Annotated in this window: 45 protein-coding genes (1 of these 45 running past the window's edge); 40 read left to right on the forward strand and 5 right to left on the reverse strand. The window is 45.4% G+C overall.

The window, feature by feature from the left end; genetic code table 11:
• Positions 1-193 precede the first annotated feature (193 nt).
• The 3 genes from FS628_RS26475 (at position 194) to FS628_RS26485 (ending at position 2,888) form a co-directional block, all read left to right on the forward strand.
• Complete coding sequence (locus FS628_RS26475; protein WP_145325940.1) at positions 194-643, forward strand: ribonuclease domain-containing protein; 450 nt, start codon at positions 194-196, stop codon at positions 641-643.
• A 1-nt stretch (position 644) separates the two neighbouring features.
• On the forward strand, positions 645-920 hold the full coding sequence (locus FS628_RS26480; protein WP_145325942.1) for a barstar family protein: 276 nt from the start codon (positions 645-647) through the stop codon (positions 918-920).
• Positions 921-1,193: 273 nt separating this feature from the next.
• Positions 1,194-2,888 carry an ABC transporter substrate-binding protein gene (locus tag FS628_RS26485; RefSeq protein WP_145325943.1) on the forward strand — a complete coding sequence of 565 codons (1,695 nt, stop codon included), beginning with the start codon at positions 1,194-1,196 and terminating at the stop codon, positions 2,886-2,888.
• Positions 2,889-2,979: 91 nt separating this feature from the next.
• Here FS628_RS26485 and FS628_RS26490 read toward each other — a convergent pair whose 3' ends face one another.
• Positions 2,980-3,846, reverse strand: a complete 867-nt coding sequence (locus tag FS628_RS26490) for an AraC family transcriptional regulator (RefSeq protein ID WP_145325944.1) — start codon at positions 3,844-3,846, stop codon at positions 2,980-2,982.
• A gap of 162 nt (positions 3,847-4,008) precedes the next feature.
• Between FS628_RS26490 and FS628_RS26495 the strand changes: the two genes are divergently transcribed.
• The 5 genes from FS628_RS26495 (at position 4,009) to FS628_RS26515 (ending at position 12,334) form a co-directional block, all read left to right on the forward strand.
• On the forward strand, positions 4,009-5,538 hold the full coding sequence (locus FS628_RS26495; RefSeq protein ID WP_145325945.1) for a glycoside hydrolase family 43 protein: 1,530 nt from the start codon (positions 4,009-4,011) through the stop codon (positions 5,536-5,538).
• A gap of 7 nt (positions 5,539-5,545) precedes the next feature.
• Complete coding sequence (locus tag FS628_RS26500; RefSeq protein ID WP_145325946.1) at positions 5,546-7,105, forward strand: glycoside hydrolase family 43 protein; 1,560 nt, start codon at positions 5,546-5,548, stop codon at positions 7,103-7,105.
• Between the two features lie 115 nt (positions 7,106-7,220).
• Positions 7,221-8,900: an extracellular solute-binding protein gene (locus FS628_RS26505; RefSeq protein ID WP_145325947.1), complete on the forward strand. Its 1,680-nt coding sequence runs from the start codon at positions 7,221-7,223 to the stop codon at positions 8,898-8,900.
• Positions 8,901-8,957: 57 nt separating this feature from the next.
• Positions 8,958-10,724: a sensor histidine kinase gene (locus FS628_RS26510; protein WP_313958635.1), complete on the forward strand. Its 1,767-nt coding sequence runs from the start codon at positions 8,958-8,960 to the stop codon at positions 10,722-10,724.
• Entirely contained in the window at positions 10,709-12,334 is a 1,626-nt protein-coding gene (locus FS628_RS26515) for a response regulator (protein WP_145325949.1), read from the forward strand. Before FS628_RS26510 ends, FS628_RS26515 begins: the two co-directional genes overlap by 16 nt.
• A 124-nt stretch (positions 12,335-12,458) precedes the next feature.
• Here the strand turns inward: FS628_RS26515 and FS628_RS26520 are convergent, their stop codons facing one another.
• Entirely contained in the window at positions 12,459-13,226 is a 768-nt protein-coding gene (locus FS628_RS26520; RefSeq protein WP_047842955.1) for a helix-turn-helix domain-containing protein, read from the reverse strand.
• 274 nt (positions 13,227-13,500) lie between these two features.
• On the opposite strand from FS628_RS26520, the gene FS628_RS26525 reads away from it, so the two are divergent.
• The 14 genes from FS628_RS26525 (at position 13,501) to FS628_RS26590 (ending at position 34,660) form a co-directional block, all read left to right on the forward strand.
• A complete protein-coding gene (locus FS628_RS26525) occupies positions 13,501-14,856 on the forward strand; it encodes an extracellular solute-binding protein (RefSeq protein ID WP_036670945.1) in 1,356 nt (451 codons plus the stop codon).
• A 105-nt stretch (positions 14,857-14,961) separates the two neighbouring features.
• A complete protein-coding gene (locus FS628_RS26530) occupies positions 14,962-17,859 on the forward strand; it encodes an extracellular solute-binding protein (protein ID WP_145325950.1) in 2,898 nt (965 codons plus the stop codon).
• 19 nt (positions 17,860-17,878) lie between these two features.
• The gene (locus FS628_RS26535) at positions 17,879-18,835 is read left to right on the forward strand and encodes a carbohydrate ABC transporter permease (protein ID WP_124114701.1); all 957 of its coding nucleotides are present in this window, start codon (positions 17,879-17,881) and stop codon (positions 18,833-18,835) included.
• Between the two features lie 2 nt (positions 18,836-18,837).
• Positions 18,838-19,713, forward strand: a complete 876-nt coding sequence (locus FS628_RS26540) for a carbohydrate ABC transporter permease (RefSeq protein ID WP_026081082.1) — start codon at positions 18,838-18,840, stop codon at positions 19,711-19,713.
• A 15-nt stretch (positions 19,714-19,728) separates the two neighbouring features.
• Positions 19,729-21,192: a hypothetical protein gene (locus FS628_RS26545; protein ID WP_145325952.1), complete on the forward strand. Its 1,464-nt coding sequence runs from the start codon at positions 19,729-19,731 to the stop codon at positions 21,190-21,192.
• A complete protein-coding gene (locus FS628_RS26550; protein ID WP_017688482.1) occupies positions 21,176-21,811 on the forward strand; it encodes a YIP1 family protein in 636 nt (211 codons plus the stop codon). The genes FS628_RS26545 and FS628_RS26550 overlap by 17 nt, the downstream gene beginning before the upstream one ends.
• Before the next feature lie 17 nt (positions 21,812-21,828).
• A complete protein-coding gene (locus tag FS628_RS26555; RefSeq protein WP_145325953.1) occupies positions 21,829-24,405 on the forward strand; it encodes a DUF5696 domain-containing protein in 2,577 nt (858 codons plus the stop codon).
• A gap of 53 nt (positions 24,406-24,458) precedes the next feature.
• Entirely contained in the window at positions 24,459-25,304 is an 846-nt protein-coding gene (locus FS628_RS26560) for a carbohydrate ABC transporter permease (protein ID WP_145325955.1), read from the forward strand.
• Between the two features lie 17 nt (positions 25,305-25,321).
• Positions 25,322-26,269: a carbohydrate ABC transporter permease gene (locus tag FS628_RS26565; protein WP_105598719.1), complete on the forward strand. Its 948-nt coding sequence runs from the start codon at positions 25,322-25,324 to the stop codon at positions 26,267-26,269.
• Positions 26,270-26,543: 274 nt separating this feature from the next.
• The gene (locus FS628_RS26570; RefSeq protein WP_145325956.1) at positions 26,544-28,250 is read left to right on the forward strand and encodes an RICIN domain-containing protein; all 1,707 of its coding nucleotides are present in this window, start codon (positions 26,544-26,546) and stop codon (positions 28,248-28,250) included.
• 292 nt (positions 28,251-28,542) lie between these two features.
• Positions 28,543-30,894, forward strand: a complete 2,352-nt coding sequence (locus FS628_RS26575; protein WP_145325957.1) for a helix-turn-helix domain-containing protein — start codon at positions 28,543-28,545, stop codon at positions 30,892-30,894.
• A 275-nt stretch (positions 30,895-31,169) separates the two neighbouring features.
• Positions 31,170-32,024 carry an ABC transporter permease gene (locus tag FS628_RS26580; protein ID WP_036671100.1) on the forward strand — a complete coding sequence of 285 codons (855 nt, stop codon included), beginning with the start codon at positions 31,170-31,172 and terminating at the stop codon, positions 32,022-32,024.
• Between the two features lie 27 nt (positions 32,025-32,051).
• Positions 32,052-32,981 (forward strand): carbohydrate ABC transporter permease, encoded by a 930-nt coding sequence (locus FS628_RS26585; RefSeq protein ID WP_145325958.1) that lies wholly within the window; start codon positions 32,052-32,054, stop codon positions 32,979-32,981.
• A 20-nt stretch (positions 32,982-33,001) separates the two neighbouring features.
• Positions 33,002-34,660, forward strand: coding sequence for an ABC transporter substrate-binding protein (locus FS628_RS26590; RefSeq protein WP_145325960.1), 1,659 nt, complete (start codon positions 33,002-33,004; stop codon positions 34,658-34,660).
• 199 nt (positions 34,661-34,859) lie between these two features.
• Here FS628_RS26590 and FS628_RS26595 read toward each other — a convergent pair whose 3' ends face one another.
• Positions 34,860-36,002 (reverse strand): glycosyl hydrolase family 8, encoded by a 1,143-nt coding sequence (locus FS628_RS26595; RefSeq protein ID WP_145325961.1) that lies wholly within the window; start codon positions 36,000-36,002, stop codon positions 34,860-34,862.
• Between the two features lie 290 nt (positions 36,003-36,292).
• Between FS628_RS26595 and FS628_RS26600 the strand changes: the two genes are divergently transcribed.
• The 13 genes from FS628_RS26600 to FS628_RS26660 all read left to right on the forward strand — a co-directional run bounded on the left by FS628_RS26600 (position 36,293) and on the right by FS628_RS26660 (position 50,912).
• Positions 36,293-37,576, forward strand: coding sequence for an SGNH/GDSL hydrolase family protein (locus FS628_RS26600; RefSeq protein ID WP_145325962.1), 1,284 nt, complete (start codon positions 36,293-36,295; stop codon positions 37,574-37,576).
• 41 nt (positions 37,577-37,617) lie between these two features.
• Positions 37,618-38,391 (forward strand): alpha/beta hydrolase, encoded by a 774-nt coding sequence (locus FS628_RS26605; RefSeq protein WP_145325963.1) that lies wholly within the window; start codon positions 37,618-37,620, stop codon positions 38,389-38,391.
• Positions 38,392-38,462: 71 nt separating this feature from the next.
• Complete coding sequence (locus FS628_RS26610; RefSeq protein WP_100526251.1) at positions 38,463-39,098, forward strand: glycoside hydrolase family 11 protein; 636 nt, start codon at positions 38,463-38,465, stop codon at positions 39,096-39,098.
• 133 nt (positions 39,099-39,231) lie between these two features.
• Positions 39,232-40,071 carry a formylglycine-generating enzyme family protein gene (locus FS628_RS26615; protein ID WP_101313768.1) on the forward strand — a complete coding sequence of 280 codons (840 nt, stop codon included), beginning with the start codon at positions 39,232-39,234 and terminating at the stop codon, positions 40,069-40,071.
• 349 nt (positions 40,072-40,420) lie between these two features.
• Positions 40,421-41,536, forward strand: a complete 1,116-nt coding sequence (locus FS628_RS26620) for a response regulator transcription factor (protein ID WP_145325964.1) — start codon at positions 40,421-40,423, stop codon at positions 41,534-41,536.
• A gap of 4 nt (positions 41,537-41,540) precedes the next feature.
• A complete protein-coding gene (locus FS628_RS26625; RefSeq protein WP_145325965.1) occupies positions 41,541-43,322 on the forward strand; it encodes a sensor histidine kinase in 1,782 nt (593 codons plus the stop codon).
• A gap of 13 nt (positions 43,323-43,335) precedes the next feature.
• Positions 43,336-44,877 (forward strand): response regulator, encoded by a 1,542-nt coding sequence (locus FS628_RS26630; protein ID WP_145325966.1) that lies wholly within the window; start codon positions 43,336-43,338, stop codon positions 44,875-44,877.
• Between the two features lie 139 nt (positions 44,878-45,016).
• Positions 45,017-46,672, forward strand: a complete 1,656-nt coding sequence (locus FS628_RS26635; protein WP_145325967.1) for an ABC transporter substrate-binding protein — start codon at positions 45,017-45,019, stop codon at positions 46,670-46,672.
• A gap of 111 nt (positions 46,673-46,783) precedes the next feature.
• A complete protein-coding gene (locus tag FS628_RS26640) occupies positions 46,784-47,749 on the forward strand; it encodes an ABC transporter permease (RefSeq protein ID WP_145325969.1) in 966 nt (321 codons plus the stop codon).
• 12 nt (positions 47,750-47,761) lie between these two features.
• Positions 47,762-48,664: a carbohydrate ABC transporter permease gene (locus tag FS628_RS26645; RefSeq protein WP_145325971.1), complete on the forward strand. Its 903-nt coding sequence runs from the start codon at positions 47,762-47,764 to the stop codon at positions 48,662-48,664.
• A gap of 287 nt (positions 48,665-48,951) precedes the next feature.
• Positions 48,952-49,326 (forward strand): response regulator transcription factor, encoded by a 375-nt coding sequence (locus FS628_RS26650; protein ID WP_145325973.1) that lies wholly within the window; start codon positions 48,952-48,954, stop codon positions 49,324-49,326.
• 1 nt (position 49,327) lies between these two features.
• Positions 49,328-49,951 (forward strand): chemotaxis protein CheC, encoded by a 624-nt coding sequence (locus FS628_RS26655; protein WP_260871204.1) that lies wholly within the window; start codon positions 49,328-49,330, stop codon positions 49,949-49,951.
• Positions 49,944-50,912, forward strand: a complete 969-nt coding sequence (locus FS628_RS26660) for a sensor domain-containing diguanylate cyclase (protein ID WP_145325977.1) — start codon at positions 49,944-49,946, stop codon at positions 50,910-50,912. The genes FS628_RS26655 and FS628_RS26660 overlap by 8 nt, the downstream gene beginning before the upstream one ends.
• 94 nt (positions 50,913-51,006) lie before the next feature.
• On the opposite strand, the gene FS628_RS26665 is transcribed toward FS628_RS26660, so the two are convergent.
• Positions 51,007-51,465: a CBO0543 family protein gene (locus FS628_RS26665; protein WP_145325979.1), complete on the reverse strand. Its 459-nt coding sequence runs from the start codon at positions 51,463-51,465 to the stop codon at positions 51,007-51,009.
• An 85-nt stretch (positions 51,466-51,550) separates the two neighbouring features.
• Positions 51,551-51,904 (reverse strand): winged helix-turn-helix transcriptional regulator, encoded by a 354-nt coding sequence (locus FS628_RS26670; protein WP_145325981.1) that lies wholly within the window; start codon positions 51,902-51,904, stop codon positions 51,551-51,553.
• A gap of 315 nt (positions 51,905-52,219) precedes the next feature.
• On the opposite strand from FS628_RS26670, the gene FS628_RS26675 reads away from it, so the two are divergent.
• From FS628_RS26675 to FS628_RS26695, 5 genes are all read left to right on the forward strand, one after another.
• Positions 52,220-53,323, forward strand: a complete 1,104-nt coding sequence (locus tag FS628_RS26675) for a Gfo/Idh/MocA family protein (protein ID WP_186327983.1) — start codon at positions 52,220-52,222, stop codon at positions 53,321-53,323.
• A gap of 20 nt (positions 53,324-53,343) precedes the next feature.
• The gene (locus tag FS628_RS26680) at positions 53,344-54,681 is read left to right on the forward strand and encodes an NtaA/DmoA family FMN-dependent monooxygenase (RefSeq protein WP_145325985.1); all 1,338 of its coding nucleotides are present in this window, start codon (positions 53,344-53,346) and stop codon (positions 54,679-54,681) included.
• A 26-nt stretch (positions 54,682-54,707) separates the two neighbouring features.
• The gene (nfsA, locus tag FS628_RS26685) at positions 54,708-55,448 is read left to right on the forward strand and encodes an oxygen-insensitive NADPH nitroreductase (RefSeq protein ID WP_145325987.1); all 741 of its coding nucleotides are present in this window, start codon (positions 54,708-54,710) and stop codon (positions 55,446-55,448) included.
• Positions 55,449-55,586: 138 nt separating this feature from the next.
• The gene (locus FS628_RS26690; protein ID WP_145325989.1) at positions 55,587-56,012 is read left to right on the forward strand and encodes a MarR family winged helix-turn-helix transcriptional regulator; all 426 of its coding nucleotides are present in this window, start codon (positions 55,587-55,589) and stop codon (positions 56,010-56,012) included.
• Between the two features lie 291 nt (positions 56,013-56,303).
• Positions 56,304-57,671: the 5' portion of a glycoside hydrolase family 95 protein gene (locus FS628_RS26695; RefSeq protein ID WP_145325991.1), read on the forward strand. The gene runs 951 nt beyond the window's last position; 1,368 of the gene's 2,319 nt are visible here — the first part of the coding sequence; its start codon is at positions 56,304-56,306; its stop codon lies off the right edge, out of view.

The following is a 57,671-nucleotide window of genomic DNA, read 5'->3' on the forward strand; positions in this document are numbered from 1 at the left end:
GGGAAACGGCCGCAGCTTAAATTTTGTCTTTTTTGTACTGTCTACTTGACAGGGTTATGACCAAAATAGCGGCTTTTTTTGTCTCAACAGAATTGATTTAATGACCACAAGTCGTTAACATTAGAGTCATTGTTCATGGTTAGAGGTGTCGACAATACGAATAGCAGCAAGAACATCAAAAGGAGAAAAGATTATGTTTTTCAGAAAAATGGCTTACACTTTATTTATCATCATTGCCGCATTAATGTTCACAGGTTGTACTTCACAGTCTTTATTTGATACCGGCTCTCCTCAAGTAGTATTGGAGGATATGGGATTTCATGAGGTTGCCAATTATATCTCGGAGCACAATGAACTGCCGCCAAATTACATTACCAAGAAAGAGGCCAGAGAATTGGGCTGGGAACCGAGTGAAGGGAATCTGCATGAAGTAGCTCCTGGCAAAAGCATCGGCGGCGATGTATTCAGAAACCGGGAAGGGTTATTACCTAACAAAAAAGGTCGGATATGGTACGAAGCCGATATACATTATTCAGGAGGACGACGCGGTAGCGATCGAATTCTATACTCGAATGATGGCCTAATCTACCAGACGACAGATCATTACAAGTCATTTGAACAGATCACACAAACGGAGGAATAATATGAGCATCATTCAGATTGACGGAAACCACACTCACACCAAGGAAGAGTTGCATCAAGTGCTTCAGAAACAGCTTGAGTTAGACGAGAGCTATGGAGCCAATTTGGACGCATTATGGGATGTCTTGACCGGGGCTGTAAGCATGCCGCTTACTGTTCAATGGCTTGGATTCGAGAAAAGCAAAGAAATTCTTGGAGATTACGCTGACCAAGTCATCGAATTGATGCGGGATGTGGAAGGCGAGATCCAAGGATTTACGTTGGAATTATATTATTGAAATGTAATATTGACGGTATGAGGCGATGGGCAACCATCGCTTTTTTGGTCTCCACAGTTGACTGAGGATCATGTCTAGATCATGCTATTTTCATGGCTTAATAATCAAGGTTCGGGTTAATGAACTTCCCTATAATTTAAGCATGGAATAGGATAGGCAGGATTTTAATAGTTTATTAACACTGAATTATGTAAGCGTATACTATTCCGAAACGAGTTATCGTAATGTCTGGATTGTTATCACGACTAACACCATCTAGGGGGCAGAGAAATAATGAGAGCCGTTTCAAAATTGCTAGGAGCATGCCTGGTAACAAGTGTTGTGATGGTTTCCGCCGGTTGCGGAAATGCTGCAGAGAATGCCGAGTCGAATAGCAGTGATCCGAACAGCCCGATCACGTTTACTTTCTTTGGAGCAGACGCAAGTCCCAATTGGAACAAAATGCAGGATGCCGTAGGGAAAAAAATTACGGAAGAAACCGGTGTAAGCATTGATGCAGATTTTGATATTTCGAGCGGAGGAGGTAATGACCGTATTTCCCTGATGGCTGCCAGTGGCGATTATCCGGATCTGATCTTCCCCAAAGGCAATTTGACCCGACTCGTAGATGCCGGTGCGATGGTAGATTTAACGGATCTGATCGAAGAACACGCGCCCAATTTAAAAAAGATTTACGGAGAGCATTTTAATCGGTTGAAATACAGCAATGATGATCCTTCAATATATTGGATTCCGACGAACGGTGCGATCGATCAGGTCAGCTTTGATGCTACGAATGGTGCAGCCATTCAACATCGTGTAGTCAAGGAACTCGGGTATCCTGAGATCAAAACCTTAAACGATTTCGAAAACGTACTACGTGACTTTTACGAGAAGCATCCGACAACAGACGATGGGCAGCCAACGATTCCACTAACGCTTAGTGCGGATGGCTGGAGACGCATGATTACGGTGACTGACCCCGCTGCCATGTCAACGGGTGGCCCGGGAGATGGCGAGTATTTCATCGATCCAGACACATATGAAGCCGTGCTGCATTACAAACGCCCAGAGGAAAAGGAATATTTCCGCTGGTTGAACAAGATGTACAATGAGGGCTTACTGGACAAAGACAGTTTTGTTCAAAAAGATGATCAGTATAAGTCCAAAATCGCCAGCGGACGCGTGCTTTCGTTACTTGATCCGAACTGGGGATTCAGTGATGCGGAAAATGCTCTGAAAAGTGCGGGGAAAGATGACATGACCTACGGATTCTATCCGGTAACACTAGACGATAGTTTCCAGCGCAAAGACTTTCAGAATATCGGCTTTGACGGTTATGGCATTGGGATAACGGTCGATTGTGAAGATCCTGTTCGAGCCATCAAATTTTTGGACTGGATGTCTTCTGAAGAAGGACAAGTATTGAGAAACTGGGGGGTTGAAGGGGAACACTACAACGTGGAAGACGGTGTTCGCACCATTCCGGCAGATGTGCAGGAACGTAAAAACAAAGACAATAACACGTTTACCAAAGAAACCGGTGTAGGCTTGTACTACATTTTTGGTGCCCACTACGGGGATGGTGTTAAAGATTCAACGGACAACTATTACACGACGAATTATCCTGAACAGATTCAGCAAAGTTATTCCGATGAGGAAAAAGAAGCGCTAAAAGGGTATGGCATCACAACCTGGAAGGATTTGTTCCCTTCTGAAGAAGAGTTCCCGGTGAAAGAGTGGGGCGCGGCTTACAACATGCCGATTCCATCCGATAGTGGGGATTATAATGTGGTGTATCAGAAAACGCAGGATATTATTCAGAAACGGATCGCCGAGGCGATCACATCCTCTCCAAGTGCGTTTGAAGGCATATATGACAATATGATTGCTGAATTGGACGCTGCCGGTGCGGTAGCCATGGAACAACAGTATACGGAATGGATTAAGGATCGCGTTCGATTGTGGACGGGAAAAGAGATCAATTAACGAGCGGTTATGATCGCAATAAAAAAAACATCGAGCCATCCAGCATGGCTTGATGTTTTTTTTGCTTTTTCAATACATTAGCTTGTTATTATCATGGTAACGGTTCAATGGCGTCACGTCGTTGTTTGCTATATTTGCCTGGAGAGATACCGACCATTTTGGTAAAACTCCGAATAAAGTTAGCATAGTCACTAAAGCCCGATTGAAAGCAAGCATCCGTAATACTCATTCCTTCAGACAGGTGGAATTTGGCCCGTTCAATCCGACGACCCAATATGTAGGACCTGATCGTCAATCCGGTATGCTTTTTAAACTGGCGGCTGATATAAGTACTGTTCATATAGAAGGCTTCCGCAAGTTTGCGAAGCGTAATATCTTCATTCAGATGTGTCTCAATATAATCCATAGTCTCACGTACCAGATCAGGCATAATGTCATGTGGAACAAAGGAATTGTTGTGAAAACAGACGTTAATCATGACCAGCAATTGGGCTATCACTGCATTCATTTTGATATCCGCGCCATAAGCATCGGAAGCAAGTAATTCTTCCAGCTCGCTCGTCCATTGCAATATCTGCTTTAGACTACGATCGTCGAGGTGAACGATGTTGCCTGTTCCTTTTGAACGATGATCAAAACAAGACGACAGGTTGGTTGATGTTGTAGACAGCTGATGGAGGTACGTTTTTTTAAGATTAATTGTAATTCGCTCATATTCAGATTCATCCAAAATAAAGGCTCGATGCATCTCTGAAGGTGACATCACAAGTAGATCTCCCGGCTGCACATGGTAACATCGATTTTCTACATAAAAGTGAACATTGCCACGAAGAAAAAGGTAGATCTCGTATGCATTATGGCGATGATAGATCGTTTCCAGCTTATACGTCGTTACTCGATGCAGGTACAAAAGTTCTGGCTGGATGGGATCATAAAAATACTCAGAGGACCCGCTCATGAAGCACCTCCCGTCATTTCACGCAATAAATAGAGCGGATAACGCAATGAAATTGTACTCAGCTTACCTTAAAATGTAATCATCCTATCATGGTATCCTTAGTATTGCAAACGCTTTCGTGTAAAAAGATAACTAATAACGATTATAGGGGGAATTCTTTCGATGAATCATCATTCTACATCACATGCTGGTGAGCAAAACCCGGTCCAGTCTGCCAAACTGGAGAATTTTACAGAGGAGATTGGGAAGCTTCGTCCCAACGGAAATCCTCTGATAGCCCACAAATTTGGAGCCGATCCCTATGCTTTGGTATTTAACAATCGAGTCTACTTATATATGACTAGTGATAAGCTCGAATATGATATGGACGGTACTCCTCAGAAAAACAGCTATAGTTCAATCAACCGGATCACAGTGATCTCTTCAGATGACTTGATTAACTGGACCGATCATGGTGAGATCAGAGTTGCTGGACCTCAGGGGGCAGCTAAATGGGCTTCGCAATCATGGGCTCCGGCAGCTGCTCATCGAATAATAGAAGGCGAAGACTGCTTCTTTCTATATTTTGCAAACAATGCCAGTGGAATCGGTGTATTATCGGCACCAACGCCTGTAGGTCCATGGGTAGATCCAATAGGAAAAGCACTTGTTACAAGAGAGACTCCAGGTGTAGAAGAAGTAACTTGGCTATTCGATCCTGCTGTGTTCGTAGATGACGATCATCAAGCCTATCTCTATTTTGGAGGAGGTATACCCGAAGGTAAAGCCGAGAGACCGGATACGGCAAGGGTTATGCGATTGGGAGACGATATGATCAGCGTCGTTGGCAAAGCGAAGGTCATCCCGGCACCATATATGTTTGAGGATTCAGGAATACATAAATATAATCATATTTACTACTATACGTATTGCTCCAATTTTGACAAGGGTGATCGGCCAGAAGGCAGTCCACCGGCTGGAGAAATTGCTTATATGACCAGCATTCAACCAATGGGTCCATGGACATATCAAGGAACGATTCTTCAGAATCCCGGACACTTTTTTGGTATTGGCGGCAACAACCATCATGCTATATTCCAACTTGCGGATCAGTGGTACATTGCTTATCACGCCCAGACGTTATGCCAAGCCATGAATATTCCGGAAGGATACCGTTCCACGCATCTGAATCGAATCGAACATGATGAGGCCTCTGGTCGGATCAAGAAGGTACATGCAGATTATCAGGGCGTAGATCAGATCAAGTGCTTTGATCCCTATCAACGGGTAACTGGTTCAACGATTGGATGGAGTAGTGGCGTATCAACAGAACAATATCACGACGCTGTTGAGATATCTGCTGAGGTGTCAGCAGCAGATTCGAATGTGATTTCAGCCAAGCTGAAGAGCGACAGCTGGATTGCAATATCGAACGTCGATTTTGATCGTGAAGGACCTGCAATCTTCACAGCAATCCTTGCGAATCAAGGTACAGAAGGTACGTTGGAACTTCGGCTTGATCGTACAGACGGACCGTTAATTGGAGAAATGATTGTTTCGTCCACGACTGGATCACTTCACTGGATGGAACGAACAACCGAAATTACGGGTGCGCAAGGTGTTCATAACTTGTATATTATGCTTAAAGGCTCAACAGACAGCTCAACCATCCTTTTAAGAGAATGGAAGTTTAACAGAAAAGATGAGGTGTAAATGAAGCATGTATCCAAATCCAATTATTTGGGCCGACTACCCGGATCTTGACGTTATTCGTGTAGAGGACACGTATTATATGGTCAGCACAACCATGCACATGATGCCAGGATGTGTCATCCTGCGTTCATATGACCTGATTCAGTGGGAAGTAGCTACCTATGTGTACGACACATTGGACGATACTCCAGCCCAACGGCTAGTGGATGGTCAGCATATTTATAGCAAAGGCATGTGGGCCGCCTCTCTTCGTTATCATCAAGGGGTGTTCTATGTAATCTTTGTCGCGAATGATACCCGTAAAACATACTTGTACACGTCCACATCCATCTCAGGAGTGTGGAAGAAGCAGCTAGTGGAAGGGTTCTACCATGATTGCTCCTTATTTTTCGACGATGATGAACGGGTATATCTCGTGCACGGTAATGCCGAGATCTATCTGACCGAATTAAGCTCTGACCTGTCCGGGCCCAAACCTGGTGGAGTACATCGCTTGATTGTAAAAGAACAGCAGCCTTATCACCTTGGTTATGAAGGAGCACATTTCTACAAGATCAACGGGAAATATATCGTTTTCCTGATTCACATCACGAAAGCTTCCGGACGTAGAACACAGGCGTATTATATGGCTGACTCTCTGGAGGGTGTTTTCGCTGGCGGAGAAGTATTCAATGACGACATGGGTTATTTCAATTCAGGCGTTGCTCAGGGCGGCATTGTGGATACACCGGATGGTGACTGGTACGCGATGCTGTTTCAGGATCATGGGGCCGTTGGCCGTATCCCTGTACTGGTTCCGCTGCATTTTGATCAAGATATCCCGGTGTTTGCAAGCAAAGCTCCGAAACAGATTAACATCCCGAGTACCAGACCAGAGTACCGTTATAATCCATTGGTAGGGAGCGACCGTTTCGATTATGAAGTCGAAGAAGATGGACGAATACGGCTCCGTGATTTCTGGCAATGGAATCATACACCTCATCATGAACTCTGGTCCGTTACAGAAAAACCGGGGGCTTATCGTGTTCGAACTGGACAGATCAGTCCAAATCTGACGTTTGCCGTGAACACACTAACCCAGCGTTCAATGGGGCCTGCTTGTGAAGCGACGGTCACACTTGATGGCAGTTCCCTAAATGATGGAGATTATGCAGGGTTGTGCTTTCTAATCGGTTCGTATGGCATGATCGCTCTTACGAGAGAGCAAGGCTCGTTTTTCCTGGTCATGCATGCCAGAGATAGTGAGGATCCAACGATATTTGGCAATCTGATCGATCAGCTGCCAGCGACTGAACATGCACGTATTCCAGTCTCCGATCCCGTCGTTAAGTTGAAAGCATTCGGAAATTTTGAAAACAATCTGGATGAGTGCTCTTTTGCCTATTTTGATGGGATGAAGTGGAGAGATCTAGGGATTCACCATAAAATGATATACAAACTGGATCATTTTATGGGATGCCGGGTTGGTTTATTTGTATATTCGACCCAAATGGTTGGAGGAACAGCTGACTTTTCCAGTTTTGACTATCACGTAATCAACCCTGTTGAGATCAAGGAAAATCCATAAAGGCCGCCCAACGGCGGCTTTTCGTATTCAATGGGTACAAGTTGTTGTACAATGATATGGATTCAAGCTGACAGAGAGAAGAGAGTTGTTCACACCGAATTGGGGGCATGTCGTCATGTATAAGAGATGGTTGGACATATCAAGATGGACGTTCATTCTGTTCCTTGCCGTGTGCATACCAGCAGGCCACACCGAAGGGAATTCTGAACAACATCATTCGCAACTGGATGGCGAGCAGATGCAACCTCCCTCTACGTTTGGGAGATACTCTCCGCCCATAGAGGTCTCTTTTGTCAGGGAAACCGGAGATGACCTTGAGCGAATGATTGGTCAGTTGCCAGGCGAGACAATACTGGATAATCGCTGGACACGTTTGTACGAGACCGAGCTGGGTATTCATATTCACTATGATTGGATTGCAAACGGAGATGTGTACAGTCAGAAGCTGGGCGTATCTCTTGCTGCAGGACGTTTCCCGGACGTGGTCAAAGTGAATCCATACCAACTTAGACAACTGAGCAATGCTGGAATGATTGAAGATTTAACGCATGTATACCAAGAGCATGCTTCTCCACTTACGAAGAGAATACTGGAGGCGGAGGGAAGAGGAGCCTTCGACGCAGCAACCATTGACGGCAAACTTATGGCGATTCCCGAATCATCTTCCTCCATTGAGACAGCACAGTACTTATGGATTAGAACCGATTGGTTGGAGCATCTGGGGCTGCAATCACCCCAAACGCTGGAAGACGTTCTGCAAATATCGAAAGCGTTTACAGAAAGAGATCCTGACGGGAACGGAGAACAGGATACATACGGACTGGCGCTTACGAACCATCTATGGGATCCCGTCATGGGAGCTGCAGGCTTGATGTCCGGATACGGTGCATTCCCCAATATATGGGTCAAAGATGCAGAAGGCAATCTTACTTATGGAGGGATACAACCTGAAGTTCGTGAGGCTCTGCAAGTACTGCAAACCATGTACCTTGACGGGCAATTGGATCCGGATTTTGGTTACAAAAGTGGGAGTAAGGCGTTTCGTCTGGTTCAAGATGGAAAAATAGGAATGCTCTACGGCGAGCAGTGGACATCCTTTATGCTGCAGACCACCCGGGATACAGATACAGATATTGAATGGCAGGCTTATCCTATTGTTGCGAAGTCAGGCAGGGATCTATTTGTACCTCTCCGTTCGAACACAGGCCAATACTTTGCTGTGAAAAAAGGGTTTTCTAATCCGGAGGTTGTCGTGAAGCTCATGAATCTGCATCTTGAAACCAATTGGGGGGATCAGGCACAGTACGAAACATATTACAATGACGATTCCCGAGCGGTGTGGATGCTCTCACCCGTTACTCCTTTTCCCGGTAACAAAAATATAGATGCCTACAAGGAAATTCGTGATGCCAGGAGTTCAGGAGATTACTCGGCTCTGCAGAATGAAGCCCTTGCGATTCACAAACGAATTGTTGCCTACGATAGGGATGGTGTAAAGAGTGGCTGGGGTTGGAAGCAAACCTACGGACCTTCGGGTGCTTTTAGCATTGCCGATTCATACGAGAAGAACGGTCAACTTCTCTATGACCAGTTTACGGGCGGAATTACGGACACCATGGTGGACCGGCAGATTATTCTGCGGGATCTCCAGCTTGAAGCCTACATGAACATTATTCTGGGTAGGCCAATAGATGAATTTGATCGATTTGTAGAGAACTGGCGCAAGCTGGGCGGAAATCAGATCACATCGGAAGTTAACGCGTGGTTCCGAACCAACAAGCCAAAGGAGCAATAATGTTCACACTTACTACTGTACGCATACAAGGAACTAATCCAGCCTTTGGCATTGGAGGTGGAAGCATTGATCAAGATTCCCGCTAAATCATGGTTTAACAGTATTTTTGTGCGATTGATATTCACCTATCTGGTCTTCGTGCTTCCCCTTATTCTTCTTGGCGTGTATCTGTATCATTGGAGTTATGACAATGCAAGCCAGGAAATATCCTTGTCAACGGAGAGACGTTTGAACCAATATGTAGTGGAATTGAATAGGGAAATGGAATGGATGGAGCTACAGCAGTTTGATATCGTCGAGGATCGTAAACTGAATCGTTTGGCGATTCTATGGAACATGATGGATCAGGTTGAGCGACGGGATACGTTGAATTATCTGACTGAACGGCTCGCGTCATTTAAGAACAGCACGGCTTACATCAAAAACGTTCATGTACATATTCCTACCGTCGGCAAAAGTATTTCCGCGACCCAAGGCATCGATGATTTCGATGAGAGTTCATATGTATACTTTAGTTCAGGCATACAAGGAAAAGGTACACATTTTACTGTGCAAGAGAACACCATGAACATGAGTGCCGTCCGGCTGACCGGTACGAGAGGGGAAGCGCCGCTATTTGTCATTCAAGTGGAGCTGGATTCAGAGCACTTTCAGAATGAACTCACTCGGCTTAATCTGTACCCGGAGAGTTCCACTTTTCTGATTGAGGACCGAACAGGGTATGCCATCACAGATAAACAACAAAGTAGTATTATTCTCGCGAATTACCGTGAGCATAGTGCACAAGGTACACTTGATGGTTTTCGGATGAAGGTGGGGGGCACGTTGTATCACGTTAGTCAGTTACATATGGACTCGCTGGGATTGACCGTAGCTACATATTTGCCCGAGGAAATAGTAACCAGGCCACTTAGCAAGTTTTATCACTGGGCTTGGCTTTTTGCAATTACTTCATTTGTCGCCATCACGGCTTATCTCTATTCAAGCTACAAGCTGATTCACATTCCATTACTATTGTTAGTGAAAAGATTCAAAAAAATGGAGGGCGGCGTGCTTGATGTCCCCATCGCGCACAATCGAAAGGATGAGTTTGGCTTCCTATACACCCGTTTCAATCAAATGATTGAAAATCTTCAATCCCTGATCGACCGAGATTTCAAAAAGACAATGATGATGCAGCGAGCCGAATTGAAACAGCTCCAATCTCAAATCAACCCTCATTTTCTGTACAATAGCTTCTTTATTTTGAATTCGCTCGCAAGAACAGGGGAGACAGAACGTATTGAACAGTTCACTAATATGCTTGGTGAATATTTCAGGTTCATTACCCGAAATGAAACAGATCACGTCAAGTTAAAAGAGGAAGTTGAGCATTCACGAATCTATACGGAGATCCAGCAGTTGCGATTCTCCAGACGAATCAAAGTCGATTTCGGGCCACTTCCAGTTCAAATGGAACATATTGAGGTGCCCAGACTCATCATTCAACCCATTATTGAGAATGCCTACGAACACAGCCTTGAAAAGAATACGGACTCCGGTCTTCTAATTATTGGGTTTAATATGGAAGGTTCATATGCCGAGATCACCGTAGAGGATAATGGAAATGAGTTGGACGAGCAACACATTCAAACTCTTCAACAACGCTTGCATAAGGACGGAGGTACAGACGAAATGACCGCGTTAATAAATATTCATCGACGTTTGGTCCTGACGTATGGAGAAGGAAGTGGCCTTTACCTATCCAGAAGTGAGTTGCAAGGGTTAAAAGTCACAATTCGAATCCAGTGGAAAGAGGGAGAAAACGAATGTATCGACTTTTGATTGTAGATGACGAGGAGATTATTACGGATAGTCTCTATGAAACGTTCGCCAGACATATACCCGAACAGCTTGATGTATGTAAGGCCTACTCTGCAACAGAAGCATTGTCCTGGATGCAACGTTCGAGAATTGACATTGTTCTAACGGACATCCGCATGCCGGGCATGAGTGGCTTGGAACTGACAGAGCGGATTCAAGCCAGTTGGCCGAATTGTCGCGTCATTTTTCTGACAGGACATAGCGATTTTGATTATGCATATCAAGCTTTTCAGATGGCTAATGTGCGTTACTTGCTCAAGACGGAAGGCTATGACAAGGTGATGTCGGTTGTAGAAGATGTGATGGAAGAGATCCGGCGAAGTCACAGCATGGTTGAGTTGTTGGAACATTCTCATAAAGTTAATTCGCAGCTTGCACTGATTCAGCAAAAAGAGTATTTGCGGAAGTTACTTCAAGATTGTACAGCGGTTATAGATTCTACTATGGATATGCAGGACGAATTATCCAAACGAGATATAAGATTACAGATCAACTCGCCTGTTTATCTCATACTGGGTCGGTTCAATAATCTTCCAGAAAAAGGTTCGGACCTCACACAAGTTCAAGAATCTGTTCGCATTATCGGCTCTTCTCTGATGAATGAACGTACAGTGTGCGCAAGTGTAACGGACCATTATGGGGATACGATCTGGCTGCTTCAGCCGAAGCAGGAGGAAGAGATGACTAATGATAAACTTGTGCGATTTCTAGAAGGTACACTAGAATTGGTACAGGAAGCGTGCATGGTATCACTCGGTGTATCCATTGCTTTTTCATTAAGTAGTCGCAGCTGCAATTGGTCCGAGTTAACCAAACAATATGAACGTCTGAGATTACTCCAGTGGATGAAAATTGGGGATGGTGTATCCTTGGTACTCACGGATCATCGCAATGATCTCTCATCTGATGTACCCAAAGAATCCATGCGGATCTCAAACCGGATCGAGATTATGTCAGGTTATTTGGAATCAGGAAGAATTCAGCCATTTTACGATATATTTGAGGAGCTTGCAGGAGAACTGCTGCAACAGGATATTACGATGGAACGTGCCATGGAGACATACTACAATCTGGCCTTATTATTGCATTCAACGATCAATCGCTGGGGTCTTCAACAGAAGATCCCGGATCAACGAAGCTTGCTGCACTTAGGGGAGTATACATGCATGAAGGATGCAGTACAATTTCTATATCGTGCTGCCGATGAATTAGTCCGCTACAAAAGATCAAATGAACAGGAACGCGCTAACGTTGTAATTCATTCCTTATGCAGTTACGTCAAGGAGAACCTGGAGAAAGATCTCTCTCTGGTAAGACTGGCAGAACTTCATCATTTTAATCCATCCTATCTGTCGCGATTCTTTAAGCAGGAAATGGGAATAAACGTGTCAGAGTTTATTGACGACTGCCGAATACGGAAAGCCAAAGAATTGCTTCAGAACACAAATCTTATGGTACGTGAGGTCGCACTTCAAGTGGGGTATGAGGCTGCACATTCGTTTACCCGACTTTTTAAGAAAATAACGGGAATGACTCCCCAAGAATACCGGGAATCCCTTTTGGTACGTTAACGGTGAATACTCTGGAATTGACCAAACCCAAACAACCACAAAAAAACGCAGGAAGAAGAATACATCCTGCGTTTTTTTGTGGTTATTATCTAATTGATAAACAAACCGATTGGGCAATCCACCTTTAGGCCGTGTGGATTTTTTGTCTTCTATAAGCATTGGGACTCGATCCGGCATACGCTTTGAACTTTTTATAGAACCAATCAATATCCTTATAACCTACCTCAATAGCAATCTCATATATTCGCAAATTCGTGGAAGACAACAACTGCTGTGCCTTTTCCATACGTTGCTGGAGCATATAATCATTGAAAGACATCTTCTCTTCCAACTTGAACTTCTGTCCAAGGTACGCACAGTTAAAATGAAGCATGTCAGAGATCTTCTTCAGCGTGATTTCATCACTCAGATGATCCCGTACATAGGCCTTGACGATACGAATAACATGACTGGAGTGCATGGGTTTACCATTCATTTGAACGGGTGTTTTGAAGAACGACGACGTTTTGTGTGCCGGGTCGGTTTCAAGGTGAGATCTAAGTCCATGCAGACTGTTAAGTAAAGAAGAGGGACTAACAGGATACGGGAGATAATCATTTACCTGATACGTCAGGGCTTTGCGTACGAACCTGAAGTGATCTCTTCCACCCATAAGGAGGATAGGTATCTGACTTTTTTTTCGAATGTCGTTGCATAACCAGAGCCCCGCGGTATCAAACCTCTCTGTATGTACCATAACAAGGGAAAAGTCTCGTTCTGACAATGCGGTCAAAGCCTCGGCCGATGAGAACACACAATTTGCGATAGTATATTGAGCTTTGCTCCGTAGCAACATCTGTTGCAACTCCCCGCACAAACGACGGCTGAAATCCACAAGTAAAATATCATACATGAAGCAATACCTCACCTTCTGCTGAATTGTAATGCACTAGATTAACTGAAATTTGACTTAATTTCATTATGGTAATAAAAGAAAGCGCATACAATGTGCATATTTTTGTAGACAGTGCATTTCTTTACCAATTAAAACCTATAATGCAATTTGCTTGAGCAAAATTACGCAAATCTATATTCAGCCCGGGTAAACATCTGTATTCTGGCAGGTTGTTTGCGCTTTCATTTGGACGATACACTGTGATAGCAAACGACAATCAGGGGGGAAGACGATGAGAAAAAACAAGTTCATGCTACTGAGCCTGGTATTTGCGGTCTTGTTGGTGATTGCTGCATGCAGTTCTGCACCTACCGCTCAACCCGAGCCGGAAAAGACAACACCACAGGAGGAACAAAAACCCGCGGAAACCGAGCCAAAGAATGAAAACTCCACGCCAGAAATGGACTTTGACATGGGCGGCAGAACCATCAAGGTTGTTGCTTGGTGGGACATGGAAATACAGGGGAACAACCCGGACAACATTCAACGCCTTGAGAATCTCGAAGCGCTGAAGAAAAAACACAACTTTAATATTGAATACGTTTCCATCGATTTCGGTGAATATCAGGAAAAAGTAGTTGCTTCCCTGATGGCCGGTGAACCGCTTGGCGATCTGGTGAGACTGGGCAAAAACTATGCCATTCCGGCATTGACCAAACAGGATCTGTTATGGCCGGTGGATGATTATATTAAAAACGATAAGGTATTCAACCAGAAAACAACCAAGGAATACATGCAATATGAAGGTAAAGGTTACGGCTTTACCGAGGACCAGTCCTCGTTTATCAACGGAATTTTCTATAATCGCACACTCATGCAAGAGCTCGGCTTGAAGCCACTTCAGGAGTATGTGGATGCCGATGAATGGAACTGGGATACATTCATCAGCGTTGCAAAGCAAGCGAACAAGGATCGAAACAATGATGGCAAGCTGGATACTTGGGGACTCGCTCAAACGGGCTTGCTGGAACCGATTCTGTATTCCAACGAGGCTTCTCTGACCAAAGAGGATAAGCAGAACCTGGAAGATCCAAAAACGAAAGAAGCGTTGAACTTCCTGTCCAAACTGGCTACCGAGAAGGTCGGCAGAGCTTCTGAGGGCGGCGATTGGACAGAGCCATCCACGTTCTTCCGTCAAGGCAACACCTTGATGTATTCAGGTGCTATGTACGAAGTCGAAGGTATTATGACGGATATGCAGGACTACGATATTGGTTTTGTACCGTTTCCAAAAGGTCCAAGTGCAACAGCGTATCACTCCGGTGAGTCACGTTACCAAGCTATAACAATTCCAAAAGCGGTAGAGAATCCGGAACAACTGATGTACATCTGGGAGAAAATTAACGAGATCGATTCGATCTATGAGTATCCGGGACAATCCACACTGGAGACACATCTGACCGATGAAGCAGATATCAACAACGCCAGAGAGGTCGCGGAAGGTATGTTAGTTCTCGACCATAACACATTCCCGTCCTTGCCGTTCTGGGACTTTGATGGGGAGCTCAAAGAAGGGGTATCCGTATCCACGCTGATCGAGAAATACAAGGCTCCTTTCCAGGCTGCGATTGATGAGGTATACAAATAAGTATCACGTTACACGGGCAGAACGCACCAGTGAAGGTGCGGTCTGTCCGGGTTAGTCAATCGTTCAGTTCTCTCAAAGCTTACAGGAAAGGGGATACATTCAAACATGCGGTCACGTAAGAAAAAGGGACTAATCCTGGTGCTTGTCCTGGCCTTGGTGCTCTCCATATGGACACTATATCCATCGCGGGATCGTAATCCGGGAACGGTACATGCGCTTGAGGACTTTGAGGCGGTATCGGGAACCGAGGATTCATTCAGTTATGAGCATTATCTGACTGCTCATGACAATACGGCCAAACCGGATGATATTGTACGCATCGAAGGCGAATCTTATGTTCAGGCAGAGGATGGGGAATTTGAGGTTGTGCAAGGCTACGCCGGATTAGACGGAAGTGCCGTAATTACGCCGGAAACTGGAACCATTCGCTGGGATGTTCCCGTTCAAGTGAGCGGTTTGTACAACATTCGCATTCACTATTATCCCGTAGAAGGCAAAAGCTCCGGGATCGAACGCAGGCTTGAGCTTAACGGTAAGGTCCCGTTCAGAGGGGCCGATATTCTTCTGTTTGATAGGGTATGGGGGAATCGCGAGGATAACGTCCGGCAGGACGATCGTGGCAACGAGCTTAGACCAAGACAAGTAGAACAGCCCGAATGGCAACTGACTTCCTTCAAGGACAGTGCAGGGTACTTCGAGGAACCGTTTCAGTTTTATTTTGAAAAAGGCAGTCAGAAGTTATCGGTCACTTCATTAAGAGAAAGCATGGCGATCGATTATATCGAGCTATATCAAGAAAGCGAAGTTCCTTCCTATGCAGAGCTGGAGCAGACCTATGCCTCACTCGGCTTGAAACAAGCCGCTCCTGTCATGTTGAAAGTACAAGGGGAGGAAGCTGTCAGCAAATCATCCCCTACACTGGCACCAATCTCGGACCGATCAAGCCCTTCACTCGAGCCTTATAATGTATCGAAAATTCGGATGAACGCCATCGGGGGCATTAACTGGAAACTGCCGGGCGAATGGATTGAGTGGGAAATTGACGTGCCTGAAGACGGACTGTACCAACTGGCGCTTAAGGTAAAGCAGGATCAATTGCGTGGCATCTATGCCACCCGCAGTCTGACGATTAACGGCGAAGTTCCGTTTAAGGAAATGAAACGCATTCGATTTAACTACAGCCCGGCTTGGCAAACTCAGGTGTTGGGTTCGGGAGAAGATCAGCCATATCAGTTTCATCTTGAAAAAGGGAAACACCGAATCCGAATGACGGTTACACTTGGCGACATCGCTCCGCTGCTGCGGACCGTGGAATCCAGCGTGCTGGAACTGAATGAGATGTATCGCAAAATATTAATGATCACCTCCAACAGTCCGGACCCACTGCGGGATTACCAGCTGGAACGGCGTATTCCGGAGATGACGGAGGTGTTTGAACGACAAGCTGATACCTTGCGCTCCGTTGCAGATTACCTGGAGAAGGCCACAGGTGAGCAAAGTGACAAAGTGGCTGTACTGCACGCCATGGTATTACAGCTTGAAGATATGGCGGCCAGACCAGAGACGGTTCCCAAACGGCTGGATACGTTCAAAATTAACGTAGGCGGTCTCGGCACATGGATTCTATCGGTACGTGAACAGCCGATTACGTTGGATTACCTTGTCGTATCTCCGCCGGGTGAATCACTGCCAAAAGCGGAAGCGAGCACCGTCCAGCAGGTGAAGCACGAACTGGGCGCATATGTTGCCTCGTATACCGAAGATTACGACAGCATTGGTAACGTGGAACAAAAGAAGGATGCCATCACCGTATGGATCACGACCGGACGAGATCAGGCCCAAGTACTGAAAGGCATGATCGACGATTCGTTTACCCCGGATACGGATGTGTCCGTGCAGTTACGTCTCGTTCCGCCTAATATTTTGCTGCCCGCAACACTCTCGGGGGAAGGACCGGATGTTGCCATGCAGATGGGCGAAGACATTCCGGTGAACTATGCGATGAGGAATGCAACGGCGGATCTGAGCCAGTTCCCCGATTTCAAGGAAATTTCGGGCAGGTTCCGTGAAAGCGGATTGACGCCTTACCGCTACAACGACGGGGTATATGCCCTTCCGGAGCAGCAGCATTTTCCAATGCTCTTTTACCGCAAAGATATTCTGAATGAACTGGGCCTCGAACCGCCGAAAACGTGGCAAGACGTATACAACGCCATCGCTGTGCTGCAGAAGCATAACATGGAGTTTTATCTGCCGATTGAGGATACGCTGAACAATGCCAACCTGGTTCCGAATTCAACCTTTGCGATGTTGTTATATCAGAATGACGGAACGTTCTACACCGAAGACCAGAAGAAAAGTGCGCTGGATTCGGAGATTTCAATGGACGCGTTCAAACGCTGGACGCAATTTTATACCAATTACAAGTTTCCGCTCAAAGCCGACTTTCCGAACCGCTTCCGTACCGGGGAAATGCCGATCGGGATTGCTGATTACACCACGTATAACATGCTGACGGTTATGGCTCCGGAAATCCGCAATCTCTGGGACTTTACGATTGTTCCGGGTACACAGCTTCCGGATGGGTCCATACGGCATGAAGTGGCCAGCGCTACGAGCGCGGTGATGATGCTCGAAAATGCCGACAACAAGGAAGCGGCGTGGAAGTTCATGAAGTGGTGGACTGATGAGCAGACCCAGATTGAATACGGGAGAGAAATGGAAGGTCTTATGGGAGCGGCAGCCCGTTACCCAACGGCCAATATCGAAGCCTTGAAGCAATTGCCTTGGCCTGTGAAGGATTATCAAAATCTCGAGAAACAATGGGAATGGGTACAGGGAATCCCGCAGCTTCCTGGAGGTTACTTCACGGGACGACATCTGGACAACGCCTTCCGCAAGGTGGTCAATGCAAATGAAAATCCGCGTGAAGCCTTATCGGACTATGTGTTGTACATTGATGATGAAATTGAGTTGAAACGCAAGGAATTTAATCTGAAATAGAGGAAAGGGAGGGTAACGGTTGCAAGCTAAAACTACCAAGACAGCCGCCGCTCCTGCCGTCCATACCCGCCAGGTCGGCTGGTGGTCCCTATTGAAGCGGGATCTGTATCTCAGCAGGCATTATTATGTATTGATGGCACCGTTTATGCTGATTTTTTTCATGTTTACTGTCATTCCGGTCGGCATTTCACTCGGGCTCAGCTTTTTTCACTTCAATATGCTGGAGCTGCCGCGATTTGTCGGCTGGCAGAACTATTCCCGGCTTTTCCTGAACGATGACGTATTTCTGATCGCGCTCAAAAACACGCTGCTTTTTGCCGTAATTACAGGTCCTATCAGTTATATTGCCTGCTTTTTGTTTGCGTGGATCATCAATGAGCTGTCTCCTAAAATTCGGGCGGTCATGACGCTAGTTTTCTATGCCCCATCCATATCGGGCAACGTCTTTTTCATCTGGCTGATCATCTTCTCGGGTGACAGCTATGGGTATATGAACGGCTTCCTGATGCGCCTTGGCGTCGTACTGGAACCGATCCAATGGCTCGCAGACGAGAAGTATGTACTGGCAATCGTCATTATTGTACAGCTGTGGTTGAGCCTGGGAACCAGCTTCCTGGCCTTTATTGCAGGACTGCAAACCATTGATCGTTCTCTGGTTGAAGCAGGAACCGTAGACGGGATTAAAAACCGCTGGCAGGAGCTCTGGTACATCACCTTGCCTTCGATGAGACCGCAGCTGATGTTTGGTGCGGTAATGCAGATTACCGCTTCCTTCGCCGTAGCTGAGATATCCATCGCATTGGCAGGTTTCCCGAGCGTAAACTATGCGGCACACACAGTTGTCACGCATCTGATGGACTTCGGAACCATTCGTTTCGAGATGGGCTATGCCTCGGCCATCGCAACGGTCCTGTTTGCCCTGATGCTGGGTACAAACGTTTTCACGCAAAAAATGCTTAGAAAGATAGGTGAATGACGATGACCAGCAAAGTACGTGCCGTGTTTGGCATGCCAAAAAGGCTTAATCGGTCATTTACCGTCAGCCTGATGTTATTTGCATTGCTGGGCGTGTTCGGCTCCTTTATGGTGCTTCCGCTCATCTATGCTGTCAACAATGCATTCAAGCCGCTGGATGAGCTGTTTATTTTCCCGCCGCGCTTCTGGGTGAACAATCCGACAACGGAGAATTTTGCCGATCTGATCAACCTCATGGGCAATTCGTGGGTGCCGTTATCCCGCTATATTGCCAACACTTTGCTCATTACGATACTTGGCACAGCGGGGCATATCCTTCTTGCATCTGCAGCGGCTTATCCGCTGGCGAAATATCGTTTTCCGGGTTCGAAAGTGTTGTTCACCATTGTCATTCTGTCCCTGATGTTCTCGCCGCATGTTACGGCGATTCCGAACTACATGGTCATGTCCTGGCTTGGCTGGATTAACACTCATGCATCGATTATTGTGCCATCACTTGCGTTCTCGCTGGGACTTTTCCTGATGAAACAATTCATGGAGCAGATTCCCGATGCTTTGCTGGAGGCAGCCAAAATCGACGGAGCCAATGAATACCGGATATTTTGGAGCATCGTGATGCCCAATGTGAAGCCGGCATGGCTCACGCTCATGATCCTGCAGTTTCCAGCTCTATGGGGAACGGATGGCGGGAGTTTCATTTACAGTGAAAATCTCAAAACGCTGCATTATGCGCTCAGTCAGATTGTGCAGGGAGGGATTGCGAGAGCGGGTGTAGGTGCGGCTGTTGCCTTGCTGCTGATGATCGTACCGATCACCCTGTTTATCATCTCTCAGAGCAGTGTTATGCAGACGATGGCCACTTCGGGCATGAAAGAGTAGAAAGGAGGCAGCGAGGTGCGGAGAAGCACATGGAAAAAACGTAAATCGATCATCATGGGCATGATCTGCCTCCTGTTGTTCGTTCAAGAGGCGCCCTACGTGAGTGCAGACGGTAAAACGGATGCGTATCTTTATTCCTTCTGGGGTGACGCAGTTCCGGCACCGGCGGCATATGAGGCAACAACCATTATCACCGGCAAGAAGCTGAACACAACTCCTATGAAAGAGCCTAGCGACATGCATGTTACCGCCAATCAGCACGTCTTTGTGCTCGATTCGGGCAATGGTCGCATCATTGAGATGGATCGCAATTTCAAGCTGGTACGGACGATTGATTCATTTGAGCAGGAAGGCAAGGAAGATCATTTTAAGAATCCACAGGGATTGTACGTCACGGAAAAAGGCCATCTGCTGGTGGCAGATTCGGATAATCATCGGGTGGTGCATCTGGATGAACAGGGGAAGCTGGTCAAGATTGTGTCTGAACCGAAATCGGATCTGCTAAAAGCAGACTTCCAGTTTAAACCGATACGGATTGTTATGGACAAAGGGGAACGCATCTACGTCATGGCCGAAGGCGTATTTGATGGATTCATGGAGTTCAGCGCCGACGGTACGTTCTCTTCCTTCATTGGAGCGAACAGAGTCCAGGTGGACCCGGTGGAATATCTGTGGAAAAGGTTTGCAACACGGGAGCAGCGCAGCCAGATGGTGATGTTCACTCCAACGGAATTTACCAATCTGGATATGGATGAAGAGGGCTTTATTTACGCCACTAGCGGGGATCGCGGCAAAGATCCGGTCAAGAAGCTGAATGCCCAGGGGACAGACATTTTGCGCAGAGAAGGCTATCAGACTCCGCAGGGTGATATGGTATATACCCAGGAAGCCGGGCCATCTCGCCTGATTGATGTGGATGTGGGGGACAGTGACATGTATTCCGTACTGGATTCCAGCAAGGGCCGAATCTTCACCTACAATGGAGACGGATATCTGCTCCATATTTTTGGCGGCATCGGGAACCGCCTGGGCCAATTTAAAACACCTGTTGCCCTGGAACGTGCGGGAGACCGGATGTTAGTTCTGGATAAAGCGCTGGGCGAAATCACCGTCTTTCAAACAACTGAATACGGACGTACGCTCCACGAAGCGGTGCGCAGCTACTATAACGGTGATGAAGATCAATCTTCAGTGCTGTTTGCGCAAGCTGCCGAGATGAACGCTAATCTGGAATATGCGTATGCGGGAATTGGCAAAGCACTGCTTCGTCAGAAGGAATACGCCGAATCTGCGAAATATTTCAAACGCAGCATGGAGCCCAAAGGGTACTCCAAAGCTTTTCTTTTGTACCGCAAAGAGCTGATGCGTGAGCATTTTTCATGGATGATGTCCGGTATATTCCTGGCTGTCGCTGCGTTTGTCACCGTCATCATCGTTCGCAGGCAGAAAAGGAGGACTACGAATGCAGGCATCAAGTAAGCAATTATACCAGTACCCGCTGCATCTGATTTTTCATCCGTTTGACGGATACTGGGAATTGAAATATGAACGGAACCAGAGAAACTCACTGCTGATTGCTTTCATGATCCTGGTGCTTCTGGTCATCACCAAAATTTTGCATGCCCAGTACAGCGGTTTTCTCATTAACCTCAGTAATCCAAAGTACCTGAACAGTCTGCTTGAAATGGTGTATGTCATTATTCCGGTGCTGTTTTGGTGTGTGGCCAACTGGTCGTTAACCACATTGATGGACGGGGAAGGCAAGTTCTCCGAAATTTTCATGTCAACGTGTTTTGCACTGGTACCGTTGTTCCTCATTCATTTCCCATGGATCTGGCTGAGTCTTGTGATCTCTGCGCAGGAAACTGCCTTTTATTATTTCTCCAATGCACTCGCCGTTGCGTGGACGGTATATCTGTTATTTGTGGGGAATATGACGGTTCATCAGTACACACCAGCCAAAACGGTGCTCACGATGCTGCTGACACTTGTAGCGATGGCATTTATGGCATTTCTGTGCCTGTTATTCTTTAGTCTTGTACAGCAGATTGTATCGTTTGTCGTAACCATCTATCAGGAATTAGTGCTTCGGGGCTAAGGGAGGAGGAATTTGTTATGAATTATACCGTAGCCAAAAAAATAACAGGAATGCTGCTCGCGGGCAGTCTGCTTCTTGGCGGTTGTCAATTCTCGCCAACACCGCTCGCTCATGAGACAGTGACTGCCGCAGATCCGACGGACTTTCCCTCCCTGCCTCCCGGAGAGAAACTGAAATCATCTTTCAGCGATGTCCGCCTTCCCGGCATGGTAGGCATTGCGCAGAATGCTGCGCTGCAATTGTTCATTAAAGAAGAGACTGCCGAAATTGCAGTGATTCACACGCAGAGCGGCCAGATCTGGCGCAGCAATCCTGCAGATCGTGAGCAGGATGGGGTTGCAGCCGGGATAAACAAAGACCTTTTGTCATCACAAACAAAGCTCAGCTTCTTCAACAGCCTTGGACAGAGCAGCACCGTGAATTCCTTCACGGATAGTGTTGCACACAAGCAGATAAGCTACGAGGTGCTGCCAGGCGGCGTGCGGGTTCACTACCAGTTTGGAAGCACTGAGCGATCCATAGAAGACTTGCCGATGAAGATCAGCAAGGAGCGATTCGAACAAAAGCTGCTTGCACAGCTAGATAAGGCCGGGCAGCGGGCCTTGAAGGTCGGCTATGCGGAAGATAAGGATGAAGGCGCTTACGTCCGGATTGATAAGGCGATGCAAGGATTGCAATTGTCCCGGGCCTTGAAGGCTTTTGACACAGCCGGTTACACATCGGAGGATCTGGCTCAGGATCATGCCGAGTTTGGCATTGAAGAGGAACGAAGTGGACCACGTCTGTTTATGCTTACGATGGAATATGAGCTTGATGGAGAGGATCTGCTCGTGCGTGTTCCGTCCTCAGGCATACATTTTCCAGAGGAATATCCGATCAACAGCATATCTGTAATGGATTACTTCGGGGCCGGGGGTTCAGAAGAAGAGGGCTCCATACTGGTGCCGGACGGTTCGGGAGCGCTGATCCATTTTAACAATGGCAAGCTGCAGTATCCTGCCTATCAACAAGATATATACGGACCGGATATGACCATGAAACTGCGGGAAGCAAGTTCGAATGAAGCCAGAGCCAGGTTGCCGGTATTTGGACTGATTCGGAAAGAGGGAGCTTTCCTGGGCATTATTGAAGAAGGGGATGCCGTTGCAGTTGTGAATGCCGATATCAGCGGCAAGCTGAACAGCTACAACAACGTATATCCCAGCTTCTATGTGGTGAACAAGAGCGATGTGACGCTTCAGGCAAGTGATATGGTTCGTACACTTCCGAAATTCCAGAAAAAACCGACCGCGTCTGATTTCGTCGTTCGATATGCTTTTGTCGGGGCGGATAAGGCCTCGTACTCGGGGCTTGCATCTCTCTATCGGGATTATCTGATGCAAAACGGCGGACTTCCCGAGTTGAACGCCAGCAAGGAGCAGAGTAACGTTCCCTTTTATCTGCAACTGTTCGGTGGCATGACAACAAGACAGCATATGTTGGGCATACCGTATGATTCAACGGAGGCTTTGACCACATTTAATGAAGCCAAAAACATTCTCTCTGCCTTGACGGAGAAGAAGGTATCCAATATTCAGGTGCGCTATGCAGGATGGCTTAACGGCGGGCTTCATCATCGACTGCCGGATTCCATCCAAGTAGACGGCGCGGTAGGCGGGAAAAAGGGATTGCGGGAATTCAGCGCATACACACAAGAAGCGGGCATCGGTTTCTATCCCGATATCGCTCTGCTGAATGTGCAATCCAAAAAAGGGTTTAAACCGTCCAAAGAAGCTTCACGCACATTAACTCAGGAACCGGCGGTCTTGTATCCGATGAACCAGGCCATCCAGCGGCGGGACCGGGATCGTTCACCATCCTATGTGCTTTCGCCCAACATGCTGGAGGACGTGACGGCAGACATGTTAGATGAGCTCAGGTCCCTTCAAAAGGATGGACTGTCGCTGAGCCTGAATGATCTGGCAGCTCAGTTAAACAGCGATATGAATCCGAAAAAGCTGGTGGACCGAACACAAGCGCTTGGCTCCGTAAAGAAGGCACTTGAACAGATCGGGCAGCAGTCTGGCTCGCTTGTTGCTGAAGGCGGGAACGCTTATGCCCTGCCGTATGTAACTGGTCTGACAGATGCGCCAATGACCAGCAGTCGTTTCAAGCTAGAGGATGAAGAGATTCCGTTCTATCAGCTCGTTGTACACGGCAGCATCGGTTATACGGGGACGCCATACAATCTCTCCACATATACCAATGCAAGGCAATATGTGCTGAAGCTGATTGAATATGGAGCCAGTCCTTACTTTGCATGGTTCAATGCGCCAAACCATGTTGTGAAAGAAACGGATTATGATGATCTCTACGCGGCGAATTATGAACAATGGATCGATCTGGCCGCCGAGATCTACAACGAGGTGAACCAGGTGAACCAGCCGTTTGCCGGACGTTCCATGATATCTCATGAATCCCTGGAGGAGGGCGTCTTCCGGACAACATATGAAGGTGGCGGGTTCGTAATCGTCAATTATAACGACTTCCCTGTAGAAGTTAACAACGATACAGTGGAAGCCCAAAGCTATGTGACTGGTGGTGAGCAGCTCTGAAGACGCTCCTGAAATGGAAATGGGGAAGTCGTACGTATGCTCAGCAGAAAGCCATGTGGGGCGTAATCTACGTGCTTCCCTGGCTCATTGGTTTTGTGTTGTTTTTCTTCATTCCGCTGTTAGCCTCTCTGCGATACAGCATGAGTACAATTCAAGCCAGCGCGGAAGGCATAGCGATTCAGTTCACCGGTGTCGCCAATTACATTCAGGCGCTCACCGTCAATACAAGCTTTAACCGTGCGTTAATTGAGGCGATCACAGACGTACTTATCAACGTACCGCTTATCGTTATATTCAGTCTGTTCCTTGCCGTCATCCTGAATCAGAAGTTCAGGGGCCGGGCTGTAGCGCGGTCGATCTTTTTCCTGCCCGTTATTCTGGCATCGGGAGTGATTATGACACTGGAGAGCACCAGCCTGATTGAAGCGGTTAATCAGAGCAGCACAGGTGGAAGCTCACTCGGGACATTTGAACTCGAAAATCTGATGGTTAACGCCGGAGTGAGCGATTGGATCGTCACGTATCTGAGCAGCGCCGTAGATCGGATCTATCAGATCGTCAGTCAATCCGGTGTACAGATTTTGATCTTTTTGGCAGGGATCCAGACGATTTCCCCTCAACTGTATGAGGCTTCGAAGATGGAAGGGGCGACGGGTTATGAAGCCTTCTGGAAAATTACGTTCCCGATGGTCAGCCCGCTTATTTTTGTCAATGCGATCTATACAATCATTGATTCGTTTGCCAATAACGCCATGACGGAACTGATCCGGGATACCGGCTTCGTCAAATTTGACTTTGGATTAAGTTCTGCCATGGCATGGGTCTACTTTCTGGCCATTGCCATCATTCTGGTTATCGTATCCATCATTTTCTCGAAGCGAGTCTTCTATCAAGATTAGAAAGGAGGGTGTCCCACTTGACAACATCACGATTATTATCGCTGGAGCATTGGAAAGGCTGGCTGTGGGCCATGATCCGATTCGTTCTGATTACCGGGCTTTCCTTCGTTATCCTGTTTCCCATATTTCAGAAGGTTTCCACATCCATCAAAGCTAAAGGTGATCTGTATTCGGCAGTGGTGGTGTGGATTCCACAGAACTTCTCCATCGACAATTTCAAAGAGGCGATACGCGTAATGGATTACTGGGCAACGCTGTTTAATACGTTTGCCCTGTCTGCAACGACTACACTGCTGACTACAGCATCCTGTGCACTTGCAGGATACGGATTCGCCAGACTGAAATTCAGGGGAAGCAACTGGCTGTTTGCCGGTGTAATTCTGACGATTCTTGTACCGCCAACGACCATTCTCATTCCGGTATACCTGAATCTGAAAAGCTTTGACCTGATGGGGCTTATGACGCTTATAGCCGGCAAACCTGTTAATTTGCTTAACACCTATTGGCCGTTTATTCTGACGGCGATTACGGCCAATTCACTTAAGGCCGGCTTGTACATCTTTATCTTCCGGCAATTCTTCAGAGGTATTCCGAAGGAAGTGGAGGAGGCGGCCTATGTGGACGGCGCGGGCATCGGACGAACATTTTCAAGAATCATGCTGCCCAATGCCATTCCGTCCATGGTAACAGTCATGCTGTTTTCCTTCGTATGGCAGTGGAACGACAGCTTCTATACGACGACTTATCTGACTTCAAGTAAAGTCATGTCGACTCAGTTATCGTCCCTTCCGTATAATCTGGCCCAGCAGGTTACTGACGGTGCAGCTTCCCAGGCCGATCCGTTCTATCTGAGTATGATCCAGGATACAGGAATTCTTCTTGCCATTCTGCCTTTGATCGTCATCTATTTATTCGTGCAACGATATTTCGTAGAGAGTGTAGAGCGTACGGGAATCGTCGGTTAAGTTAAGTTTTCCTGTACGTTTGGAGTGGGATCAGACTGGAAGAGGGAGGAGGAACTTCATGCAACATTCCATCTGTGAAAAGGGGGCATGTAACGATCTCATGAACGTCTGCTCACAGCATAACCGCGATCCTTCCCTACGCAGGATCCCCCTACTGGTGTGGAACGCGCTGCGGGAGCGGGCGCCGACCTGAGCGATCTGTTTGATCAGAGATACTCTGACGGAGCATACTCGCATTATTGCAAGGCAATATATCAGATCAGGAGGAATTAAAGTGAAGAAGTTCATGACATCTTGTAAACTTGTACTCATTCTGGCTTTATTGATCACAATTGCTCCATGGGGAGGCAGCCGTGCCGAAGCATGGGTGGGCATGCCGATGGGCAAGCTGCACGTAAACGGCAAAAACTTGGTGAACAGCAACAACCAGCCTGTGCTACTGAACGGTTGGCATCAACCCTCAGGTGCCTACTGGACATATCAGGACAGCAATTATTATCTCAATCTGCACGGTAATAACCGTCATGCAGCTACACTGGCTTATCTGAAAGACATTACCGATACATTTGCGGACACCAGCGCGAAATACGGAAGCAATCATGGCTGGAATATGAATCAGGTACGTCTGTTCATCGATCGTCAGGACATGGGAGATGTGGCTGCTGGTACATATAACTTTGCCGGTGTGCAGACCGTTACGCAAAATGTAATTATTCCGTACATTCAATATGCCAAGACAAAAGGTGTCTATGTTGTCCTGGGACTGGACTTCACATTGAAGGATGATCAGGCAACAACACCTGCCAACCTGCAAAAATTCAACGAAATCTGGGGTTATCTCGCTTCACGCCCGGAGATCAAAAGTGCAGACAACGTTCACTTCGAACTGATCAACGAACCGGTGAAATCCTATGCCAATGGACATTGGGGTGGATACAACGGGGAAAATGACTTTGTGGATCACTGGAATGACTTGCGTAATTTCCAAAATTCCATGATTTCAACAATTCGCAGCAAAGGTGCGGACAACGTCATCTGGGCGGCAGGTCTGGGATACAACCAATTTTACAGCTTGACGGCAAGCCATCCATTGACTGATCCGCTCAATAACTATGGATATGCGGTTCACTGGTACCCTGGTTATGGCGCATATGACAACTTCTCCATCCTGCAAGACCAGTGGAATACCAACGTGAAGGCAGCTGCTGACAAATATCCGATTAACATTACCGAGGTAACCTGGTTCAAAAACAAACCTGGCGATTCGGCCTATTGGAACTTGTTTAATGGCAGCAATGAAGGGTTTGGCACTAATACCAAAACAATCTTCAACGCGGCAGGCAATGTCAGCATTGCAGCTCATATGAACGGATTCATTCTGGAGCCAGGCCAACGCAGTTCTTTTGCTGACCCAACGGCTGGACTGAAATGGGATGGAGATGCTTCACGGAGTGCCATGGGACGATTCCTGTTCAACTGGTACCATGAACGTGCTCAGACTTACCCGGGCAGTGGACAAGGCGGCGGACCGACAACGGGTCTGGTATCCGGTGCAACCTATAAAATTGTAGCCCGGCATTCCAACAAGGTTGTTGATGTGCCTGGTGGTCAAAATGAAAATAATCTTCAGCTCCAGCAGTGGAGCGATCTGGGCGGTAACCCTCAGAAGTGGGTTCTGACCTCGATCGGTAACGGCAACTATACACTGACAAGTGTGAACTCGCCGGACAAAGTCATCGATATTCGCAACGGTACCCTCACCAATGGGGAAGCGGTTCAACTCATGAGCAATCTGAACACAACCGCTCAGCATTTTAAGGTCAACGATCTTGGTAATGGGTACTGGAGTATCATTAACGTGAACAGCAATAAAGCGATTGAAGTGGCAAACGCTTCCACTTCGGATGGAGCCTTGCTGCAGCAGAACACCTACACAGGTGCTACAAACCAACAATGGAAATTTGTTGCCGTTAGCAATTAATAAGCACAACGTTAAACAAGAACCTCCCCAAGTCATTTCATGTCTTGGGGAGGTTTTTTGCGTTTATTTTGATACTTTGGGAAGGAGGGCATGCAAAGGTAAAATACAACTATATTTCTGCGCCAACCCGCAGAGTGACAATTATTTTCATGCAAGCATTGTACGCTGCAGTATGTAAATGTACCATAAGGAAGAAGTTGTACCTTCACCAGGAAGAAATGCCCGGTGTATCATTGAACAGCTACCTTATCACAGAGAAATGTAAGCGCTTGATAAAAAAGGGAGGGTACATATGCAGCTCCTATGGTCCAAATTTTCACCCGTGTTCCGCCGATTCCTCATTTCGTATCTTGTCATTCTGATGATTCCTCAAATTGCGGGATATGCCTCTTACCGAGCTTCCATTGAAGCAGCCCGTTCCAGCTCCATTGAGAACAGCTTGAAGTCGCTGAGTCTTGGCAAAGAGATCATTGAGCGAAATCTTCTTCAAGTCGAAGCTTTTACCAGACAGCTTGCCATCAATCCCGATTTGCAAAATTTAATTGCTGGCCCAAAGCCGCATGATCTCTACAATGTCTACGGTATGAACCGCATGCAGCGGAGCCTCTCCATGTACAGCAGTACCAATGATTACTTGTCCCATTTCTTCATTCACATTCCAAACTACAATGCCATCATCACACCAAGAACCGTGTATTATCGTCCAGAGCATTATTATGCTGCCAATCAGCTGGACGGTATGTCGTTTGAACAATGGTATGAGCGAATTCTCAAACAACCACACTTTAATGAAATCATACCGCTTCGAAACTATAAACGTGAAATACTCGGCACTGTGCTTGCAGACGTTCCCGCCATTACGTTTCTGCAATCTCTGCCTTTGAACAGCTTCAACAAACCGCAAGCGACGATTGGTGTCATGATTGATCAGGATCAGATGGCCAGCCTTACTCAACATATTGTGGATCAATATGGCGGCTGGACTCTCGTCACCGATGCGGAAGGGCAGATCATTTTCTCCCTTGGCATTGAACAGGTCGAGGCTGAGCAGATGGCACAGAAACATCGGAGAGAAGGTAACACTGCGGAAACGGAGCTGAACGTGCAGAATGTACAGCCTGGAAGTGATGGTCGGCTGCTGATATCGATACAGTCCAGTCAAAATGGATGGAATTACATGGCAGGGATTCCGGAGAAAGCACTCATGACAAAAGCGGACCAAATCAAACAAGTCACGCTGGTCTTTACTTTGGCAACCATTGCCTTGGGACTGTTATTCGGGCTGGTTCTGGCCTATCGGAATAGTGCACCCGTTTACAGATTGTTGGCCTCTTTTCGGGAACAAATCACCGATTCTCCAGGCAGACGGGGCAATGAATATGATTTTTTGGCAAGCCATATTAACAATCTGATTGCTAATAATGACTCACTTAAAAACGCCATGAATGAGCAGATTCCGTTATTGAGAGACGGTTTTATCAAACGTTTGTTAACGGGAGAAGTCTATACCTCACTTGAGTTGGAGGTTATCTCATCCCAAGCGCACATTTCTCTTCATAGCAGCAAGGGCTTGGCAGGCTTAGTGAAGGTAAACGGATATGCCAATCCGGACAGTGAAGAAACTATCCATGAACTGGGTGTCGCAAGGCTGCTCATCAAACAAGTACTTACAGAATGGAATGCGCAGCTGCTGATCACGGATTGGGGAACAGACCAGATCGCTTTTGCCTGTCCATTGGATGAGAACTCACTGAATGAAGCTATAGGGAGATGTGAAAAAGAGCTGAACACCTTGATGGAAGTGATCTACCGGGAGCATCGGGTATCCACAACAATTGGCACAGGTGCAGCTTACGAGGTCTGGAATGATGCGGGTCGCTCCTTTGACGAAGCCAAACAAGCTCTGGATTATGCCATTCATATGGGAACAGATCATCTGGTGAGATTTGAAGATACGATGAAGGAAAATGAAATGTACTATTATCCGATTGAGTCTGAACAGCGCCTGCTGAACACGATCAAAGTCGGGGAGCCTGAAGAGGCGATACGCATTCTGGAGCAATTGTTTCTTCGTAACTTAGAGGAGCGAGAACTGTCCTACGAGATGACACAGCAGTTCATCATGGAGCTGAAGGGAACTTTTCTGAAGCTGGACGAACCCAAATTCAAGCTGGATGACTCCCTGCTGGAGGAATATAAATCTCGGGTGACATCCATTCAGATGACAGAAACGATTACTTCGCTGCGTGCAAAATTCAAACAGTTAACAGAAGACATCTGCGGTGATTTCCAGAGAAGAAGAGCAGGAGCACATGCGGATACTGCAAGCGAAATGATTTGTTTTATCCAACATAATTATGGGGATGCAAACTTGACGATCTATCGGATTGCCGAGCACATGAGCAAGTCCGAGAAGTTTATATCCCAACTGTTCAAAGAACATACGGGAGAGAATCTTTCCGATTATGTAGAACGAGTACGCATTGATGCTGCCTCGAACTTGTTGCACTCTACCGGTCAGACCATTGACGAGATAGCGGAGGCCACCGGGTATAATAGTGCACATTCATTCCGTCGAGCTTTCAAGCGGGTACGCGGCATTTCTCCGAGTGTGTTTCGGAAAATGGACGTTCATAGCGGTTAATGTAGGTTGTTTCTCGGGAACTATATTCGCCTTTTGTACTTTCTCAGCGTAACTGTACCTTTACGCATCCCCAGCGCAATCTTATGATTACTCAAAAAGTAAGCGCTACCAAGTCAAGTTGCAGTTCAGCACGATTTGGAGCCAAGAATGGGGGGATGATTCTGAGAACCACAATGACCAGTGAATCAAAGTCCGTGGAGAAACCAAGTAAACCGTTTGCCTTGAAGCAAGCATTATCCAGAAGCTGGAGGCGACATTGGCAGCTGTATCTGCTGATCCTGCCACCGATTGCTTACTTTATTATTTTCAAGTATGTACCCATGGTGAATGCGGTCCTGGCATTTAAAGATTACAACGTCATCAAGGGGATCTGGGGCAGTCCGTGGGCCGGAACCAAGTATTTCGAATTACTTTTTAAAAATCCGGCGTTTGTCATGCTGATCAAGAACACGCTCTACATTTCGTTTTACAGCCTGATCGTTGGTTTCCCGATTCCTATATTACTGGCGCTGGCGCTGAACGAAATCAAAAACATACGATTCAAAAAAACAGTACAAATGGTGACGTATGCTCCATATTTCATCTCTACCGTTGTTATGGTCTCCATCATTATGCTCTTTCTGTCTCCTAGGCTGGGTATTGTCAACACGATTGCAGGTGCCCTTGGTTTCGAAGCGGTGAATTTTCTCGGTGAGCCTGGACTGTTTCGATCCATCTACGTTTTCTCCGATGTGTGGCAGGGAATGGGGTACTCCGCTGTGATATATCTGGCTGCTCTGGCAGGTGTTGATCCATCCCTGTATGAAGCCGCCAAAGTGGACGGAGCCAACCGAATACAGAAAATCATTAATGTTGATCTGCCTGGACTACTTCCGGCAGCCGTCATCATTCTGATCCTGAGTGTAGGGAATATCATGGCTGTTGGGTTCGAAAAAATATATTTGCTGCAAAATCCGCTCAACCTGTCTGCTTCGGAGATCATTTCCACGTATGTCTATAAAATAGGATTGCTGAATGCCAATTATAGCTTCGCTACTGCGGTTGGCCTGTTCAACTCGGTGATTAACCTGATTCTGCTATTAATCGTAAACGCGGTCGCCAAGCGACTGTCCAATACAAGCTTATGGTAACAGGAGCGAAAGGAGGAGAACCAACCCATGCCTAACACACAGACAAATGCAGGTCGTTCGCGGGTCAAGAGCAGTAGTACGATTCGTGAATCCTGGGGAGACCGCTTATTTATAACAGTTGTTTACTTCATGCTGACAGTGGTGCTGATTGCCGTGCTATATCCCTTGATATATATTGTGAGTTCTTCGCTCAGCAGCCCTGCTGCCGTCTCCTCGGGAAAAGTCTGGTTGTGGCCCATTGACCTGACGTTTGACGGTTACAAGTCTGTATTGCGGAATGATCAAGTCCTTACCGGGTATGCCAATTCCCTTTTCTATACAGCCTGCGGCACCTTCATCAGCGTGGCACTGACCATTATGATTGCTTATCCATTATCCAAAAAAACGTTTGTTGGGCGCAGCTCGTTAATGATGTTTATTACCTTCACCATGCTGTTCTCGGGCGGTTTGATCCCTACCTATCTGGTGGTCAAAACCATGGGTCTGATTGATACCCGCTGGGCGTTGCTGATTCCCAATGCCGTCTGGGTATGGCAAGTCATCATTGCCCGCACCTTTTTTCAGAACTCGATACCGGAAGAATTGTCCGAAGCAGCAGACATCGATGGCTGCAGTGACATCCGGTTTATCTTCAGTATTATCCTGCCACTCGCCAAACCGATTATCGCCGTGTTGTCACTTATGTACGCTGTCGGTCAGTGGAATGCATACTTTGACGCCCTCATTTACTTAAAATCACAGTCGCTCTATCCGCTACAGCTGATATTGCGCAGTATTCTTATTCTGAACAGCAGTACGGGGAGCATGGATGCATCGGAAATGATTAAACAGCAGCAAATGGCTGAACTCATGAAGTACTCGTTAATTGTGATGGCCAGCTTGCCGGTGCTAATCATCTATCCTTTTGTTCAACGGTATTTCGTGCAAGGCATGCTGATTGGCTCAGTTAAAGGATAAGTTCATTTTTTCTATTATTCATGAAGGAGAGGATTGTATTGAAAAAAGCGGGATTCATCATTCTTGCCTGTATGCTGTTTACCTCGTTGGTACTTGCCGGATGTTCAAGTTCTGATAAGGGGAACGGGGAAGGCAGCAATCCGTCAGGCAAGACGGCCATTAATGTGTTTGCCCACCAGGGTTCGGATACCAACCTGTCCACTAATAAATTCACGAAGAAAATGGAAGAGAAGTTTGATATTCAGTTCAACTGGACTACCGTTCCATTCGACGGTGCAGCGGAAAAAAGACAGATTTCACTGGCTTCCGGTGATTATCCGGACTTGTATCTGCTCATCCCTTGGGTAGATCGTTTCTCCCAGACAGACTTGTTGAAGTTTGGTCAGCAGGGGGTTATTTTGCCGCTGAATGATCTGATTGAGGAGCATGCTCCCAATATTAAAAAAGTGCTTGAAAGCAATGACTATTATCGGGCCATGAACACTGCTCCCGACGGAAATATCTATGGTCTGACGGGTCTGAATGAATGTTTTCACTGTTCATACCCAAACAAGATGTGGGTCAACACCAAATGGATGGAACAACTGGGCCTGACCGAACCCACGACGACAGAAGAATTTAAGGAAATGCTTCGGGCATTTAAAACGAAAGACCCGAACGGGAACGGCAAAGCCGACGAAGTACCGCTAAGCGGTTCGACTGAAAATTTCGGTGTGCACATTATTCCGTACTTGATGAACGGTTTTATCTATGACGACGATCGGAATTATCTCATTGTCAATCAGGGGAAAGTGGAGACCGTAGTGAACAAACCGGAGTGGAAAGAAGGGCTTGCCTATATTAAATCCCTGTACGATGAAGGGTTGATTGATCCAGGGGCATTTACCCAAAACGTCGGGGCCTTCAAAAAAATTGGAGATAACGCTGATGCACAGCTTCTCGGTGCGGGAGCAGCGATGCATCCATCATTATTTGTAACGACTACGGAAGGTTCACCTTACGGAAATGATTACAATCCCATCCCTCCACTGAAGGGACCAAATGCCGCTTATGCTACGTACAACTATCCGATTGATCCTGGAGCGTCCTTTGTACTGACAAACAAAGCCAGTGAGGAAACGCAGATCGCGGCCATAAAGCTGCTGGATTATATCTATACCCAGGAAGGAACCATGGCATCATATCTGGGAGAAGAGGGCGTAAGCTGGAGCAAACCACAAGAAGGAGAAGTGGCGCTCAATGATCAGATTGAGCCGTTATATAAAGCCATTCCGCTTCCTTCTGGAGAAGAACCTCGTAATGACAGTTGGGCTGCATTGAGTCAGTATAATCATTATCAGGCATATCGGGACTCCGAAGTACAGGGGACAGACATCTATGCCAATGATGGTGGTGAGCGACGTCTCTATGAGGCGACATTGTTAATGGAGGGCAAGGAACCGAAAGAGGTTTTCCCTCATTGGGCATTGTGGGTAGATCCGTCCCAAGCTGATGAAGCCAGCATGATGCAGACCAATCTCAAGGATTACATCGATCAGAACGCCCTGCAATTTATTACAGGCGCCAAAAGTCTGGATAAGGATTGGGAAGAATATGTGAAAGGCCTGGAGGGACTGAACATTAATCGATATCTGGAGATAATGCAGTCTTCCTATGATACTTCTTCTGTTTCCAAATAATTAAAGTATCTGAATTATATCGGGTTGCACAACCAAACGTTTCCGGTTCGCAGTCAACATATGCGAGCCGGGAACGTTTTTTATTGATATAGATTAAATCGTAATGTCATGCATCCTTCTTAAAGTTCTGTGATTGAACCTGTCCTGGAAGCCAAACGTTCACAGGACAGGTTCAACGGCTCATGCACATTCCCTTAGTTTAGTACATGCGATATCTTCCGCTTAGAGCGAGCATGCTGAAAAAATACAGGCAATTGTCGTAATAACGTCGCTCTCCCTGACGCAGAGGTGTGTTCCAGAAGTTACGAACGAATGTGTCAGCATGTGGAGCGTCCGCAGCCAGTGAAGCCATGGCATTGGTAGCCAGCAAACCTACAGGATGCAGTGAAGGTTCGTCGAAAGGTTCACCTTCTATTGTATAACGACGATAATCGGATATTTCAATATCACTGAAGAAGGATTGAATCCGATTGGATTGTTCGATCTGCCAGTGATCCTTGCGGAACCATTCCCAGTCCAGCGCTATATTCGCAGCAACACGGTAGGCATCACTGTAAAAATGTCTGAAATCACCATGCGGCTGTATTGGAGCCGGAGATCCGTCATAGTTCGCATATTCAGGTGATAGTCCGGTTACGGGATGGCAGGCTGTATGAAGGTAAGCACGACTAGCGGCCGCCGCTTCTTTCCAGAAGCTCTGATCTTCTTCATCCGCATATTTCGCGAATAGTTCATAAAAATGAGGCAGATGGTAGGATGGGTCGCTAAACGGTGTTTCTGGTATGAATTTGATCAGTTTTGTTTCCGGGTCCCACATGGGATCGCCTTCGCCGTCTTCGCCCTGATGTATACATGCACGAAGAATCTTGCGGGCTTGTGCCTTGTAATCATAAGGTTCAGCGCCATCGCCCCAGCGGTTGGAGGCAAAAAAAAGTGCCATGGCAAAAAACTCCTCACCATCAGGAGCAGGACCTTGTGAGAGTCGGGTTCCGTCAGGCTTGCAATGCCAGGCAAAATAATCTTTATAACGTCCCGCTTTATGTTGCATAAACGTGTGTGAGAAATTCCAGAGTCGATCAAATTCTTCTTTTTTGTCCATCTGAACAGCCATCATCATGCCATAGGACATGCCCTCGGAGCGAACATCGAGATTACCGGTGTCCAGCAAATAACCCTTGTCCTCACCCATGGGGTAATATATTCGAGTATTTTCATCGCCATAAAACAGCTCGTTCCATGTTTCTTCCAATCTGTTCGTGATCTCATTCTCATCGTAACCTAGCTTCAAGAAAAGATTTGTATATGTACCTGTATCCCACGCGCCTTGACCCGTGATATTCATGAGTATCCTCCTTCATCAATGCGGTTTTTCAAAATTATAACATGGAAATAGTATACAAATTAAAGCGTTTACACGAAAAATTATAGGTGTTCTGATCTGCAGGTCATTGCACTCAAATTAAAATGATATAGTGGTTAAAATCCTATACTTTGTCAGGTTGTTGTAAAATTATGTAAGCACTACACTTTGGGAGAAGGATCACATCTGATCTAATAATAATACAAGCTGTGATCCTTTAAATGTTGTATGAGGATGGTCAGAATCTAACCGGAAGGATGTGATGATGATTTATGCTCCAGGATTCAGGAGATGCAGGTGAAAACACGGAATTCACTGCACCGCGCGATCCAGTTGGAGTGACAGCGTCGGCAGTCAAGCCCGCAATTGATTTTGAGTCACATGGATATCGCGACATGATTGGCCGATCTCTTCTGAACAAAGGGAATAATGTCAGATTAAAACGAGCCATTGAGAAGGCAAAAAACGGCGAACCTGTCGTTATCGCTTATATTGGAGGCTCCATTACCCATGGTGCTGGTGCAGTACCTATTCATCTCCAAAGTTACGCTTATCGGTCGTATGAGTCGTTCAAGTTTATGTTTGCGCTTTCAAGAGATAGTCCGATTCATCTGATTAAAGCAGGTGTGGGTGGAACTCCTTCAGAACTGGGGATTGTACGTTATGATCGTGATGTGCTGAGGGGAGGTGCCGTTCAGCCGGATATTGTCATAATCGAATTCGCAGTCAATGATGCAGATGATGAAACCCAAGGTAAATGTTACGAGAGTCTGGTACTCAAAGCACTTACTGCCGATAACAAGCCAGCGGTCATCTTGTTATTCAGTGTATTCGAAAATGACTGGAATCTACAGGATCGTCTCGCTCCGGTAGGCTGGCATTATGATCTGCCAATGGTAAGTGTGAAAGATGCTGTCGTAGATCAGTTCAGCAAGACAAAAGGTGAAGGCAACGTTATTTCCAAAAAGCAATTTTTCCATGATATATATCATCCAACTAACATAGGGCATCGAATTATGGCCGATTGTTTGGAATATTTGTTCGACGTGACGAATCGTTCTGAGTGGGATGAGAAAGATCATGATATTGAAAAAGCTCCGCTAATTGGAAATGAATTTGTTAATGTGAAGCTGTTGGATCGGAAAAACGGCAATAATATTGCCCGAATCGATGCAGGCTCTTTTTGTAAAACGGACACGGATCTGCAGATGGCTGAGATGGATGCTCATGACTATGGTACACCTCAGTTCCCCAACAACTGGATGCGTACAGGAGAGGGAAAAGAGGATCAGAGCAGCTTTCGGATAAGTTTGCAGTGCAAACGCCTCATTCTGATCTTCAAGGATTCTGGTAACGACGAATTCGGAACTGCACATATCAAGGTAGATGGGGTATTCGTCCAAAAAGTCGATCCGCGTCAAGTGAACTGGACCCATTGCCATGCCACACTTCTGCTTAACGAAGAGCATGTGGGGGAGCACTTCATCGAGATCGAAATGGCGGAAGGTCATGAACATAAATGCTTCACTATTCTAGGTTTTGGCTATGTGGATTAACTGAAGACTGATAGTCACTCATATGTTCGGAGGAAAAGAGAATGGAATTGATCTCACCAGCAGTAACGGGATATGACCAGTATCGGGAGAATATACCACGTGGAGTCATGGAGACCGTAGAGTATCCTTCCACCACGGTTGGCAATTCCCGTAAAGCGATGGTGTACACCCCACCAGAATTTTCTTCGACAACGATGTATGCTGTACTTTTTCTTTTGCATGGTATTGGTGGAGACGAAACCGAATGGCATACTCATGGTTCTCCGCAAATTATTCTTGATAATCTGTACAACGATAATTTGCTTGAGCCGATGGTTATTGTTTTCCCCAACGGTCGCGCAATGTCGAATGACCGAGCCGAAGGAGACCTGTTTGAACCTGAGAAAATCAAAGCATTTAAACGGTTTGAGTCCGATCTGCTCAACGATTTGATACCTTACATGGAGTCGAACTACCCTTTGTATAAAAGCCGGGATAAAAGGGCGATTGCTGGTTTATCCATGGGTGGAGGTCAATCCTTAAATATCGGATTAAGTAATCTAGACCATTTTGCATGGATCGCTGCTTTCTCCGCAGCCCCAAACACCAGAAGTCCGGAGCTACTTGTCCCTGATCTTTCGAAAGCGCCTTCATTACTCTCGCTGTTATGGATCTCTTGCGGTGAGCAGGACAATCTTATAGAGATTAGTCTTGGGGTTCACCAATATTTGGCGCAACACGGAGTACCTCACATTTGGCATGAGGAAAGTGGAGGACATGATTGGCCCGTATGGAAGAACGATCTGTATCTGTTTTCGCAACGTCTTTTCAAGTGAATTTGCTGAAGAACATTCATATCGGATTGTAGCATCAACCAAATCTATTAAAATATCAGGAGGTATCATCCATGTTCAAATTTGGCAAAAAATTAATGACCGTTGTTCTCGCAGCTTCCATGAGTTTTGGTGTCTTCGCAGCAACATCAAGCGCAGCAACAGATTATTGGCAAAATTGGACAGATGGTGGAGGAACGGTCAACGCCGTGAATGGATCAGGCGGGAATTACAGCGTGAATTGGCAAAATACCGGGAACTTTGTTGTCGGGAAAGGGTGGACATACGGTACGCCTAATCGAGTGGTCAATTATAATGCCGGCGTATTCTCTCCTTCAGGTAACGGCTATCTCACCTTCTATGGTTGGACTAGAAACGCTCTAATTGAATATTACGTGGTGGATAGCTGGGGAACGTATCGTCCTACCGGAACGTATAAGGGCTCGATGACTAGTGATGGCGGCACATATGACATCTATACAACGATGAGATACAATGCACCTTCCATTGATGGTACTCAGACTTTCCCTCAGTATTGGAGTGTTAGACAGACCAAGAAACCAATCGGAGTCAATTCTACCATCACGTTCAGTAATCATGTGAATGCATGGGCGAGCAAAGGGATGTACTTAGGCAACAGCTGGTCCTATCAGGTGATGGCAACGGAAGGTTATCAAAGTAGCGGAAGCGCAAACGTGACGGTTTGGTAAAAATGATGTGATGCAGTTCAACTTCTGCACCTGCATTTGAAATTCAATTTTCCGGTAGCGTTGAGTAACGTTATTCTCCAGACTAACGGACCTCAACGTTGCCGGATTTAAGCTAGTAAAGGAGAATAATTGAATGAAGAAGCTGGTATGGTTAACTTTAATCGCTATAGTTGTTAGTCTAAGTGCTTGTTCAGCAAGTAATACGAAATTAAGCGATGACTTGGTATTCGTCGAAGGAGGAGCTTTCAAGAGCAGTAAGCCGAGTCAGATTGATAGGAATGAAACGCTGGATTCCTTCTATATTGGCAAATACGAAGTAACTCAAAAAGAATGGATGGAGGTTATGGGGGAAAACCCTTCTGGCTTCAAGGGAGATGACCTGCCTGTTGAAATGGTCAGCTGGTATGACGCAGTGGAATACTGTAATCAAAAAAGTATAAAAGAAAACCTGAAACCTTATTACAATATAGATAAAGACAACCAGGACACGAATAATCACAATGAAAATGACACTATAAAATGGAATGTAACGATCAACGAGGACGCCAACGGTTACCGTTTACCCACAGAGGCAGAATGGGAATACGCTGCAAGCGGAGGTCAAAAGAGCTTAAATTACACATACAGCGGAAGTAACAATCCTGATGAAGTTGCTTGGTACTGGGTAAATGCCGGCGAGAACATTCTGACGGGTGACTGGAGCTGGCCCGCTATTGAGAGCAATCGTAATCAAACCAAAAAAGTCGGAACTCAGAAGGCGAATGAGTTAGGAATCTATGATATGTCTGGGAATGTGAGAGAATGGTGCTGGGACTGGTACAGCGATTCGGAGAGTCCCAATCAATCCTGGCGAGTTGTAAAAGGCGGAGGCTGGATCGGCGGTGTCAATAACAATGAAATATCATTTCGAGGCAAATTTGATGCAAATGGTTTTGGTCCCGATCAAGGATTCCGTATTGTGCGTGGAGAATGAAAACTCTTTTTCCTGGCAATAGATTACTTCTGAGCTAAACCTATACTTTGTCGGGTGAAAACCTATAGTTTAACAGGTTGTTGTACCAAAATGTAAGCGGTACACTTGAATTGTTATCCCGGCGCTTCGCTACAATCGGAGCGTTCTTATAGTACGGTCCGATGGAACCATGTTCTATGTTATTGATAAATGACGATGAGACTGGTAGAAATTTTGTTCTCCAAGTTGTGCGAGCAGACAACAATCCTGCTGTTGTTCTGCTGTTTAGCGTTTTCAGAACAACTGGAATCTACCTATTGATATAGATAAAATACATGCAGCTGATCAAGGATAAAAGTGAGGTGAGCTAATGTACAAGGTCATTGTCGCGGATGATGAGCCGTTTATGCTAGAAGGATGGAGAACGATGATTGACTGGCGAGCTTGTGGATATGAACTCTGCGGAACGGCAACGGATGGGGAGGAAGCACTTGCTCTATTCAACTCGGTTGAACCGGATCTTGTCGTCACTGATATTCAAATGCCTGTTATGGATGGTCTTGGTTTGATTCACACCTTGCGAGAAGATCTCGCCTATACCTCTAAAATTGTTATCGTTACAGGATACTCCGATTTTAATTACGCGAAGCAAGCCATACGTTATCAGGTCGATCAGTACGTGCTTAAACCTCTTGTTCCCGAGGAGATCCATCAAATCCTTATGGAAATGATTGAACCTCTGGACAAACGCAGAAATGAGCAAAAACAGCAAAATGGAGTCACGGTTACAGATGAAGCCTATGAAAATCATCTTAATGAATATCGAATAAACGAAGAATATGATTTAGAGCAAATGATGAATATCTCCAAAGAGATCTTGGCGTTGATTGAAGCAGAAAACACGTATTCCATCGATATTGCAGTGATTGCACTGTTAGAGAAAAGTGAGAAAGCAGAGGTTTCGTTGGAATGGATACATCATGTCATCCGATATATCCATGGGGAGTTGCTACGTAAATATGGAAAAAGAGAGGGTTGCAGAGAAATACTATGTGAAAAAGATTGGCATGAGGCTGCGAGTTGGTCTTCCGGCACATTGCAAGACCTGTGTGTTCGACTGTCCAAGCAACTTTCCCAGTCTGAATTGAAGCAAAAGACGGGTACGGGAGGGCTGGTTGCAGAAGCAGTGAATGAATTGAAGCAACACTATCGAAGTAAAATTAAATTACAAGATGTAGCTAATCGTATTCACGTGAATTCTGCCTACCTGGGTCAACAGTTCAAGCGGGAGATGGGGGTCAGTTTCAGTGACTATGTGCACCAGCTTCGTGTTGAGGAGGCCCGTAAACTCCTGCGACGTACCAATATGAAGATCACTGACATTGCATTCAGGCTAGGATATCATGATGCTGAATATTTCACCCAAAAGTTCAGAGCGCATACAGGGGAGCTTCCGTCAGTCTATAAAAACAAAAACCAAGGGTGATCATATGCGTCATAAATTCTGGATGTTCAGTAAGGTTAATGATATTCCTCTCCGATCCAAATTTCTGCTTATTTATGTACTTAGTATTCTCCTTCCTGTAATAACGATTAATATCTTCTTTTATGAACGAACCTCTGCGGATATCAAGATTAGAGAACAGGAAAATCTGCGTAAATCCATCGACAGGGCTGCGGGGGAACTGCTAGGCATGATTGATGAGAGCGTTGCCCTGAGCCGAATTATTGCAGCAGACGATTCGCTCTATGAGGCACTGGATCGGACCTATCACTCCCCCGTTGATTATTACAACGTCTACCATGCATTCCTGCGAGATAAATTAACACGGTATATGTCAGCGAATATTCTGGAGGTGCGTATCTATACGGATAACGATACCATTCAGACGGGCAGTCATTATATCGTGATGAAAGACAAGAATGTACTCCCTGGATTGAAACAGCTGAAATCCACCAGTGGAGGCATTCTTGTCGTTGATTATATTGAGCCATCCGGATTTAACGCGGGAAGAAGAATCAGTGTGATTGGCAAAATGGATACCTATACTTCCTATGCCAATTACAACAAGTATTCCAAGATTGATCTGGAACTTAGCCGGGTGTATAGCATTTTAAATCGTGAATCAGACAGTCTTCAGCTGCGTCTGGTGGACAGCAACAATCGAACTGTCGTTTCAAGTGGGGAATTCAGCGAAACGGACTTATCCCCCCCTGATAATGAATCAATGCTCAAGGAATCTGGCAATTCTGCTTACACGCTCGAAAAATCGTTGGGGAATCTAGCCTACCTAAAGGGTTGGAAATTGATTGGAGTTGCCGATACGCGTCACCTTGACCATCTTTTGCAAGAAGCCTTTAAATCAATTCTGGGGTTGCTCGCATTAAGTATCGTGGTCCCCTCTGTATTGATCTACATTATTTTGCGGTCCTACCACTATCGGATTCGCAAGCTATCCAGACATATGGAGAAGGTTCGTAACGAACGATTCGATCTGATTGAAATTCACGAAGGACGCGACGAAATTGGCGGGCTTATTCGTACATTTAACATCATGATTGGTAAAATTCATACGCTGATTAATGACGTATATAAACTGGAAATCCGTCAAAAAGATCTGGAGCTGGATCAAGTGAGGACTGAATTGTCCATGCTTCAGAGTCAGATGAATCCTCATTTTTTATTTAACACATTGAATGCTTTGCTGGTCGTTAGTACGAAGAATGGATATACAGAAGTAATTGAGATTATCAAAAGTCTGTCCAAACTGATGAGACAGTTGCTCAGTCATTCTGACAATCTGATTCCTTTGCAAGAAGAGCTGCAATTTACGAATCTTTATCTCCAGATTGAGAAGTTTCGCTTTGGAGAGCTGTTTGATTACACCTTCGAGGTTGATCCTGATGCAGCTTCGTTGCTCATTCCCCGAATGAGTATTCAACCACTCGTCGAAAATGCCTGCAAACACGGCTTGCAGGCGCGAAAAAATGGAAGAGAGATCAAGATAACGGCGAGACAAAACGCTTCTGAACTGGTTATTCAGGTGATCGATAATGGAATCGGTATGGATGCAGGGAGACTAACAGAGCTCCTGCGAGATATTCGTTCTGAAAGACCCAGGAACGGCGAGCATGTAGGACTCCGCAATGTCTACCGCAGGTTGGAACTCTTTTATGAAGGAAATGCGATATTTGATCTAAGCAGTGTACCTGGAAAGGAAACCATTGCAGGGTACCGTATACCGATCTCCAAGCTGGAACAGAGGAAATAGGAGGTAAACTCTCATGTATAAAGTACTGTTAGTCGATGATGAACCGTATGCCATTGAAGGGTTACAGCTTCTGATCAATTGGGAAAAGTATGGTTTCGAAATCAGAGGCGTGTGCGCCAACGGTGAGGAAGCCATTCGGATGATGGAACAAGATCGACCTGATCTCGTGGTGACAGACATTCGTATGCCTGTGATGAATGGGCTGGAACTTGTAGAAGAAGCACGACGATTGGAACATGATTCTGTGCTGTTTGTCATCACGAGTGGATACAGTGACTTTAATTATGCCAGACAAGCTATTCGATTAGGTGTCTCCAACTATTTAACCAAACCGGTTGATAGTACAGAAGCAGAGGATATGTTGGTCCGTCTCCGTATGCAATTGCAGGAGCGTGAAAACCAGGAGCGTATAAGGGAACATGCAAACGAGCAAAGGATCAAAGCGTTTTTGTCTGCACTGATTAAGGATAAGCAAAATATATCGGAGGAGGAGATGTCAGAGATCTTTCCTCGTTTAAACAAGTCCCATTGGGCATACCTGCGGATAGCCTTTCAGGGAGATATTCAGGAAGTCTGTTCAGTAGCCGAACAAACGGCTGAAGAAACAACTTGCTGTTATGTGATAGACAGAACAAGAGACTCATTGGGACTTGTATGGGGGGAGGAAACGAATGATAGAAATGAGACATTTGAAGAAATTAAAGCTTTTACCCAGCGTTTGATGAACAATATGCAACATAACGGCTGCGAAGAAATTCATATCGCGGTTGGATTAACGGTCAACAAACTGGAGCATTTATCTGAATCCTTCCGCTCCGCTCAGGAAGTTGGGCGTTATTTATTTTTTAACCAAGAGCGTCTTTTGTTTGCCGAAGATATTCAGCTGGAGAATTGGCAGTTTGATCCGGAAACGCTGTCAGAGGTGGACCATATTTGCGATTTGCTTGAAAACGGTTCTGTAGAGGAACTCTCGTCTGCGATTCGGAGTGCTTTTGAACTGTTTGTACAGATGAAGGCTGCGCCAGAGATTGTACATATTTTCTCTACCCATATTATATTCCGCGGATTGTCCCTGTGTAGAGAATTAGGAGGAGAACCTAATGCTCTAATGAACGAATTGGCGAGTGGAATTCTGGAGAAGGGCCATCGAAATATAGAAGAGGTTGCTAACAATCTGGAGCATTTCTGTTTGCAATGCAAGTCAGAACTGGTTATTTTCCGGGAGAGGCAAATGGGTGGCATCCAGGCGACGGTTGCTGAATATGTGCAGATGCATTACAGGGAGACATTTACGATCCAGGAGCTCGCAGAACGATTCTACGTGAATCCTGTCCATTTAGGGCAATCCTTTTTGCGAAAGTATGGTAAGGGTGTAATCGAGGTAGTACATGATCTAAGAATGGAAGAAGCGAAGCGTCTCCTCCAGCAGACGAATCAAACATCAAGTGCGATTGCAGAACACGTAGGGTACCGCAGTTACCAGCATTTTCTCAGACACTTCGAAAAACGAACAGCCATGAAACCTGTAGAATACAGGCAAAAGTATGCGAATTGATCCATGAAAAAGAAGAACCCCTCCTGAATAAGACCTACAATTACAGGGGGGTAGACCTTAAATGTATATATTTTGTAACCGCATACATTTCTTCATACTAAAAACAGTAAGACATACCACTTCCAAGGAGGGCAAATACATGGGGGGACTTAAGAAAAAGAAGCTTTGGGGTTCCGTATCACTCGTTCTGGCTTTGAGTTTGGCACTGGCAGGATGCAGCGGTGACAATGAGAAAGCGACTACAAAGGATGGGAAAGAGGTACTGAACATCTCGGCCTTTATCGGAACGCCAAATCAGGCGCCAGCTAAAGATAACCGAATCTACAAGAAGATCCAGGATGAACTCGGCGTTAATCTTGAGATGGAGTTTCTTGTGGGTGATCTTCAACAGAAGCTCGGCGTTATGATTGCCGGTGGCGATTTCCCTGACTTGATCACAGCAGATACCAAATTGGTATCAGCCGGTGCGGTTATTCCGCTCGAAGATCTCATTGAAGAGCATGCACCTAATCTGAAGAAACATTTCGGTAAAGACTGGAACCGGATGAAAGACTCCAGTGATGGACATATTTACTGGTTGCCTAACTATGGAGTGTATACAGGGGAGTTCATTAGTAACTATTATTCTGGTCCTGCATTCTGGATTCAAAAGTCGATACTGAAGGATGCCGGATACCCGACTCCTAAAACGTTGGATGATTTCACAAAGTTGATCCGTGATTATGCAGCCAAGAATCCAACTATTGATGGTCAACCGACGATTGGTTTCACTACATTGGCTTCAGACTGGCGGACGTTCCCTTTGCTTAACCCACCTGAACATCTTACGGGTCACCCCAATGACGGGGGTGTAGTCGTAGATGATAATGGAGTCGCAACCGTTTTTGCCGACAAGGACATCTCCAAACGGTATTATAAGGAACTGAACAAAATGTACAATGATGGATTGCTTGATAAAGAAGCCTTTGTTCAGAACTACGATCAATATTTGGCCAAAATTTCTTCGGGTCGAGTGCTTGGCATGTTCGATCAGCACTGGAATTTCCAAGCCGGAGAAGACCCACTCGTAGCACAGGGCAAGATTGGCCAGACATACGTAGGCTTCCCGCTAGTCTATGATACAAGTATTAAAGATCATTACCTGGATCGTCCGGTTATTAACTTGAACAATGGTTTTGGTATCAGTAAAGATGCTGAAGATCCTGTCGCACTCATCAAATTCCTCGATAAGCTTATGGACGAGAAGTACCAGAAGCTCCTTTCATGGGGTGAAGAGGGTGTAGACTATCAGGTGAATGAAGAGGGAAGATTCTATCGTACGCCAGAGCAACGGAAAGAGCAGGATGATCCGGCATGGAGATTGGTCAACAAAGCAGAAGGTTTCTACGCTGCGGCACCAAAGCTCGAAGGAACATTTGAAGATGGCAATGCGATTGGAGCAATCAACCAACCTGAGGAATTCTATGACAACCTCAAACCGGAAGATAAAGAACTTCTGGATGCTTATGGCTTCAAAACGTGGAGTGACTTCTTCTCCCCTGCACCAGAGAATCCAGTGTACTATCCAGCATGGCAGGTCGATCTGAAAGAAGGCTCTGATGCTGCGGTAGCGAACAAGCAAATGACAGACACTTCATTGAAATTTTTGCCTAAGGCGATCATGTCGAAACCGGATGAGTTTGATAACATTTGGAACGAATATGTAGACGCTTACAAGAAAATCAATGTTAAATCCTATGAAGACCGGATTAATGAACAACTGAAATGGAGAATTGAAAACTGGTCTGTTAAATAAAAAAATGCGGCAATGATTCCCTCGGAAGGTACCAACCAGAGGCTTACTCCGAGAGTGCCTTCCGGGACAATCATGCATAATGTCGCTGCAAGCCAATAGGAGGAGTGAAACATGGCGAACACGCCTGGAGCCATACCGGAGCAATCAACCCGCACAGCCGTTGCCAAAACACCCATATTAAAACGGTTACGCGGTCAAAGACAACTGATGTTCATGTCATTGCCTATCGTTGCGTACATTCTCGTATTCTCGTATTACCCCATTTGGGGTTGGGTTATGGCTTTTCAGAATTATAGTCCTGCCAAGAGTTTCTCCCAGCAGGAATGGGTAGGGCTCAAGCACTTCAAGTTTTTGCTGACAGACGATGCATTTCTAAATGTGCTTCGTAATACCATTGCGATGAGTGTAATCAATATGGTGCTCGGATTTGCGACAGCGATTATATTTGCCATTTTACTTAACGAGATCAAACATAAGTTATATAAGCGAACCATCCAAACCATATCTTATTTGCCTCACTTTCTCTCATGGATCATCGTGACAGGCATCGTGGCAAGTTCACTGTCTGTGGACGGCGGGATCGTCAATGTGGTACTCATGAAGTTGAATATCATTCAAGAACCTATCATGTGGCTCAGTGTTCCCGAATACTTCTGGGGTATTGTAGGCGCATCTCATGTGTGGAAAGAAGTAGGCTGGAATGCCATTATCTATTTGGCGGCCATTACTTCTATCGATCCTTCGCTCTATGAAGCGGCAGAGATCGATGGTGCAAACCGATATAAGAAAATGCTGTATGTGACCTTGCCTGGCATCAAATCCATTGTTATCATTTTGCTGATCATGAATATGGGCTGGATCTTGGAAGCTGGATTCGAAGTTCAGTATCTGTTGGGTAACGGTGTGGTTGTGGACTGGTCACAGACGATAGATATATTTGTCCTGAAATACGGACTACAGATCGGGAACTACTCTTTGGCTACCGCAGCAGGTATCTTCAAGACGGTAGTTAGTATTACGCTGATCTTTGCGGCGAATTCTATATCCAAACGACTCGGGGAAGACCGATTAATATAAGGGGGACTAGAGATGGGAATCAATAAATCTCGGCTTGAGCCGATTGTCTTCCATACGTTAAACGGTGTGCTGATGATCGCGATCGCGATTGTTACCCTGTATCCGTTTGTGAATACACTCGCCGTATCGCTCAATGCCGGTAATGACACCATCCGGGGCGGGATTTATCTGTGGCCTCGGGTATGGACAGATCAAAACTACAGGGCTGTATTTGCAGGAGGGACTATCTTTAGCGCCTTTGGTATCTCGGTGGCGAGAACGGTTCTGGGAACAGTCTTAAGTCTGTTTCTGACCTCCATGCTAGCGTACACATTAAGTCGAAAAGATTATATATTACGTAAACCAATCACCATTTTTGTTGTCCTTACGATGTATTTCAGTGCAGGACTTATTCCAACCTACTTCTTGATGAAAGACTTACACTTGTTAAATAACTTCCTGGTCTATATTATTCCTGGACTGATCAGTGCCTTCAATATGATTGTTATTCGAACTTATATCCAGACACTACCCGAAGGATTGATCGAATCAGCCAAAATCGATGGTGCTGGAGATTTTAGAACATTCATATCGATTATTCTACCGCTGTGCCAACCGGTTCTGGCTACCGTTGCCCTGTTCATTGCAGTCGGTCAATGGAACTCCTGGTTCGATACGTTTCTGTACGCCTCTTCCAAGCAAAACCTGAGTACCCTGCAATATGAGTTGATGAAACTGCTGTCCTCTTCCATGAACTCTAACAGCAGCGCTGCGGTTGCCAATGGTGCAGATCTTGGTGCTGCACGTAACATGGTCACTCCGGTATCGATCCGGGCAGCCATTACGATTGTAGCGGCATTGCCGATCCTGGTCGTCTATCCATTCTTGCAGAAGTATTTTGTTCATGGCTTGCAGCTTGGTGGGGTAAAAGAGTAAACTTAGATGCAGTTGCAGTTAACCGATCAAAAACGGTCACTATGGTGACCGTTTTTTTCATGTTTTTCAAACGGAACGCCATATCATGTCAATTGTGCGCTAATCTAGTTTATTCAAATAATATTGTTGACAATTAAATTAAAGTTACTATAATTTATATTTACTTGTTTCACCAGTCAGTCTCTTTTCAGGGTGCTACTGTGCGCGAAAGCCCTTTATCAAGAACTGTCCATAGCGCCTGACAATCCCGAGTTCTTTACCATTTAATCGAGGAGACTGAAGAGAAAATGAAAGTATTAATCGTGGAAGACTCCATCTTTGTACAAAAATTGCTTCGGAAGCTGATTGTTGATCATTTTCCCGAATGCGAGATTCAGATTGCTAATAATGGAGAGCAAGGATACAACCTATTTCAGGAATTCAAACCTGATTTTATAACGACCGACCTGCTGATGCCCGACTTGAACGGACAAGAGATGCTCCGAATGATCAGGGAAGTGGATAGCAAAGTCAAAATTATTATTCTATCTGCAGATATACAGAAGACGACCAGGGAAGAAGTGGAGAGTCTGGGCGTCTCCGGATTTTTGAATAAACCGTTAACTGCGGAAAAAGCAACTACATTGATTCAAATGATCCGGACGGCCCATTATGCTGAATGATATGCAGAAGGATTTACTTACCGAACTTGTGAATGTTTACGTAGGACAAGCGGCCAATATGTTATCGGAGATTGTTGACAAGCATATTGTTCTGAGCATTCCGGAAGTGGAACTGATCTCCATCTCCGATGTTGATCCTGGTGATCGAAGATACAACATTTTCTTCAGTGAAGGTCATTTGTTCAGATCATCCTTGCAGTTTGGCTACGAATTTCAGGGAAAAGCATTTTTGATGTTTCCTGTGGAGCAGGCTAAAGTATTGGCCAATATCTGTCTTGGAGAACTGGGTGAGACCGTTATGCCGGATGATCCCAAACTGATGGATACAGATCTGGATGTGTTAAAAGAAGTTAGCAATGTCCTGCTTAACGCCATTATTGGAGAATTCGGAAATTTCCTGGAGATCAAACTGGAATACGTCCTGCCTGATATTGAACTGATCTATGTCACCAATTCCGATCAACAAATATTGCTTCAGAATGAAGTCTATGTCCTGGTTTTACATACCTCGTTTTTACTTGCCGATACGGATGTGACAGGTATCATTGTCATAGCATTGAGCATGAACTCCATATCGAGCCTGCTGGCAAAAATGGACGCTTTGTTGGAGGCGGACAATGGATAATCTTATTTCACAAGCTTTGAACAAAGCCCATATGGGAATAATGATCGTGGACAGGCATTTGAAAGTTGTTGTGTGGAATGCCTGGTTGGAGCGCTTTACTGGCAAGAATGTAGAAGAGGTAGTGGGCTTAAATCTGCTTGAGGTCTGCCCACGGTTTAAGTCAAATATGTATTTAAATATTTTGCAAAATGCGCTGTATCATGGTCAAAGCAGATTTTGCTCAAGCGCTCTACATAAGGCCTTTATTCTTCCGAAGGAAGGCGAGGATGAGCATTTATTAAGACAAAACATGAATGTTGACCCGCTCTATCAGGAAGATCGCAGTTATGCCCTTATTCAGATTAGTGACATGACAAACGTGAATACAAGGGTATATAAACTTAAAAACTTGATTAAGGAACTGGAGACGGAGTACGCCAAAATTAAAATCTCCGAGAAGATCAGCAAGCATATGTCTCTGCATGATCCACTTACCGGTCTGCCTAATCGTCTTGCTTACAATGACCGTCTTGCATGGGCCATCAGCGATGCCAAGAGAAATGATGGCAAACTAGCCGTCATGTTTGTAGATGCCGACGGTTTCAAACAAGTGAATGATACATATGGACACGATGTTGGTGATCAAGTATTGCTGGAGATGGCAAAGCGATTAAAAGAAACGATTCCAAGTACGGACACGGTGGCTCGGCTCGGCGGGGACGAATTCATCATATTAAGCCATCTAAAGGATGATCACGATGCGGAAGTAATTGCCAAACAATTGGACGCTGCATTCAGCACCCATTTCAAAGTTTCCGTGAATTATATCAACCTTTCGATGAGTATTGGCATTAGCCTCTTTCCGAAGCATGGGCTGGAACCTTCCGAACTTTTGAGACATGCCGACCGAGCCATGTACAAAATTAAAAAGAACGGAAAAAATGGATACGGAATTTTCGAGCCAGAAAGTGATAATCAATGAATTGCAGTTCTGCTACTTCTAGCAGGACTTTTTTTATAGGTGGAGAAGTCGGAAAGAGGCGATAGTCAGAACCATACCAAAAGCAAGTACATGCTTATGAAGGGTTACGCGCTTTGAATACTTTGAAGAAAATCAAACTGTATAGATAAGCCATCACCATGGGAACTAAATATGAAACGTAAGACCAGATGATATTCCAGCCATTAAAATACGATACTTTCCCGTTTTCTTTGGAGATCCATTCTACAATAGTCAAGATGAGAGCCGACACAATTGCAGCTAACCATGGATGTGCTCGATGCCTGTTAACATAGTATATCATGAGACATCCAGCCATAGGGAAGAGGCCCAGATCAAAAGGCAGAGCTGAAAAAGAACGGTTCGTAAATTCCGGCTCAAGGCGCCAAAAGTAATTAAAACCAATATTATTGAATACGGTGGATGTTGCTACACCAAACGGAAAAAAGATCAGGAGCAATTTGAGGCTCTTTCTTAATATCCAGCAACCGATGACAACAGGGATTACAAAACCTAAAATAACATTCAACAACACATGAAATCTCTCCCTTGAAGATGATTTCTTCTATTGTTGACTGAATTCAAGCTTATAAAACATGTTTTAGACGTTGTATCTAAGCTTACGTTGTCTCACCGTATTCGCTACCGAAGTCCGCCATCTTTTCAAGGATCGGAAGTAACTTGATTCCCTTGTCTGTTAACGAGTACTCGACCCGTGGAGGAACTTCCGGATATACATCACGTTGAATAACGCCATCATTCTCCAACTCTTTAAGCTGCTTCGTGAGAGAGCCTTGAGACAGATCTCCAAGGAATTTTTTGATATCCGTATATCGACGTGTTTCGTCTTTTAGATACCATAATATAAAATATTTCCAACGCCCGGAAAGGACATTCTGAGTAAACGCTATGGCGTACATGTCACTTTTTCCATCTATAAACTCTTGATCAAATCCTTCGTTGCATACTCTCATTGATATCACTCCTGATCCAAAGGTACAAAAAGATGTACTATGTTCATTTAAATTGCCCTCTTTGCAAACAAAACGAATACACCTATGATGGTGTCAACACCAAAACAATTTTAGTTTACCTAAAATGTAAAAGAATAATAATGATATCTTGATTCTATAGTTAGCAAGCTAAATAAATATATCATAGAAAGGAGTGACTGATAAGGGCATACAGCAAGTAGAAGGAAATAAGGATGCGTTGTTTAGATATACATGGTTGGAGAAAAACTGATATTCGATCTTACCGTGAACTATAAAAAAGGGAGATGTTTAATAATGAGTAAAAAAATTCGTACAGGAATCATAGGAGCTTCAATTAATAACGGATGGGCAAGTGGCACTCATATTCCAGCGATTGAGCACCTGGATGAGTATGAGCTTACCGCAGTGGGAACAAGTAATATGGCAAGTGCGAAGAAGAGCGCAGAAGCTTTCCGCGCAGATCACGGATTTGATAACATCGAGGAATTGGCTCATCATACCGATGTTGATATGGTGGTTGTTAGCATTAACGTTAGGGAGCATTATAATGCAGTCAAAGCCATCGCTCCTGCTGGCAAACCAATCTATTGTGAATGGCCCCTGGGTTCTAATACAGAGGAAGCGCTCGAAATGCAGGAGTGGGTATCCTCTGCCCAATTGCCAAATGCGATTGGACTTCAAGCCAGACAAGCACCAGCAATTCAGTATGTGAAAGATCTATTGGCAGAGGGTTATGTTGGGAAAGTGTTGTCTGCCAACCTGAAGATCTCTATAGATGGCATGGGTGGCGTTGGTGACAAGTCGACTGCGTACTTGTATGATCGGAAAGTTGGAGGGAACTTGCTGACCATTGTAGGGGGACATAATCTGGATGCCTTCACTTACATGCTTGGGGACTTTACAGAATTGTCTGCCACCACAGCTCAACAGTTTCCAGAAGTTGAATTGGTAGATATTCAGAAAGTCATCGAGAAAACAACGGATGATCAGATCATGATTACTGGAAAATTGACTAATGGGGCAGCAGCCAGCGTTCATATTCAAGGTGGAGTTAAACATCAGACAGGACTCACACTAGAAATTTTCGGAGACAACGGCATGATTGTGCTGAGCGCCCCTGCATCCATTCAATTCGGATCACATCAATTACACGGTGCAGGATCAATGGACAACGAACTTCGTGAACTTAGTATTCCTGATTCCTATTACTATGTTCCTGATTCACTTAAAACCGACTCTGGATTTGTTCTGAACATGGCTCAGGCTTATCGTAAGTTCGCCAAAGATATTCAAGAAGGTACTACCTTAGCACCTACTTTCGCGGATGCGGTGAAACTTCATCAGTTACTGGATGCCGTCGAGAAATCAGCTCAGACCGGTGAACGTCAATATCTATAATCTTCAAGGAGAAAATCGTTATGAAAAAAAGAAGTGAAATGCAACTGGCTTTACAGATGGTTTCGGGTTATGGAGCCGAATTTAGCGCATGGAGAATGCCTGGGACGGATCCAGCAGCTTATACCAATATGGATAGTTATGTAGAACGGGCTAAATTAGCTGAACAAGGAAAATTTCAAATGATTTTCATCGCTGACACTCCAGGATTATCCAATAATTTAGGGCCCCAGACGCCTATGTTCCCTATGGACCCCATGTTGGCATTGATGGCAGTAGCAAGAGAGACACAACACATCGGGCTTGTTGCTACCCTCTCAACAACATTTAATTATCCCTACAACATTGCACGTCAGTTTAAAGCTTTGGATGTTATCAGTCATGGACGTGTGGGATGGAATGCGGTCACCACCTCCGACCCCCTAGCGGCGGCTAATTTCGGTGCCCGGGTTGAAAATCGCCAAGAACGCTATGACAAGGCACATGAAAGCATACAAATTGTTCAGGCTTTGTGGGGGAGTTGGGAACAAGACGCTTGGACGTTAGATGTAGAAGGAGGGGAATTTGCGGATATGGACAAAATCCAGCCTATAAACCTTCAGGGTCAATATTATGCATCTCGTGGTCCTTTGCCCATTCCCCCGTCTGAGCAAGGGCAGCCAGTTATTTTCCAGGCAGGAGGAGGAGGTGAAGGATTAGAATTAGCTGGGAAATATGCTTCGGGAGTGTATGCCAATCCTTATGATATTACGTCTGCCCGTGAACACAGACAAGCCATAAGGCAAAGTGCTGCCCGTTTCGGTCGAAACCCCGATGATATCAAAATGTTTGCAGGTTTTATGTTTTCTCTGGCTTCAACGGAGGAAGAAGCTCTGGATCGTCGGAAACAGCTTATGAGCTTCAATCCCCAGGAAATCCCTAGCAGGGTAAGTTACCTCGGCTCCATGGTTGGTTTACCCTTATCGGTAAACTCAGTAGATATAGATCAACCTTTAGCGGCAGACTTGTTGAAAAACGCATATGCCAACCCCATGGACCCACGTTCTCCGAGAGCCTTAAAGTTATTAAAAGAAGGACTCTCTGTACGGGATGTTCTCGCTCACGGGGTCATCAACTATCATCCGGTCGTTGCAGGCACCCCGACACAGGTTGCTGACTTCTTGGAAGAATGGTTTTTGGCTGAAGCATGTGACGGATTCTCAGTCGTGCCCGATGTATCTTTTGATGGCGTTGCAGATTTTGTGAATCAGGTAGTACCTATCTTGCAGGAGCGCGGTTTGTTCCATAAGGAATATGAAGGAAAAACACTACGCGAGAATATGGGTGTTCCTTATGAATATGGAATGCGGGAAATGAAATAACCAGATAGATAGAGGAGAGGGATTTTATGAATAACACACTCGAATTGCTTCATAACCATACATCGTATCGTTCTTACACATCTCAACCTCTGACTGCGGAACAACGAGATGCAATTTTTCAAGCAGCGAATCAAACTTCATCGTTCAGTCTTCTTCAGGCTGTATCCATTATTCGCATCACAGATCCAGTTCTTCGAAAAAAAGTCAGACATCTCTGCGTCGATCAACCCTATATTGAAGAAGCGGCAGAATTCTGGATCTTCTGTGCAGATTTCAACCGAGATCATGAAATCGCTCCGGATGTGGATATTGAATATATTGAATTTCTGTTGATTGGTTCATTCGATGCCGGCCTGATGGCACAAAATGCGTTAACCGCGGCCGAATCGATGGGACTTGGCGGAGTGTTCATTGGTGGGGTCAGAGCCAATATTAGCGAACTATCTGACGTATTGAATTTACCTAAATATGTTATCCCTCTGGTGGGATTATGTATCGGTAATCCAGCTGGAGATAAGCCGGAACTGAAACCACGGCTCCCCCAATCCATGGTATTGCTTGATAATCAATACCAACCAATGGATCAAGAGAAATTAGCAATCTATGATGAGACCATGCTGAAGTATTATGAAAATCGTCCGACGAGAGCTCCTTTCACCGTAAAAAAAGTAAAAGGATGGAGTGACCATATCCAGGATCACCTCGAGAGAAGTATTCAACCGCAAATGATGGCCTATTTGAACAAGCAAGGTTTTGCCAAAAAATAAAGGACCAACCAATCTTTGTTGTGAAACTTGGATAGGAAATAGCTCTTAAAGACGACACTAAGGTGAATTGACACTTATATATCCCCATGATACATTTAGTCTGCTAAATATAATTCGGATGCTAGGGAGGGATCGTTCATGACAGATGCAGTAGATTGTGATATTCGACAGTCCTTAGATCGAATTTCCTCCCAAATGCGTCGAAATTATAGTGAATCTCTTCGGGAACTTAATCTCTATGTAGGACAAGATAATTTGTTGTATCGGCTGTGGTTGGGTGATGGGGTAACACAGATGCAACTAAGTGAACATATGAAATGCGAACCACCAACGGTTACGAACATGGTCAAATCACTGGAGCAGAACGGATTTATCTATCGCAAACGTGATGTACAGGATGCAAGGATCATGCGTATCTTTCTAACCGATAAGGGCAAAGAATTAGAAAAACCGGTTGAGTGTAAATGGAAAGAGCAACAAGAGAAATTACTTCAATCCATTTCTTCGGAAGATCGGCTGATATTGAGGCAATTGATGCAACAAATGGAGCGAAATATCCTATAACTTAAGTCAAGTTTTTCACGTTAACTAAATGGAATGAACGAAACAGAGTCGCTATTATAGCGGCTTTTTTTATTGCCAATATCTATACTTCCTTACACAGAACAAAAAATTGTACTGTCAGTTTCGGAATTTACGATAAAACACCTCTAATGCTGGGATAGGATTGTGATAATTCAAGTTAATTTTGTTCATTTAGATGTTCATGAGATTACAGTACACTGAAACAACAGACAAACGGAACAGACTAAACACCAAAAATTTGAGGAATTATAATTCGTTGGAGGGTTTAACGTGAAGACCAAAAATATCTGGTTTAATCAACCTGCTGGAACATGGGAAGAGGCATTACCTATCGGAAATGGAACTCTTGGAGGCATGATTTTTGGGAAAACACAGCTCGAAAGAATTCAGCTTAATGAAGATAGTCTGTGGTATGGTGGTCCGATGCAGCGGAATAATCCTCAAGCACTTGAATCTTTATCTCAGATCAGAAGCCTGATTTTTAATGGCAAGATTAGTGAAGCAGAAGAACTCGCAGCAGTTACTCTGGTAGGTGTTCCTGACGGGCAAAGACATTATGAGCCATTAGGGGATTTGTATATCGCTATGGATCATAGTGAACATGAACCGAACGAATATCATAGACATCTCGATCTGGAACAAGGCAAGGTAAACGTGAATTATATGGCAGATCAATCCATATACAGCCGTGATTATTTTGCCAGCTACCCGGATCAAGTGCTCGTTGTTCATCTCAACTCTAGCATGCCTGGAAAGTTATCTTTCTCCACTATTTTTGGCAGGGGAACTGTTCTGGAATCCACACGATATTCCGATATTCTTAAGCATCCTGTTGGTTTCCAATCCTATCTGGACCGAATCGAGAAGCATGGAACGAATAATTTGATTATCCGAGGAAGAAGTGGGGGCGAAGAAGGAATTCGATTTTGTTGCGCGATACGCCTTATATCTGAAGGAGGACAGGTTCACTATTCAAGCGGTCAGCTTTCTCTGAAGAATGGTAATTCAGCAACAATTCTAATCTCGGCTTGCACAGATTTCCGAGTACCCAAGGAACAACTTGAAGCGGAGTGCCTCCGCAGAATTGAGGCCGCTTCAGCAAAGCCATATAGCGAACTGCTGGCGAGTCATGTCTCGGACTATCAATCCTTATTCAAAAAGATGGATATACATCTCGAAGATGAAAATAAAGATGTGATATGTTCCGAACTTCCAATCGATCAGCGCCTTGAACGGCTTAGAGCTGGTAAGCATGATCCGGAATTAATGAGTCTATACTTTCAATTTGGTCGCTATCTGCTTATCTCAAGCAGCCGACCAGGCTCTTTACCGGCAAATCTTCAAGGGATATGGAATAAAGACATGCTTCCTGTATGGGATAGCAAATATACAATTAATATTAATACACAGATGAACTACTGGCCTGCAGAAAGCTGCAATCTGTCTGAATGTCACGTTCCATTGTTTGATTTTATAGATCGACTGCAAGTCCGGGGAAAAGAAACCGCTAGCATGATGTATGGATGCAAGGGGTTCGTTGCTCATCACAATTCGGATATATGGGCAGACGCTGCTCCGCAGGATGTATGCATGACATCGACGTTTTGGACCATGGGAGGAGCATGGCTCTCATTACAT

Source organism: Paenibacillus xylanexedens (assembly GCF_007676705.1).
Classification (GTDB): domain Bacteria; phylum Bacillota; class Bacilli; order Paenibacillales; family Paenibacillaceae; genus Paenibacillus; species Paenibacillus xylanexedens_C.

Bases quoted from the DNA above. Each gene is read 5' to 3' on its own strand.
- FS628_RS26475 (WP_145325940.1), top strand. From the start codon at position 194: ATGTTTTTCAGAAAAATGGCTTACACTTTATTTATCATCATTGCCGCA.
- FS628_RS26480 (WP_145325942.1), top strand. From the start codon at position 645: ATGAGCATCATTCAGATTGACGGAAACCACACTCACACCAAGGAAGAG.
- FS628_RS26485 (WP_145325943.1), top strand. From the start codon at position 1,194: ATGAGAGCCGTTTCAAAATTGCTAGGAGCATGCCTGGTAACAAGTGTT.
- FS628_RS26490 (WP_145325944.1), bottom strand. From the start codon at position 3,846: ATGAGCGGGTCCTCTGAGTATTTTTATGATCCCATCCAGCCAGAACTT.
- FS628_RS26495 (WP_145325945.1), top strand. From the start codon at position 4,009: ATGAATCATCATTCTACATCACATGCTGGTGAGCAAAACCCGGTCCAG.
- FS628_RS26500 (WP_145325946.1), top strand. From the start codon at position 5,546: ATGTATCCAAATCCAATTATTTGGGCCGACTACCCGGATCTTGACGTT.
- FS628_RS26505 (WP_145325947.1), top strand. From the start codon at position 7,221: ATGTATAAGAGATGGTTGGACATATCAAGATGGACGTTCATTCTGTTC.
- FS628_RS26515 (WP_145325949.1), top strand. From the start codon at position 10,709: ATGTATCGACTTTTGATTGTAGATGACGAGGAGATTATTACGGATAGT.
- FS628_RS26520 (WP_047842955.1), bottom strand. From the start codon at position 13,226: ATGTATGATATTTTACTTGTGGATTTCAGCCGTCGTTTGTGCGGGGAG.
- FS628_RS26525 (WP_036670945.1), top strand. From the start codon at position 13,501: ATGAGAAAAAACAAGTTCATGCTACTGAGCCTGGTATTTGCGGTCTTG.
- FS628_RS26530 (WP_145325950.1), top strand. From the start codon at position 14,962: ATGCGGTCACGTAAGAAAAAGGGACTAATCCTGGTGCTTGTCCTGGCC.
- FS628_RS26540 (WP_026081082.1), top strand. From the start codon at position 18,838: ATGACCAGCAAAGTACGTGCCGTGTTTGGCATGCCAAAAAGGCTTAAT.
- FS628_RS26550 (WP_017688482.1), top strand. From the start codon at position 21,176: ATGCAGGCATCAAGTAAGCAATTATACCAGTACCCGCTGCATCTGATT.
- FS628_RS26555 (WP_145325953.1), top strand. From the start codon at position 21,829: ATGAATTATACCGTAGCCAAAAAAATAACAGGAATGCTGCTCGCGGGC.
- FS628_RS26560 (WP_145325955.1), top strand. From the start codon at position 24,459: ATGTGGGGCGTAATCTACGTGCTTCCCTGGCTCATTGGTTTTGTGTTG.
- FS628_RS26575 (WP_145325957.1), top strand. From the start codon at position 28,543: ATGCAGCTCCTATGGTCCAAATTTTCACCCGTGTTCCGCCGATTCCTC.
- FS628_RS26585 (WP_145325958.1), top strand. From the start codon at position 32,052: ATGCCTAACACACAGACAAATGCAGGTCGTTCGCGGGTCAAGAGCAGT.
- FS628_RS26590 (WP_145325960.1), top strand. From the start codon at position 33,002: ATGAAGGAGAGGATTGTATTGAAAAAAGCGGGATTCATCATTCTTGCC.
- FS628_RS26595 (WP_145325961.1), bottom strand. From the start codon at position 36,002: ATGAATATCACGGGTCAAGGCGCGTGGGATACAGGTACATATACAAAT.
- FS628_RS26600 (WP_145325962.1), top strand. From the start codon at position 36,293: ATGCTCCAGGATTCAGGAGATGCAGGTGAAAACACGGAATTCACTGCA.
- FS628_RS26605 (WP_145325963.1), top strand. From the start codon at position 37,618: ATGGAATTGATCTCACCAGCAGTAACGGGATATGACCAGTATCGGGAG.
- FS628_RS26610 (WP_100526251.1), top strand. From the start codon at position 38,463: ATGTTCAAATTTGGCAAAAAATTAATGACCGTTGTTCTCGCAGCTTCC.
- FS628_RS26615 (WP_101313768.1), top strand. From the start codon at position 39,232: ATGAAGAAGCTGGTATGGTTAACTTTAATCGCTATAGTTGTTAGTCTA.
- FS628_RS26620 (WP_145325964.1), top strand. From the start codon at position 40,421: ATGTACAAGGTCATTGTCGCGGATGATGAGCCGTTTATGCTAGAAGGA.
- FS628_RS26625 (WP_145325965.1), top strand. From the start codon at position 41,541: ATGCGTCATAAATTCTGGATGTTCAGTAAGGTTAATGATATTCCTCTC.
- FS628_RS26630 (WP_145325966.1), top strand. From the start codon at position 43,336: ATGTATAAAGTACTGTTAGTCGATGATGAACCGTATGCCATTGAAGGG.
- FS628_RS26635 (WP_145325967.1), top strand. From the start codon at position 45,017: ATGGGGGGACTTAAGAAAAAGAAGCTTTGGGGTTCCGTATCACTCGTT.
- FS628_RS26640 (WP_145325969.1), top strand. From the start codon at position 46,784: ATGGCGAACACGCCTGGAGCCATACCGGAGCAATCAACCCGCACAGCC.
- FS628_RS26645 (WP_145325971.1), top strand. From the start codon at position 47,762: ATGGGAATCAATAAATCTCGGCTTGAGCCGATTGTCTTCCATACGTTA.
- FS628_RS26650 (WP_145325973.1), top strand. From the start codon at position 48,952: ATGAAAGTATTAATCGTGGAAGACTCCATCTTTGTACAAAAATTGCTT.
- FS628_RS26655 (WP_260871204.1), top strand. From the start codon at position 49,328: ATGCAGAAGGATTTACTTACCGAACTTGTGAATGTTTACGTAGGACAA.
- FS628_RS26660 (WP_145325977.1), top strand. From the start codon at position 49,944: ATGGATAATCTTATTTCACAAGCTTTGAACAAAGCCCATATGGGAATA.
- FS628_RS26670 (WP_145325981.1), bottom strand. From the start codon at position 51,904: ATGAGAGTATGCAACGAAGGATTTGATCAAGAGTTTATAGATGGAAAA.
- FS628_RS26675 (WP_186327983.1), top strand. From the start codon at position 52,220: ATGAGTAAAAAAATTCGTACAGGAATCATAGGAGCTTCAATTAATAAC.
- FS628_RS26680 (WP_145325985.1), top strand. From the start codon at position 53,344: ATGAAAAAAAGAAGTGAAATGCAACTGGCTTTACAGATGGTTTCGGGT.
- nfsA (WP_145325987.1), top strand. From the start codon at position 54,708: ATGAATAACACACTCGAATTGCTTCATAACCATACATCGTATCGTTCT.
- FS628_RS26690 (WP_145325989.1), top strand. From the start codon at position 55,587: ATGACAGATGCAGTAGATTGTGATATTCGACAGTCCTTAGATCGAATT.